The 57,671-nt window shown below is 40.5% G+C and carries 31 protein-coding genes and 1 tRNA gene (2 of these 32 only partly in view); 11 read left to right on the top strand and 21 right to left on the bottom strand.

From position 1 onward, the window contains the following. The 4 genes from PL_RS25740 to PL_RS25725 form a co-directional block, all read left to right on the top strand. Positions 1-1,373, top strand: the 3' portion of a protein-coding gene (locus tag PL_RS25740) for a SusD/RagB family nutrient-binding outer membrane lipoprotein (RefSeq protein WP_041880514.1). Its footprint begins 214 nt before the window's first position; 1,373 of the gene's 1,587 nt are visible here — the last part of the coding sequence; the start codon falls outside the window, past its left edge; it ends in the stop codon at positions 1,371-1,373. Positions 1,374-1,565: 192 nt separating this feature from the next. Beyond that, a tRNA-Lys gene (locus tag PL_RS25735) sits at positions 1,566-1,638 on the top strand. Positions 1,639-1,883: 245 nt separating this feature from the next. Beyond that, entirely contained in the window at positions 1,884-2,408 is a 525-nt protein-coding gene (locus tag PL_RS25730) for an Arm DNA-binding domain-containing protein (RefSeq protein WP_052496178.1), read from the top strand. After that, a complete protein-coding gene (locus PL_RS25725; RefSeq protein ID WP_348620690.1) occupies positions 2,347-2,793 on the top strand; it encodes a site-specific integrase in 447 nt (148 codons plus the stop codon). Before PL_RS25730 ends, PL_RS25725 begins: the two co-directional genes overlap by 62 nt. 227 nt (positions 2,794-3,020) lie before the next feature. On the opposite strand, the gene PL_RS25720 is transcribed toward PL_RS25725, so the two are convergent. Both PL_RS25720 and PL_RS25715 read right to left on the bottom strand, forming a co-directional pair. After that, a complete protein-coding gene (locus tag PL_RS25720) occupies positions 3,021-3,512 on the bottom strand; it encodes a discoidin domain-containing protein (protein WP_152620282.1) in 492 nt (163 codons plus the stop codon). A 100-nt stretch (positions 3,513-3,612) separates the two neighbouring features. Beyond that, positions 3,613-4,791, bottom strand: coding sequence for an alpha-L-fucosidase (locus tag PL_RS25715; protein ID WP_041880518.1), 1,179 nt, complete (start codon positions 4,789-4,791; stop codon positions 3,613-3,615). 481 nt (positions 4,792-5,272) lie between these two features. Between PL_RS25715 and PL_RS25710 the strand changes: the two genes are divergently transcribed. Then, a complete protein-coding gene (locus tag PL_RS25710) occupies positions 5,273-8,347 on the top strand; it encodes a SusC/RagA family TonB-linked outer membrane protein (RefSeq protein ID WP_348620687.1) in 3,075 nt (1,024 codons plus the stop codon). Between the two features lie 11 nt (positions 8,348-8,358). Further along, entirely contained in the window at positions 8,359-10,029 is a 1,671-nt protein-coding gene (locus PL_RS25705) for a RagB/SusD family nutrient uptake outer membrane protein (protein WP_041880520.1), read from the top strand. A 407-nt stretch (positions 10,030-10,436) separates the two neighbouring features. On the opposite strand, the gene PL_RS25700 is transcribed toward PL_RS25705, so the two are convergent. The 8 genes from PL_RS25700 to PL_RS25665 all read right to left on the bottom strand — a co-directional run bounded on the left by PL_RS25700 (position 10,437) and on the right by PL_RS25665 (position 16,738). Beyond that, positions 10,437-11,357 (bottom strand): NAD(P)H-binding protein, encoded by a 921-nt coding sequence (locus tag PL_RS25700; protein WP_235324490.1) that lies wholly within the window; start codon positions 11,355-11,357, stop codon positions 10,437-10,439. Beyond that, positions 11,338-11,745, bottom strand: coding sequence for a hypothetical protein (locus tag PL_RS25695; RefSeq protein WP_041880522.1), 408 nt, complete (start codon positions 11,743-11,745; stop codon positions 11,338-11,340). Before PL_RS25695 ends, PL_RS25700 begins: the two co-directional genes overlap by 20 nt. Before the next feature lie 14 nt (positions 11,746-11,759). After that, a complete protein-coding gene (locus PL_RS25690) occupies positions 11,760-12,761 on the bottom strand; it encodes a DUF6268 family outer membrane beta-barrel protein (protein WP_041880529.1) in 1,002 nt (333 codons plus the stop codon). A gap of 66 nt (positions 12,762-12,827) precedes the next feature. After that, on the bottom strand, positions 12,828-13,718 hold the full coding sequence (locus PL_RS25685) for a helix-turn-helix domain-containing protein (protein ID WP_041880531.1): 891 nt from the start codon (positions 13,716-13,718) through the stop codon (positions 12,828-12,830). Between the two features lie 53 nt (positions 13,719-13,771). Then, positions 13,772-14,281 carry a VOC family protein gene (locus PL_RS25680; protein ID WP_052496180.1) on the bottom strand — a complete coding sequence of 170 codons (510 nt, stop codon included), beginning with the start codon at positions 14,279-14,281 and terminating at the stop codon, positions 13,772-13,774. Between the two features lie 70 nt (positions 14,282-14,351). Then, the gene (locus tag PL_RS25675; RefSeq protein WP_082035875.1) at positions 14,352-15,416 is read right to left on the bottom strand and encodes a tetratricopeptide repeat protein; all 1,065 of its coding nucleotides are present in this window, start codon (positions 15,414-15,416) and stop codon (positions 14,352-14,354) included. A gap of 48 nt (positions 15,417-15,464) precedes the next feature. After that, positions 15,465-15,920 (bottom strand): hypothetical protein, encoded by a 456-nt coding sequence (locus PL_RS25670; RefSeq protein ID WP_041880537.1) that lies wholly within the window; start codon positions 15,918-15,920, stop codon positions 15,465-15,467. A gap of 14 nt (positions 15,921-15,934) precedes the next feature. After that, entirely contained in the window at positions 15,935-16,738 is an 804-nt protein-coding gene (locus tag PL_RS25665; RefSeq protein WP_152620283.1) for a hypothetical protein, read from the bottom strand. Between the two features lie 256 nt (positions 16,739-16,994). Between PL_RS25665 and PL_RS25660 the strand changes: the two genes are divergently transcribed. Next, the gene (locus PL_RS25660; RefSeq protein ID WP_041880540.1) at positions 16,995-18,578 is read left to right on the top strand and encodes a Na+/H+ antiporter; all 1,584 of its coding nucleotides are present in this window, start codon (positions 16,995-16,997) and stop codon (positions 18,576-18,578) included. Here the strand turns inward: PL_RS25660 and PL_RS25655 are convergent. The 5 genes from PL_RS25655 to PL_RS25635 all read right to left on the bottom strand — a co-directional run bounded on the left by PL_RS25655 (position 18,573) and on the right by PL_RS25635 (position 23,645). Beyond that, positions 18,573-18,968, bottom strand: a complete 396-nt coding sequence (locus PL_RS25655) for a VOC family protein (protein WP_348620682.1) — start codon at positions 18,966-18,968, stop codon at positions 18,573-18,575. The genes PL_RS25660 and PL_RS25655 overlap by 6 nt on opposite strands. Positions 18,969-19,357: 389 nt before the next feature. Beyond that, positions 19,358-19,606 carry a hypothetical protein gene (locus PL_RS25650; protein ID WP_041880543.1) on the bottom strand — a complete coding sequence of 83 codons (249 nt, stop codon included), beginning with the start codon at positions 19,604-19,606 and terminating at the stop codon, positions 19,358-19,360. 44 nt (positions 19,607-19,650) lie between these two features. Continuing rightward, positions 19,651-20,946: a TolC family protein gene (locus PL_RS25645; protein WP_041880666.1), complete on the bottom strand. Its 1,296-nt coding sequence runs from the start codon at positions 20,944-20,946 to the stop codon at positions 19,651-19,653. Positions 20,947-20,981: 35 nt separating this feature from the next. Continuing rightward, positions 20,982-22,562, bottom strand: a complete 1,581-nt coding sequence (locus PL_RS25640; RefSeq protein ID WP_041880545.1) for a DHA2 family efflux MFS transporter permease subunit — start codon at positions 22,560-22,562, stop codon at positions 20,982-20,984. Positions 22,563-22,595: 33 nt separating this feature from the next. Further along, positions 22,596-23,645 (bottom strand): HlyD family secretion protein, encoded by a 1,050-nt coding sequence (locus PL_RS25635; protein ID WP_041880546.1) that lies wholly within the window; start codon positions 23,643-23,645, stop codon positions 22,596-22,598. 149 nt (positions 23,646-23,794) lie between these two features. Here PL_RS25635 and PL_RS25630 point away from each other — a divergent pair, with 149 nt between their 5' ends. After that, positions 23,795-24,238, top strand: a complete 444-nt coding sequence (locus PL_RS25630) for a MarR family winged helix-turn-helix transcriptional regulator (protein ID WP_052496181.1) — start codon at positions 23,795-23,797, stop codon at positions 24,236-24,238. 64 nt (positions 24,239-24,302) lie between these two features. On the opposite strand, the gene PL_RS25625 is transcribed toward PL_RS25630, so the two are convergent. Together PL_RS25625 and PL_RS25620 are read right to left on the bottom strand one after the other, a co-directional pair. Beyond that, positions 24,303-24,743: an SRPBCC domain-containing protein gene (locus PL_RS25625; protein WP_041880547.1), complete on the bottom strand. Its 441-nt coding sequence runs from the start codon at positions 24,741-24,743 to the stop codon at positions 24,303-24,305. Positions 24,744-24,883: 140 nt separating this feature from the next. Next, on the bottom strand, positions 24,884-26,545 hold the full coding sequence (locus tag PL_RS25620) for a hypothetical protein (protein ID WP_348620677.1): 1,662 nt from the start codon (positions 26,543-26,545) through the stop codon (positions 24,884-24,886). A gap of 561 nt (positions 26,546-27,106) precedes the next feature. On the opposite strand from PL_RS25620, the gene PL_RS25615 reads away from it, so the two are divergent. The 3 genes from PL_RS25615 to PL_RS25605 all read left to right on the top strand — a co-directional run bounded on the left by PL_RS25615 (position 27,107) and on the right by PL_RS25605 (position 29,901). Continuing rightward, positions 27,107-28,504, top strand: coding sequence for a phosphatase PAP2 family protein (locus PL_RS25615; protein ID WP_052496182.1), 1,398 nt, complete (start codon positions 27,107-27,109; stop codon positions 28,502-28,504). 70 nt (positions 28,505-28,574) lie between these two features. Then, the gene (locus tag PL_RS25610) at positions 28,575-29,114 is read left to right on the top strand and encodes an RBBP9/YdeN family alpha/beta hydrolase (RefSeq protein ID WP_041880553.1); all 540 of its coding nucleotides are present in this window, start codon (positions 28,575-28,577) and stop codon (positions 29,112-29,114) included. A 13-nt stretch (positions 29,115-29,127) separates the two neighbouring features. Then, positions 29,128-29,901: a hypothetical protein gene (locus PL_RS25605; RefSeq protein WP_041880554.1), complete on the top strand. Its 774-nt coding sequence runs from the start codon at positions 29,128-29,130 to the stop codon at positions 29,899-29,901. A 53-nt stretch (positions 29,902-29,954) separates the two neighbouring features. Here the strand turns inward: PL_RS25605 and PL_RS25600 are convergent, their stop codons facing one another. The 4 genes from PL_RS25600 to PL_RS25585 form a co-directional block, all read right to left on the bottom strand. Continuing rightward, a complete protein-coding gene (locus PL_RS25600; protein ID WP_262496941.1) occupies positions 29,955-30,083 on the bottom strand; it encodes a hypothetical protein in 129 nt (42 codons plus the stop codon). A 145-nt stretch (positions 30,084-30,228) separates the two neighbouring features. Beyond that, a complete protein-coding gene (gene ectB / locus PL_RS25595; RefSeq protein ID WP_041880556.1) occupies positions 30,229-31,512 on the bottom strand; it encodes a diaminobutyrate--2-oxoglutarate transaminase in 1,284 nt (427 codons plus the stop codon). 71 nt (positions 31,513-31,583) lie between these two features. After that, a complete protein-coding gene (locus PL_RS25590; protein WP_041880558.1) occupies positions 31,584-38,951 on the bottom strand; it encodes a non-ribosomal peptide synthetase in 7,368 nt (2,455 codons plus the stop codon). A 10-nt stretch (positions 38,952-38,961) separates the two neighbouring features. After that, positions 38,962-57,671, bottom strand: the 3' portion of a protein-coding gene (locus PL_RS25585; RefSeq protein WP_041880560.1) for a non-ribosomal peptide synthase/polyketide synthase. 4,801 nt of this gene lie beyond the right edge of the window; the window shows 18,710 of its 23,511 coding nt (coding positions 4,802-23,511); its start codon lies beyond the right edge, outside the window; the stop codon is at positions 38,962-38,964.

The following is a 57,671-nucleotide window of genomic DNA, read 5'->3' as shown; positions in this document are numbered from 1 at the left end:
ATTATGATTATTATGGAAACAACCGCTATGATTTTAAATATGGTGATGACTACTATACCATTCTGAAAAATGTGGTAGAGATGGAAAAGCAGGCACTTAAAGCTGGTTCTGCAGTAAATTCGTACAGTGCTTTAGGAAAGTTTTTCAAGGCTTACCTTTTCACTAAAATGAGTATGGAAATGGGCGATATTCCGATGACAAACGCATTGGCTGGAATGGCAAACCTTACTCCTGCTTATGACACGCAAAAAAATGTAATGACCCAGTCACTGGCTTTGCTTGAAAGTGCGAATACAGATCTGACTACCTTAATTGCGGCAAAAGAGAATATCCTTGCCGGAGATATATTTTTCAACGGTGATTTACTGAAATGGCAAAAAACGATTAATACCTTCAGAATACGTCTGCTGATTCAGCTGAGCAAAAGAGCAGATGATGATGCACAACTGAACATTAAACAGCAATTCGCCGATATCGTAGGCAACAAAACTAAATATCCGATTATGGAAAGTGCTGCAGATAATATGCAGTATACTTATATTTCTCCTACAAACTACTATCCGCAGAATCCTGATAATTTTGGACAAAGCGGATCCAGGAAAAACACTTCGGCTACCTATATTGGTTTATTAACTAAACTTAAAGATCCAAGGGTATTTGTAACTGCTGAGCCTTCCCGTTATCAGGTGGATACCTTAAAGCAAAGCCCTACTGATTTTTCTTCTTTCATCGGTGCCGATGCAGGTCAGGATCTGGGTGTCATGTATAACAGTGCCGGTCAGCAAAAATATTCATTCTTAAACAGAAAACGTTACTATTCAACCTATACCGGTGAACCAAGTATTCAGATTGGTTACGCTGAACTAATGTTTAATATAGCTGAAGGTATTTATCGCGGATGGGCTGCCGGTGATGTAGAAACCTATTATATCGCGGGTATCAAAAGCTCTATGGATTCCTATAAAATACCTACTGGCACAGGGTCATTTACGGCTTATTTCTACCGTCCGGGCTCTACCAATGTCGCGCTGCCTGCCAATTATGATACTTATACCATCAATGTAAACTGGGATACGTATTATAACCAGCCGGAAGTAAAGTATAATATAGCAAATGCATTAACACAGATTGTACAGCAAAAATATCTGGCTTTATTCCGTCATTCCGGACTGGAGTCTTATTTTACTTATCGCCGTACACATATCCCTGCATTTACTACAGGTCCTGGAACAGGAAATGGTGGTCGTATTGCCAGCCGTTTTCAATATCATGAGTATGAGCGTACATCGAATACCGCAAATTACCAGGCTGCTTTACAAAGTCAGTATGGAGGAAATGATAATATCAATGGTATCATGTATATCCTGAAATAGGTATTCAGATTTTCTATTAAAAAATATGGTGTGTGTGTTGAAAGGCGGAAATATTCCGCCTTTCTCATTTACAAGACATTACGTTTTCAGTCATCAAAAAGGTGGTATTTTTTTTATAAAAAAAACAACAATTAATTGCACCTTAATATTTAATTTCTATCTTTGCACCTCCTTAAACAAAAGGAATTAATTGATTCCGTAGCTCAGCTGGTAGAGCATTACACTTTTAATGTAGTGGTCCTGGGTTCGAATCCCAGCGGGATCACAAAGAATAGTATCAAAACTATGTAAAAGCATGCAATCATATGATTGCATGCTTTTTTCGTTTAGGGAATATCCCAAAATATGCATTAAATCACATATAAAAAGTGAGTGATTCGGTGAGTAATTTCAGGGAGTACAAAACTCACCGAATTGAATTCAACTTTCTGATTTACAGCAAGTTCAATCATTGAACGACTTGATACGTTTAGACTGCAAGGCTAACTTTGTTAACCTTAAATCTTTATTATGAAAACGAGTTTCAGTCTGCTTTTCTACCTGAAAAAGCCAAAGAATTACATTAAAGGTGCTGTTCCTGTCTATTTAAGAATCATCGTCGACGGAAAACGCGCAGAACTTGCGACCAGCAGGGAGTGCGAACCTGAATTGTGGAACACCAAGGCGGGACACATGACAGGCACAAAGGAAGATACCAAAACCTTTAATGCTTATCTGGACAAGATGAAAGCCGGGGTTACCACCTCCCACACCCTACTTTGCGGGCAAGATGCAGAAATCACTTCCGAGGCGATTAAAAGCAAGTACCTAGGTAAAGCAGAAAAAATGCATACCATATGCGAGGCTATCAAAATTCACAACAAAAACATGGAGGAATTGGTCGAAAAGGATGATTATGCAAAAGGTACGCTAAAAAGATTTGAGATACTGGAAAGACATGTCAAAGATTACCTGTCTTATAAATACCAGAAAAGTGACCTTATCTTATGCGGACGTACAAAAGCTAAAATTATCAGATACTCGCGTAGGGAATGACGGTGAAAGATGGTTATTCAGCTATAGAAAAAAGACGGGCACAAGAGTGGCCGTTCCTCTGTTACCACTTGCCGGAGATATTCTGGACAGGTATAAAGATCATCCATTCTGTATTAATCATAACAAGGCTTTACCAATTTCCAGCAACCAGAAAATGAACGAATACCTGATAGAAATTTCTGTCCTTTCAGACGTTGTCAAAACATTAGGCAACCGGATTGCAAAACGCACCTTTGCCACAACTGTAACTCTGCTCAACGGGGTGCCGATTGAAAGCGTTTCCAAGATGATGGGACATACCAACATTCGTACAACCCAGCTTTACGCCAAAATGCTTGATGAAAAAGTAGGTAAGGATATGGCACCGCTTAGAGCAATGTTTTAGCATCTATTCAGTCTTTGAAACAACCTTTTTTATCCCGATATTATATATTCCATCTACAGTTTGCAATTGATTTAATTTTTTCCGAATTGATAACTTTTGGCCGATAAGATTTACTATACGTTAAATAAGGTAGAAAAACTATCATAGACGGAAAAAAGTTTAAATAACTTATCTATATTCAATTAAATCTTAGCAGAATGGTATGAGAAATCATTCGTGATTCTAAATTATTTTGAATATATATCTACTTTTAAATCAGCCAGTCTATCTAATATATGTAAACGGATATATCGAATATTACACCCCAAAACATGAGCTCCTGCAATAAAAGTTGTCAGGCTTATTTCATTTCTATTATGGCCTGATAGATCCAGATTTTGCCATTCTTTACCATTGACTGAAACACTTATCTTGATTCTATCATCATTTGCTGATAGCCCCAGTCCGGTAACATTTTCCACCTTTCCCAGATCAATTTCTTTCTGGTTATTTTTCCACTCATTGATTTTAATTGGTTCTGTTTTGATTTTAGTACCATAAGCAGGATCATTAAAAATTGAGTTATTGAAGGCCGAAAAAGAAGCACTAACCTTCTTTTCCATAGTAAGTTCAATTATTGTAGCGATAGGAACAGCTTTAATGGGTGCAACGAAATTTAAAGAATCCCCCAGTTGTTTCCATAAAAGTTTTTCCTCCAGATTCAGGAAGGATGCTTTCAAAACCTGATTGCCTTTTATAATCGGGAGTTTCAAATTTCCGGACTTCCAGTTATACACATAAATAAAAACCTTATTCCCTTTGTATGTTGCTCCCCTTTCATTATTCGGCACCCACGGACCGCCTTTTGTGCCATAATAAGCTAAACCATTTTTTTTTAAGCCATTGCCCTATCTCCAGTAATGAATCTTTTTGTTCCGAATCGAATTCTCCATTCCAAAGTGCTCCCCAACTAAGTAATACATTACCATTACCTGCTGCCGAACTGAGCAAATCATGGATTAATAACTTCACCGGTTTTACCGGAGCAGGAGAATATGCCCAGCTCCCATTCAAGGTCATACAACTTTCCCATGAACGTTCCTGATACATACCGATTCGTTGTTCGGGTGTATCAAAATCACCAGGCAGGCTCGCACGATTGTTAATGATAATACCAGGCTGTAGTTTACGAATCATTCGTGTAAGCTTTTCAGCATCCCACATATCAGCAGTAAACATACCTCCCCACCAGCACGCATCAAACCAAAACAGGTCTACTTTACCATATTTGGTACAAAGTTCTCTAACTACATTAAATTGATAATCTATATATTTTTGGTGTGATGGACCTGGTTTAACCTCTTTACCTGGCAAAGGCTCAAAATAAGGTGCATCAGGTATTTGTTTTATTGTAGAAGAATCTACAGGAGCGTAATCCGGATGGTGCCAATCGCGCTGAGAATAGTAAATTCCAAAACGCATTCCAACTTTATGACAGGCATCAGACAGTTCTTTTAGATAATCACGGCCAAAGGGGGTATTTGTGATTTTAAAATCAGAATATTCTGTGTCCCACATGTGAAACCCATCATGGTGTTTTGCAATAACAACGATATATTTCATACCTGCATTTTGGGCAATTTTCACCCATTCATCAGCATTAAATTTCTGTAGCTTAAACAATGAAGGCCATTTTGTCCATACACTGTCGGGGTATGCTCCATGACCACTATCCGGAGCCTTTCTGGTATATACCACAGGCCAGCTCAAATCTTTATTTACATAAGCAGATAATCCAAATGTAATAAACATACCAAACCTGGCATCATTAAACCATTTCATATCTTCAGGCGTCGCAAAATTGCTGGCATTCCACTTCTCTTTTGTAAATCTTTGATATAATTCAGACTTCGGCCTCGGATCATCTTTCAGTACCGACCATTGGCTCATGGCAACAAAAGGGATAAATAATAAAAAAAACAGGCAAAAGCACAGGCTGGTTTTTGTTTTGGTTTTCATCTTGTAAAATTAGGAGAACACTAAACATTTACAATGTAAAAAACAGCTATTCTGATGTATTATGTTCTTATAAAAAAAAGACACACACCATAAGATAATACATTATAACCGTAAGTTATTGCATTGTGGTTATCCTTAAGCTGTTCTAATTTTAAAAATCCTCAAATTGATGACAAGCACCCAAACAGAAAGGAGAAAATGTTTATGTAACAACGCCTGCAATTATAAAGCCGTCAACAATTGCTAATCCACAAATGACCAAATATTAAGATTAACCACAAAAGCTGACCAGAACCATTTGCTTCTAACTAAAAAACCTAAACGTATGAAATTTTTACGCAAAATTTTATGGATGGAATATCGCTTCATAAAAAAGCCCCGGAGGATAAAATACATCTTCCTGTTATTTACACTTATCTTTCTTCAAATCAGTAACCTTGCATTTTCTAATAGTGCATTCCTTAATCTAAACCTTAACGATATGATTGCTATTAGTCAGGATATAAACGTTAAAGGTAAAGTAATTGATGAGAATGGCAATCCCTTGCCCGGCGTAACTATCAAGATTAAAAACACCAAAAACGGTACCATTTCTGATGGCAACGGGGAGTTCAGCCTCAAAAATGTGCCGGAAGATGCTATTCTCTCTGCCTTCTATGTAGGATACACCGCAGTAGAAATCAAAGTTAGTTCTGTTATAACCATTAAAATGATCCAGGAGCCCGGCTTATTAGACGATGTAGTGGTAGTAGGTTATGGAACACAAAAAAAAGTAAATTTAACCGGCGCTATTGCTTCTGTTGATGGCAAAGCTCTGGAGAGTCGTCCCATAACAAATATTGGACAAGGCTTGCAGGGATTAATCCCAAATCTTAATATTACTGTTGGTAACGGAAAGCCCGGATCAGGGTCTGAATTTAATATCCGTGGAATAACTTCAATTAATGGAGGAACGCCATTAATATTGGTTGATGGTGTACAAATGGATCCTAACCTAATTAATCCAAATAATGTTGAAAATGTAACCGTTTTAAAAGACGCTTCTGCTTCAGCAATTTATGGTGTAAGAGCTGCCTATGGTGTTGTATTGATTACTACCAAGAAGGGAAAAAAAAACACCCCGGCACAAGTTACTTATTCATTAGACTATACACTAACCCGGCCAACCAGGTTACCACGAACCATGAACTCGGTTGATTACATCAGGACATTTATGGAAGCAGATAAAACTGGTGCCATATCAGGAGGTGAAACAGCAGGTAATCCGTTTACCGATTTGGATTTACAGAAGGCACAGGAATATATTAATAATCCGATATTGGCAAATGGAGCATATCAAGACCCTGCCAATCCTAATAAATACAGGTATGTCGCCAATACGAACTGGATAAAAGAAACTTACCCAGGATATGCACCCCAAATACAGCATAATATATCTGTAAGTGGAGGAAGTGAAAATACAACCTATATTGGCTCATTTGGTTATCTTAATCAAACAGGTGTACTTAAAGCTGCGAACCAGGAGTATAATAAGTATAATGCCAGTTTAAAATTAAACTCAGCCATACGGCCCTGGTTAAACCTAAATGTAAGTATGCTTTTAAACCGCGTAGATGACAATAGTCCATCAGGTTTAGACTTTAATAATGGAACAATTACACCTATTGAAAGTCTGTTCAATGATTCGCGTTCTATTATGCCTGTGTTTAACCCGGATGGACATTATGCCGGACAAGGAGATTATAGTAATGTTTTGCACATTCTTAATGATAATGGACGGTCTATTACTAAATCAAATGACCTGTGGCTAACCGGAGGCATCGAATTAAAGCCTTTTAAAAATGTAAAAATTATTACAGATTACACCTGGAACTCTTATACCTATAACAACACAACAAATACAAAATCTTTTGACGAATACGGCTTTAACGGTACTTCACTTGGCCCATATCCCTGGACTGCTACCCCGAAAGTATTTGAAGCAAACAATAACGACAGGTATGTTGCTTTAAATTCATACGCACAGTATGAGAATACTTTTGGTGCAAAACATTATTTAAAGGCCATGGTTGGGTATAATCAGGAATTAAAGCAGATTAAGGCGTTTAATGCCAGCGTAAAAAGCCTGATTAGTCAGGATATACCAGTTATTAATCTAAATAGTGATTTGAAACCCAATGTCGGAGGATCAATAGATGAATGGGCTGTTTCAGGTTCTTTCTTTCGATTAAATTATGTTTACGATGGGAAGTATTTACTCGAGATAAACGGACGTTATGACGGGACATCACGTTTTGCGAGAGGACATCGTTATACTTTTCAGCCCTCGTTTTCTGCAGGATGGAGACTTTCACAAGAAAATTTTTTTGAGCCTTTAAAAATAGTTGTTAGTGAATTTAAAATAAGGACTTCATATGGAACTTTAGGTAACCAGCAATTAAAGAATAGTTATCCTTACATCGCCAACATGGATTCCGGAATAGGAAGCTATATTTTCGGGGGTCAACAACAAACAATTGTTTCAGCTCCGGGACTGATCGGCGCTGACTTCTCCTGGGAAAAAGTTACTTCAAAAAATATCGGTATTGATTTCGGCCTTTTAAACAATCGTTTAACCGGTACGTTTGATTATTATATCAGGCAAACAAAGGATATGATTGTTGCAGGAAGCCCACTGCCTACAGTACTAGGTACCGGAGTGCCCAATCAAAATGCTGCAGATCTGGAAACGAAAGGTTTTGAACTAAGTTTAGGCTGGAAAGATCATATCGGTAAAGACTTTACTTACAATCTGGTTGCAGCATTATCAGATTATAGTGCAGTTATTACCCGATTTAACAACCCAAACGGGTTAATTAATAATTATTATGTAGGTAACAAGTTTGGTGATATCTGGGGATTCGAAACTCAGGGATTCTATCAAAGCAATGCAGATGCTGCTAAAGTAAACAATAGTGCAATCTGGGGAGGAACCTGGCTGGCAGGAGATATCCAGTATAGGGATCTAAATGGTGATGGAAAAATTACCCGTGGCAAAGGCACCTTATCTGATCCAGGTGACCAGAAAATAATCGGCAACAGCACTCCCCGCTACCAATATAGTCTTAATGCAACTTTCCAATATAAAAACTTTGATTTCACCATGTTTCTTCAGGGAATCGGCAAACGGGATATTGCCTTAGGCGGAAATTTTTTTTGGGGTTACTCTGATCAGTACGGCGCCCCAACAGAGGCGCTTGTTGGTAATTATTGGACTCCCGAAAACACAAATGCATATTTCCCTCGTTTGCGATTCAGCGGAGGTGGGAATTATCTTGTACAGAGTAAATATCTGCAAAGCGGGGCTTACCTGAGGATGAAACAGATGACATTGGGTTACTCCCTCCCTCAGTCGCTGCTTAACAAAGTAAAGATCAACAGACTTCGCATCTATGCTACTGCCCAGAACTTGTTTGAATTCACAAAAATGTATGAAAATTTTGACCCCGAACAATTTAATCGTATGGAATATGCACTTAACAGAGGAATTTCGTTTGGTGTTCAAATAGGCCTATAATTTAAATCATAATGAAAAGTAATTACATCAGATATATAATCTTTGCAACAATAGTTGTTGCAGGGTTCTCATCGTGCAAACAAGAAGATTTTTTAGATCGTTTTCCAAAAGATAAAATTAATGAACAAATTTATTTCAAGAGCGAAGTCGATTTAAAACTCTATGCCAATCAGTTCTATACTGCTCTCCCAGTCGAATTTTCCAATAACGATAATAATTCTGACAACATGATACCGGGAAATCGGAATACTTTTTTATCTGGAATCTATGTCGTTCCGGCATCAGGTGGTGGTTGGGATTGGGGAAACATTAGATCTTGCAATTTTTTTCTTAAAAGATATGAAAAATCGGAGATACCGGAAGCCGCTAAACAAAAATATGCTGCCGAAGTCCGGTTCTTTAGAGCTTTATTCTATTGGCAGAAAGTTATCCAATTTGGCGCTGTACCTATTCTGGAGCAAGACCTGACAGAAAATTCTCCAGAGCTTTTTGCCTCACAGAACACACACAAAGAAGTAATGGATTTTGTATTGAAGGACCTTGATTTTGCTGTTGCTAATTTAACAGAACCCTCAGCAGAAAATAGACTGAATAAATATGCTGCCTTAGCCTTGAAGGCTAGAATCTGCCTGTGGGAAGGTACTTTTAGAAAATACCACGGGCTTGCTGATGAGCATGTATTTTTACAGGCCACAGCAGACGCAGCGCAGACAATAATAAATTCAAATCTATATGGGCTCTACTCGACAGGAAACCCTGGTCAAGACTATAGGAACCTCTTTATTCAGGATGACCTGTCAAAAAATAAAGAAGCAATACTCTCCCGAATATATATTAGCAATATCAATACAACAAATTATACCAGAGCCATTTCTGCTGGAAATACAGGCTATAGTAAAGATTTTGTAAGATCTTACCTCTGTAAAGATGGATTACCACCGGCTTTATCCCCTTTATATGCAGGAGATGATACACCTGAAAATGAGGTTAAGGATCGTGACCCAAGATATACTCAAACTATTGCCACACCAGGTTATGTCATGACTCAAAACCCGGATGGTACACAGGACAAAATCAGCATACCAAGAGTTGGCACCTCTGCAACAACAACAGGTTATCAAGTGATAAAAGGCCGTTCTTCAGATCCGGCACAGTCTAACGCCAATCAGGAAACCATTGATCGGTTTATTTTTCGATATGCTGAGGTATTATTAAACTATGCTGAGGCCAAGGCCGAACTTGGGCAATTGGATCAAACCGTAGTTGATGTAAGCATCAATAAATTAAGAGCAAGGGCTGGAATGCCAAATATGGTTTTAGCCAACCTGGTTGCTGACCCCAACACGATATTCCCAGGTGTTAGCCTCCCATTACAGGAGATCAGAAGAGAACGTCGCGTTGAACTGGCAGGTGATGGATTCAGATTTAACGATTTACTACGCTGGAAAGCCGGCAAACTAATTGAAAGACCAGAGACTATCCTCGGAATGAAATTAACTCCGGCCTATAAGACCAATTATCCTTCATCACAAGTTTCTGGTATTGCGTTGAATGCAGACGGATATATCAGGGTTTACTCTAATATTACAAACAGATTATGGTATGATAAAATGTATCTGTATCCACTGCCTATCGATCAATTAACATTAAACGGAAATTTAAAACAAAACCCCGGCTGGTAATAAGTCTGGAGTCCAGGTCTGAAGAAGATTAGGAATTAATCTTCTTCAGACCTTTAAACGGGCAAATGAAAAATTTCAAACTTTCTTTAGTTAATACAATTTCACCAGGAGCAATCAATACCTAATTAAATCCCTGGTTCGAAACAAATGAAAGGCAGGCAACACTTCTGAAAGATCAGGCTTTAAAAATGTTGGGGCAACCAGCAGATATAAATAATGCTGTTACATTCAGACTAACTGGATTTCAGGTACTATCATGGATGTAGACGGTGGTTTTAAACTGACGCCCAGATTATGACCTCATAATTAAGATGTTTAACAGTATATCGATAAATATGTGGATCATCAGGTATGTATCAATTAAGACTAGCTTCAGGGTGCCAAATTGGCATCCTGAAACTGATCTCCTAAAATAGGGACTTCCAAACAGACTTTCTTTTAAAAAGATGCCGGCTTTCCTGCAGGTATTCATCCATGACACGTGGTTTTCTTAAAATCAAATCTGTAATCGTATCACTATCCGGTTCAGGAACCCTGATTGCCAGATCATCAAGTTCAATAATATGCCTGGCTAACCAGCCGGGCAATTTTGCTTTGCCGGTTAACTGACTAAATAATTCGTCCGGCGTAATATCCACGTATTCAATTTTACTCCCCGTTACAAGGGAGAGTTTCGCTGCCATTTCCACATTAGTAATTGCCTGTGGGCCCGCAAGAATAACTGATCTGCATTTTAATTCTTCTGTCGCCAGCAAATAATTCACCGCTACCGTTGCCACATCACGGCAATCAATATAATTTCTCTGAGCATCACCTAAAGCCCCGTAAATCTTACCAAAACATTGAATTGTAAATGTATTTCGCTCCCAGTTTTGCATGAATGAATGAGGCCTCAGGCAACAAAATTCATCGATACTCCGGGAAAGATAATCATCTATTTTACGATGCCACTGGCTGACCTCCACTTTGGCCGGTGGCTGAACTATGGGGGCAGACAACTTAACAATTCGTTTAACACCACTTTGTCTGGCAGCATCAATGATGTTAACTTCCTGCTCAACCTGATTTGGAGATGTTGCGGTTAAAAGAAACAATGCATCTGCCCCGATGCAAGCTTCTTTAAGTTGTCCGCTTGAACTCAAATCAGCACTTACATAAGTTATATTCCATAAATCAGTGCCTGTTCGCACAGGATAAGGGCGTTCAGGATTTCTGAGAACCCCTCTGACTAAACAGTCACAACTACTTAGCTGTCGCATGACCTCGGTCCCAACCATGCCCGTACATCCAAAAACAACTATAGTCGGTTTAATTTTTTTTATCATCATAATTTTTCACTTGTTGACGGATCGTTAATATTGCTGCGCCCAGAAAGGCCGAAAATGTTATATTAAAGCGTTCTGACTGAAGTCTGAGTATCGATGCGCACAACATCCCCAAACTCATCATTAACAGAATGATCAGCAGAGCTCTGATTAACTTGTTCTGTGTTAAGACCTGTCTTGCCTCGAACTGCCAGAGGATGATAAAGCTAAATATGGTTGATAATAAGGAAGACAAACCTATAGTCGTGTAACTCGCCATCATAAGTTCAGTTTTCCGGAGAAAAAAACCTGATATAAAAGACATTAAAGCAGGAAACACATAAGAAGGTACGGCTGCAACGACCAGGGAACGCAGACTAAAAGCTGAAGGAATATAATTTCTTTTTTTCATCGGATTTCAATTATTTATCTCCTGCCTATACGATAGGTCAGTGCAGCTTTCCCATAAGCCATATTAGAAACAGAGAAATCATTTACCGTTTTCTGGTTCGTATCGAACAGCTCATAACGATTAAAAAGACCTACCCCACCCTGTACCTGAAGCCAGATACCTCCAATCAGGCGTTGATGTACCTGCAGGCCACCATGAATAGTTGAGAACTGAGCGTAATCGACTTCTTTACCATTATAACCCTGATAATTTTTCAGCTTAAATCTTGTCCAGTCTATTGAACCAGCCAGACCTACCTGAGTGTTTGCACTCACATTATAGAGTACATTCAGCCTTGGCCAATAAAACTGAGCTAACCACTTATTGTTCGTACTTCTGTAATCAACTGATATTCCCGGAGTAATCAAGGTCTCTCCGAAAGAATACAGTGCATGAACTCCCATTCCGATTTCAAGATTCGATTGAGAACCAAATCTTTTAGATACGCCAAGTATCCCGTCCAGAATCAGATCATCAAAGGAAACTGACTTTTTAAAATCCGAAGCAAGTGTTGGCATAGCTATGGCCAAAACAGACCATTTATCTGCAATCGGGCGCCGGATGATAATCACCGATTTTATTTCATGAATTTTATCAATCCGGTTTGGATCATCAATAGTCTTATTGTCATAATGAAAATCCATCAGACGATAATTCAGGTTACTAAAAATGCTTGTCCTGCCAATTTTAAAAGGAGGAACAGGCAGCCATGCATCATAAGTATTCAGTTGAAATTTATTCTCTGACAGAGAACTTCCCGAAGGCAGATCTTTAAAAGTAGCTTTACTATGCGCGGTGACGGCAATACCACCAACATCCTGAATAATCTGGCTATAGCTTTCACTTGAAAAGAGAAGGGTTAAAGTGATGACACAAAGACAAGACCATTTGGTTATACCTTTGTATTCCCACCAATAAGAGGTAATCTGGATATCATTCCTGATATCACCGCTTCTAACAGCAATTAATGTTTTCATTTTCTTTGGATTTAATTATACAAAGGTGGGCTGAAAACAAAGGCCGCTTTAAAACTAAACCACTCTTTACTCGGACAAATCCTGCATAAATGCGGTCCGGTATTCTGATGGAGTTATTCCGGTGATCTTTTTAAAGAGACGTCCAAAGTAACTTGGATCGCCATAATTGAGCTCAAAAGCAACTTCCGCAATACTCTTGGTCAGATCTTGCAAAAGCAGCTGGCTTTGCAGGATACTTACTTTGTTGATCCATTCCTTAGGACTTTCTCCAATAGTTTCTTTAATACATCTATGAAGATAGTTTTCAGAAACAGATAGCTCACCCGCATAAAACAAGATCGTTTTATGATTCAGGTAGTATTTGTAAACCAGCTCTTTAAAATTGAAAGTAATTTCAGCACTTCGGCTCATACTTTTATTCAGCTCTTTACTTGAGGCAAATATTTTCTGGAACCCTGCCTGCAGCAGAGAATAACAGACACCAAGGTTTGGATTTGGGTAATAAATTTCAATGCTTAACAGACCAAACAGAGAGGTTAACCACGTACTGGTCTCCTGCGATAAATGAATAACTATATTGGCGGAAAAGAGTTTGATGAGCTCCTGTTTTGACAACAACTGATTGAGTGTCTGGTCTTCAAATAAAATGATGTGCCCGGTAGCATCCGGGCTCACCTCCTTTAATGAAGTTACATTCCCCTGCCTGACAAATAAGATTTCATTCTCCTTGATTGACACCAGGTTAGCATCGACCTGCTGTTTTGCACTTCCTCCCGTAATATGCACGATGAAATTGTATTCAGGCCTGTGCAACGGTGTGGGTACTTTAATGAAACCAGAAGTCTTTTCTATATTATGTAGCTGAACAGGCGTCTTTAAAACCGCAAAATCAGCCGACATTTCTGACATATACTGCCCTCTGAAATCCGTTGGAGTTATTCTCTTTATTTTAGTCACAGCACAAAATTAGCAGCATATATGATATGAAGCGTAAAATTCATCAGATAAACCTATCTCATCTTCTCCATTTGTTTAACAGCGATCCACCCTTCCGGCGTAATGCCCATAATCTCGGTAGCAACGCCCAGCGTCTGATAGGTATCAAAGAAAGCCATCCTTGCAATCGGATGATCCACTTCGCTGATCACCTCATAGCCCTGTTCCCGCAGCTCACTGGTCACCCGGACAAAATCACTAACCGGTAAACGAAAAGCCATATGCTGTGTCCCTCCGGCGGGATACCGAACCAGATAATCGTGAAACATACTCTGACCGGAAACCGGCTGCACGAGTTCGATGAAAGTACCTCCGTTATAGGTTTGTGTAGTCAGCCAGTCACCCTCCACAACCTGGCCATAATAAGTCATATCCAGATCCTGCGCACGAATATGTTCCGGTTTAGGAAAGCCGGCAATCCCCAGCGCATGGCTAAGGAATTTCACAGCTGCATGAATGTCTGGCACTACCCAGCCGATTTGAGCCAGCTCAAGACCGGCAATGGTATTGTTGATACTGTCCATACGCGTTTACTGTTAGGTTAAGAATGAACAAAGTTAAAAAGGAAAGGTTTTACGCATCAGGATCTGATAGCTATTTTTCCAGTTCTCTGGCTTTCTGAAAATCAAGTTCTGCCAGTTTATCTTTCCTTAATTGCTGATAAACCTTTCCACGGTAGTTGTATCGCTCAGCATCTTTCGGATTTAATTCTATGGCTCTTGTATAATCTTTAACAGCCAGCTCATATTTTTTGTTCAGATCATAAGCTCTTCCACGATTATAATAGCTTTTATCATCTTTCGGATCAAGTTCAATGGCTTTATCCAGATCTTTATAAGCTAAGTCATATTTTTCACTACGCACATAAGCTTTCCCACGATTGCCATAATATTCCTTGTTATCCCCTGTTGCCAGTTCAATTGCTTTGCTGAAATCTTTGATGGCTGATTCAAATTCATTCTTCATATAATAGAGCCCTCCCCGATTGTTATAGTTTTCCGGATTCTTCTGGTCTAATGCTATTGTTTTGTTGAAATCCTGTATAGCCATACTACTATTGTCCAAAGCGACATAGGCACCTGCCCTTAATATGTAGGACTCCGGATCTTTAGGGTCCAGTTCAATTGCTTTTGTTGCATCTGCGATTGCCCTTGCAGGATTTTTATCAAAAAAGTAAATACGGCCGCGATTACGATAAGACAAAGCCTTATCAGGATTAAACTCAATTATTTTTGTATAATCATCAATAGCCAGTTTATATTTTCCCTGATAGAAATAAGCTTCCTGCCGAAGAACCAGATATCTTCCCTGATTCTCGTTATAATCTTTTGCTCCCTTTGGAGTAAGTACTATTGCTTTGGTTAAATCATGAATCGCCGGCTCATATTGTTTTGTCTTCAGATAAACATAACCACGCAGGCCAAATGCCAGTGCAGACTCCGGGTTAATCTCAATAGCCTTATCCAATGCCGGGCCTGCATTTTCATAATCTTCTTTTAAAACATAAGCATAGCCAAGCCCGGCGTATGCTGAATCACTGGGGTTGAGTTTGATAACCTCCGTAAAACTTTTGATCGCAGCATCGAAATTCTGGGCATAAACAGATGAGGCTATCATCATCCCTGTCATTATTGATAACAGTCTTATTAATGATTTCATGCAATATTTTTTTTCTAAAAACAGAAATTCACTATTTCAATCCTAATTTTATCGTGCCCGAACCAAAAACTGTAATTCTTCTACCGTCAGCTCACTTTTATTAAATGAAATCAGATAACGACGGGGTTCGTTCAGGACAAGGTACACGGCTTTATCCGTAATATCAATCTTTTTGATCCAGCTCCATTCTTTTGTTTCCACTATAGCTTTGTTTCTGTGCCTGATGATAATGTTCTGTTCATTAAATTCTATATCTGCATCAAGCCCGTTTCGCTTTGCCAGTGCTTTTGAGCTGAAATAATATAAGGGAACTATAACCAGGAGATCAAAACCAGCAAAATAGATCAGGGCTGACAAAACGAATCCCAGTCCCGATACAGGAAAAACATAAGCAATCATAAATGTGCTTATCAAATACATCCATCCACTCTTTTTAAAAAAGAAATATATCTTGGCCCGGAGTATAGTTTTATAGTTCTGCTGTATTCTCTTTGTAACTATCATCTTATCAGATCAACTCAATTGCAGTCATAAGTAAAATCATATTTAGTACTTTTCGTGGTTGTACTTTTTACAATCCCGTTTTCAGAACGACGGTCAGTATTAACATTGTCTATAACAACATAATTCCCTTTTGCATCTTTCTCAAATGTGAAAACAAATATATCCTCAACTTTATGCTTTACGCCGTCATTTGAGGTATACTCCAAAATTTTATTCATTTTACTTACCATATTTTTAGACATTTTCCCCAAAAACTGAACTGGAATAACTTTAAGCCTTTCGAAGAAATAAGCGGGAGGACTTGCCATAAAAGCACCATAACTATTTAAATCTGCGCTATACGCTAAATTGTAGCTTTCTGAGCCACCACTACCATTGGTATAAAGCTGAGATATCGTAGTTAAATTATCCTGAGTATATTTCAGTTCATACCTGGTATTGATCTTATCAGCAACGTAAAACTCCACCTTACTCAGATAACCCTCCGGATTATATGAATACAGTTCATAACTACTTCCGCCATCGGTATATTTCGTAGCCCTGCCATCAGTCAGCGTAATTTCGGATTTGATTTCATTAATATTAACGTTGATTTTGTCAGCAGCGTAAGTATATGTAATGGCATTATCTCCTGATTTCAGCTGTGAGATTGTTCCATTTTGATTATAGGAATAAGTATATATCCCTCTTGGCTGCTCGTTTTCATAGTTCTTAAACGTAATTACTTTGCAATCATGGCTTACTGGATCTGCGTTTCTGCTTTTTTTACAGCCGGGAATTATAATTACCGCCATTATTATCATTAGTTTTAATTTCATATTTGATTTTTTAAGGAGAATGTAAATCCATAAGGAATTGGCCGGTTTGATGCCAGATGCCTTAATCATACAGGCAAATAACATCAATATTAAAATTACCCGCAATGAATAATTGCCGCTGTAGTCTATTTGTAGTCGGGAATCTACCTGTTTTCCCTGCTATGCTGTATGAACCGGACAACCGGAAATTTCCGCTTAATTAGCTCAATACTCTCTTTTTTTTTTATAAATTGACTAAACAAGCCGAATCATTATAATGCATACCATTTTACCTTTTCTACTTGCCATGATAGCCGTGATTGTGCTATTGAATATGTGGGCCGCCAAACTCAAAATTGCTTACCCTATTCTATTAGTCATCGGCGGATTACTAATCAGCTTTATACCTGGCTTACCCAAGGTGAAAATTGACCCGGATCTTATATTCTTTATATTTCTTCCACCCCTGCTCTCGGACGCTGCCTGGTCCATCTCTTTTAAGGAGATGAAAAAATGGTGGCGTATTATCGGAAGTTTTGCTTTTCTGGTGGTCTTCTTTACCGCACTGTCTGTAGCTATAGTCACCAACCATTTCATTCCCGGATTTACCATTGCTTTAGGTTTTCTGCTTGGAGGAATTGTGTCTCCTCCAGACGCAGTCAGTACCGGAGCTATTACCAAATTTGTAAAAATCCCCAAATCTACTTCAGCCATTTTAGAAGGAGAAAGCCTATTAAATGACGCTTCTTCACTGATTATATTCCGTTTCGCACTGGTGGCAGTTGGCACTGGCCAGTTTATCTGGCAGCAGGCAACACTCAACTTTTTGTGGATGGTAATTGGTGGTGTGGGTATTGGTTTATTGTTAGGCTGGATATTTGTCCAGGCACATAAACGCCTCCCAACAGATGCTCCCTCAGATATAGCGCTGACCATCATTGAACCTTATCTGATGTATTGGATTGCGGAACAGGCCCATAGTTCGGGGGTGCTGGCCGTAGTAAGCGGTGGATTATTTATGTCTGCCAGAAGAATGCTTTTTTTAAGCAGTACCAGCCGTATCCAGGCATTTAGTGTATGGCAAAGTTTCATCTTCATCCTGAACGGTATTGTTTTCCTGATTATTGGACTGGAACTTCCGGAAATTACAGATGGATTACACTCAAAAGGCATTCCTCTGAGCACTGCTATCGGTTATGGTCTATTGGTTACCGGGATTTTGATTGCAGCCCGTATCATCAGTTCTTATGCAGCTTTAGTCGCCACACTTATTTTTCGCCCAAGTGTAGCTCCCGCGGCATCTTCCCAAAGGATGCGTTTGACAATGCCTTTATTGCTGGGCTGGACTGGTATGCGTGGTGTCGTATCGCTGGCTGCAGCATTAGCCATACCGGTAACTCTGGATAACGGAACTGCCTTTCCCAGCAGAGACCTGATCTTATTTATAACATTCGTTGTCATTTTACTTACACTTCTGGTACAGGGCCTTACTCTTCCCTATTTCATCAGACGCACCAGTGCCTTTGGAGAAATATTCAATCAGGAAAGTGAAGAATCCGCCAGGCAGAAAATGAAGCAGGGTATCAAACAGCATGCCTATCAATTTCTTAAAAACAAGTATGACAATGAATTAAACGGACATGCCGGCATGGAGAAATTCTTAAAACATATGGAAGAAAAGGCTAAAGCCACAGATGACAGCTGGATGAATGAAAAAACGAAAACAATTTTTATCGAGCTGCTTGAAAGTCAGCGGCAGTATCTTTCAGAACTGAATAAAGACGTTTCTATTAACGAAGAGCTCATTCGCCAGCAGTTGTACCAGATTGACCTGGAGGAAGAAAGGTTAAAAATGTTATAATAGCTCTATAAGTTGAATATTATTTCCACAGGTATCATTGAGAACAGCAATTTTCACCATTCCCATTTCTGTTGGTTTTAGTCTGAATTCCACTCCGAGTTTGATCAGTCTTTCGTACTCCTGATCAACATTATCGACATTGAACTGGGTATAAGGAATTCCAGCTTCAAAAAGAGCTTTCTGATAGGTTCTGGCAGGTTCAAAATGATCTGGTGATGGCTCTAACAAAACTTCAGTCCCGTCTTGATCCTCTTTAGCCACCACAGTTAACCACCTGTTATTTTCGCTGACCGGCACATCCGTTTTTTTTACAAAACCTAATTTCTCTGTATAAAATCTCAACGCTTTTTCCTGATTCAGCACAGGAATACCTATAACTTTTACCTTCATTTGCTTTGATTTTAGTTATCCCAGGAGGCAGTTCAAATGAGCCCGTTTCCCAGGTTCTGTCTGTTATATCGCGTTGCTCCAGCATAATTTGTGTACCGTTCAAACCAAGATAAGCAAATCCTTGTTCAGGACGGTCATAAAGTATAGAAAAGCCGATCAGATCACACCAGAAAGACAAACTTGCTTTAATATCTGTTACAGATAATTCAGGAACAAGACCTGCCGGTCTATTTATTGCATTTAACATATCTATTTAGCTTCGGATAAATAGCCAAAGCCCAGAATCAATTTAAGCAATGAGCTGAATAAATAAACCATCAATTGAATAGCTTATTTATTCAGCTCAAAAACACCAGCATCCATTGCAGGAATAAACTCATGATTTATAGTCAAGTTTTTCTTTCAAAAACCCCCAGCACAGCGGCACTCACTTCTGCCCTTTCCAGATCCAGAACAAGTTTTTCACTGATATCTTCACGGCATACGACGCGAAGAATCTTATCAATATCATCCAGATCCTGACTCCATTCAATCACACTGCTGAAATTAGTAATCGCATTTTTAATGCTGTCCAAATCAAATGGAGCTTTTATTGCTGTTGAAAGGACTAATACAAACTGAGACTTGTTTTTTTTCATAAGACATTAGATTAAATTTCTGTGCTGGTTAATCAGGTTGTTATTTACCAGTATTTTAAACCAGTTAGTTTTGCGATGGTCAGCTGTGCAACACATAACTGATATTTGTACCGTAAATTGGTTAATTCTGCTTTTTGAACATTAGTACTTGCATTAGTCAGTTCCAGATTAGTTCCTATTCCATTTCTATAACGGCTATGCGCAAGCTTTTGAGCCTCCTTAGCCTCTGTCACCTGTCTTCCGGAATTCACCAGACTGGAGGTATTACTGGTAATGTCAACCATAGCCTGCTGAATATCTTTGCGGTAACTATTACTCAGGCTTTCTTCAGAAAACTTAGACTGTAAAAGCTGACTTTGGGATAACCTCACCTGTTTTCTGGCCCTTCCACCCTGATAAATTGGAATATTCAGTGTCACACCAGCAGAATAATTATATCTGAATTTATTAATATCAGGTGTAAAACCATTTTTGTAACCGGTTCCACCACTCATAACCAGGGAGGGTTTACCATTGGTCTGGCTTACTTTAAGTTCCGCTTCAGCCTGCTCAATCCGGGCCTTAATCAGTCTGAACTCCGGATTATTATTTTGGGCCTCAGCCAATGCTTCATTCAGATCATATTTATTCTGTGCCGGGAAAACAAAATTTGAAGAGCTGGCTTTAATCCTTGCTCCTGTTGCATATTCCATTAAGGCATATTGCTTGTTCAGGTCATTTTGTAAATCTATCTTACGATTTCCTTCCTGATCAATGCTGGATTGAATAGAAAGTACATCATATTTTAAGGCGTCGCCGTTTCTGAACTTTATCTCTGTATCTTTTTTATTGACTTCCAGAAAGTTCACTACACTATCCTGTATAGCAATAGCTTCCTTCAGATAAGCAATCTGATAGTAAATACTGCTAACCTGAAACGCCATCTGGTTCCGGTTAAATTCCAGGTTTTCTTTTGCGTATTGCAAACCTGCTTTAGCGCGATCTACCCCCGCCTTAACCACACCAAAATCCCACAGGGTATAGTTCAGATCAAGCGATGCACTATAATTACTTTTAGGCATGATCTGAAATTCCAGCATGCTGTTACCTGCCGGAATACTGATTTCAGAAACAGGATTTATATATCTGTAACTTCCGCCTGCCTGTATAGAAGGCAGGCCCGCAGCTTTGGCCAGTGCGATACGTTGTTGCTCAACATCCACGGCCTGTCCTAATTCTTTAAACTGAGGAAAATAGACAAATGACTGATTAATCAGTGTTTTGAGATCTGCTTCATTCTCCTGCGCATGCAAAGCAAAAGACAGAGAAATCAGCGATATAATAAGGAATAACTTTTTCATGTTTTTTTGATTAATAACAATTTGCGGCATGCCTATTAATGTGCTGCAGCAGCGACTTTTGCTCTTGTTTCGGCATCCATCGTTTCATTTTTTAGCAGTAGCATAAATGGAATCGTGCAGACAAAGAAAATAGCGATCAGCAGAAAACCGTCTAAATACGCCTGCATCTGTGCCTGATTGGATAAACTATGATCCAGTGCTCCATAAGCGGCTTGTTTAGCTAATGATGGATTAACCCCTTTAGCAATCATTCCCTGTGACAAACCATTCAGTCTTTCGGTTAAAAGCGGATTATTTCCCTGTAGGTTGGAGACCAGATCTGTCCGGTGTGTTGCATAACGGTTGGTAGCATAAGTATTCATGATTGCAATACCAAATGCTCCTCCAAGCTGCCGGAACATATTGTTGAGTGAGATACCATAGGGCATATCCTCAGGTTTTAATCCTACAACTGCCTGACTTAACAAGGGTACGGTTAAACAACCCGTGCCTACCCCACGACAAACCTGGGTAATAATAAACCACCATTTATCAGCATCCGGAGCAGCCTGCGAAGATGTATATCCATGTAAAATGAACAGTATAAAACCCAGAGTCACAAAGTATATTGGTTTTATGCCTTTGCCCAGACCTGCACCAATAAATGGCATTGCAAATATGGCTACCAATGCCCCCGGAATCATAGACAAACCAGATTCGGTTGGCGTATACCCCATTACCCGCTGGACCATGACCGGGAACAGATAAACCGAGCCGAATAATCCGAAACCACAAACAAAAGTCAGAATATTACTCCCGATCAGGTTCCTGCTTTTCATGACCTTCAGGTTGATTGCCGGGTTTTTAGTAGTCAGTTCCCACCAGATAAACAGCCCCAGACCTAATACAGCAGCAGCAGTCAGATAACGAATAGCTTCATTCTCAAACCAATCGTCAGACTGCCCTTTTTCCAGAATGTACTGAAGGGCACCAACCCCAATTGTTAATGATAGAATACCGATATAATCAATTGAAATTGATTTCTTATCAATATTATATTCATCAGCTTTCTTATCTACAAATTTCCAGGTCAGTAAAGCAGCAGCTATCCCGATAGGAATATTGATATCAAATATCAATGCCCAGTGATAATTATCTACAATATAACCGCCAAGTGTGGGACCAATTGTTGGCCCGATAACAATCCCCATTCCGAATATACCACCGGCAATACCTTTCTCTTCAGGTTTAAACTGGTCAAACAGGATTCCCTGCGAAACAGAAAGCAATGCACCACCACCTATTCCCTGTACAAACCTCCAGAATACCAGCATCCATAAAGAAGATGAATTGCCACACATGTAAGAAGCCAGAGTAAACAGGATAATTGAGGCCAGATAATAGTTCTTTCTGCCAAAATAACGACTCAGAAAGCCTGTTAAGGGAATAATGATCACGTTTGCAATCGCATAAGCAGTCACTACCCAGGAAGCATCCTCAAGCGTTGCTCCCAGGGTTCCGCTGATATTATTCAGCGCCACATTGACAATCGAAGTATCAATCAGCTCCATTATTGCAGCGGTGATACAGGTGATTACAATGATTATTTTTATGAATTTATTTCTTTCGCCTTCCATCTTAAAATCTGGTAAAATTGAAAATATCCATACCTATTTTACCTTTACATCAATATCAGCGCTCAAACCAGCTTTCAGCATGCCTTTAACTGTTTCCGCTTTATTGATCTGAATAGTAACCGGAACACGCTGGGTAACCTTAACAAAGTTTCCGGTAGAATTATCTGGTGGAAGCAAAGAAAATTTCGCTCCTGTAGCATCACTGAAACCCGATACCGTACCTGTAATTTTATGATCCGGGTACCCGTCTATAACGATATCTGCCTGCTGTCCTACTTTCATATGCTCAATCTGGGTTTCTTTGAAATTGGCAACTATCCAGTAATTATCATTACTCACCAGGCTGAACAATTGCTGCCCGCCCTGTACATACTGCCCGCTTTTAAGATTGGTTTTACCCAGTTTACCACTGGCTGGAGCTATAATCTTTGTATAACTTAAATTCAGCTTTGCTTTGGCAAGTGCAATCTCACGCGCAGCAATATTTGCCTTTGCCCGCTGGATCTGCGCATTTGCATTTCCAGTCTGTGTACCTGCCTGTCTGAGTTTACTTTTACTTGAAGCCAGCATCTGAACAGCAGTCTGATAGGCCGACTGACTTCTTTCGTACTGTCTTTGCGTAATTGATCCTTCTTTAAATAAGGATTCATCACGGGCTACATCACGCTTTGCCTGTTTAAGTGTCACTTCTTCTACACTAATCCCTGCTGCAGCAACATCCTGATCAGAGCCGATTGTAGGAATTTGAGCTTCAGCACTACTCAGCTCAGCTTTTGCGGCTAAAAGATCAGCTTCAGCCTGTTTTACGGCGAGTACATACTCACTGTCATCAATTACTACTAGGGTATCTCCTTTTTGTACCTGCTGATAATCTAATAGTTTAAAATCATCGATATAACCGGAAACTCTGCTCAGTACAGGAACAGCATTTGATTCAAGCTGCGCATTATCAGTACTCTCATGAGTTAGCGCATGTGTAATTTTGGTAAAAGCGAAATACACGACAAAAATGGCTATAACACCAATAATCGATAATCTGACAACTTTTTTTGAGGAGGATGGGGTTTGTTCTTCTGGTTCCATAATATAAATTTAACGGAACAAATGTAAACCAAGTTGACTATATTCGTCAACTTAGTTTACTTATTTTATTGACAAAATAGTTAATTTTAGATTTAAATGACATTACTCGTTTGAGCCAAATAAGTAATATTTATATTAAATTTGCAACTATGGAATATGCGCAAGATCCTGAAAAATTAATTTTCAAACACCTTTATATTTTAAAAAGGTATACTGATAAAGGAGTTATCTCTTTAATGCCCAGTGGATATAATATGACCTATATGCCTTATTTTATGAGTATTGGTCATACCGGTATTTCTAACCATGAGCTTGTGCAAAAGATCATGGTAACCAAACAGGCTGTCAGTAAAACAGTAAAGGAATTGGAAAGACTCGGGCTGGTCTATTCCAGAAAAAGTGAAACTGACGCAAGATCAATCATGATTTTTTTAACCGGAGAAGGAAAGACATTGTATGAAGCTATTTCTGAAATGGCCAATAAAATAACCGGAGAATACGTCAAATTAATAGGCGCAAAAAAATACGAGCAGTTCATAGATACATTCATCAAAATTTCGGCGTGGCATGAAGCTCAGGAAAAATTACAATAAACTACATCTGAATCTAAGCAGAATCAAATGTAGTTTATATGCTATTATAAAATAACCTGGTTTTTTATTTCTCAGCCAGTTCTTTTGCCTTTTGTAAGGCCAGAGGCCAGGTACTGTTCATATACTCTAAATAATCTTCATTCATATCCATTTCCACCAGCCACAAAGTCTGATTACTATTAACCACTTTAAGGGTATAATTTTCTAAAGCATCACCCCATTGCTCCCCCTCATAGGTGGTTGTATCTTCTACCCCATCTTTCACCTCTCCAAGATGATGAATAGATAAAAACTTACCCGGAATACTTTCTGCAATTTCTGAAACCATTCCATTTCCTTTACCATCCGAAAAAATGGCCTTGCTTCCTTTCTTCCAATCAGTTTGAGCTGTCGAACCTTCAGCAAAAGGTGCAGTCCATAATTCATAGCTGCCTTTTCCGGTAATTACGTCCCAGACTTTCTCTGGTGTGGCATTAATTATAATGCTGTATTCTACTTTTTTCATAGCTTATTTCTTTTTCTTAAAGTTAAGGCCTGCATTTAAAATCTCTAAGGGGTAGTGACGCCATTATTAGGAGCAATTTGCGACAAAAAAAAGCCCTACATTTCTGTAAGGCTTTTTTTTGTCAGCATAAAAGATATTCGCTAAAAGTTTGCTGTATTAATTTTACTGCCATGCCAGCCACCATTTTTCTTGGCAATACCGTACATCAGCGTTTTGAATTCCTGTGGTTTTTTCAAAGAGCTCGGAGAAGCGCTTGGGCTAATCTGTCCGCTGGAATTAATAGTAAATCCAATCTGGAATCCCCAGTCAAAGGTTTTACCTACATCATCCGTATTATATCTATGGTCATAGAACGTTTTTGCCACCATCAGTTTACCCAGTGGAACCGCATTATAAGAATAAGTAATTTTGTTATCAGGTTTGGAATTACCAATTGATTGCCAAAGATTTCCTAATCTTTTAACTGCTTCATTCCAAAATAACTGATTAAGCTTTTCATGTGACAACTGTTTGTTTCCGGCTTGAAGTGCAGCATATAATCCTTCGTTTATGATAGGATTATAGCCCATAAAATTGTAAGGAAGAATATCTTCAATATAGTAGTCGTCCTTAAAAATACGTGGATAGCCTTGTGTGCTAAAACCAGTCATTGAATAAACACCAGGATAACCTGTTTGTGCCCAGTAAGTATTCGCATCAAAAAGATATCTGTTGTTATTGCTATAAATTGTTGTAATTCTGTTTTGTGTAGGTGCAGGATTAAAATAAGAAGAATAATCATAATAAAAGGTACCGCTTATCACCCCTAACCTGATTTCATCAGCATTCTCTTTTCTCCAGAATCCAGTCCAGCCTCTATACTGATGCTTCACTTTTACCCCAAGATTATAAGCCAGATAATAATTATAATTATATGCTTTAGTTTTAACTCTGCGTCTGCCTTCATATTTATCTACACACATATCAGAATCTCCAAATAAACTTTGGAGAAACGTGGTATAGGTAGAGCAATTTGATAAAGAGTTAATAAAGTTAGCCATCTGAACATTAGGATCCACTACCGGCGGAGTATTTCCTGATGAACCTCCTCCTCCTGAAGATCCTCCTCCATATCCCGCTCCCGGATAATAAGAGATGTCGTCTCCAGGTACCATAAGAGTTAAATTAAGAGCAGGACGAGAAGAGATATAGTCCTTTTGTACTGCCGGATCAGTAGAATAAAGCAAATTGTCTGATATATTTGACTTTTCCAGGTATTTTACCAATGCTTCATATTTTTTTTCATTGACAATAAACAGACCAACATCGGTATACTTATAAATATCACTGCCTATCTGAATTTCACCATTACTGTTTAACAGAGCAGAAAAATTATCATCTCCAATGATCATATCCAACTGATCTATGTCATTAATCATTCCTTCAATGTTTTCTACTCTTCTGGGGCCTTCTTTAGTAGCCATAAACCTTGGGTTCGCTTTTAATGCCTTTAATCTCTCCTGAGTTTTTTCATAAATAATTTTTTCATTTTCTTCGGTTACTACCGGACGCAGTGAAGTAATACCTTTTTCATCAACAAATGAAGCAACTTTATCATCTTCGGCCTCTTTTAATTCATCAAACAAGGTTTGAAAGGATTCCTTATCCGTAAAATAAAGCCTGCCGTTGACTACGGTCTGGTTAGCCGAATTTGTCTGATTTGATCCTCCACCTGATGACTTTGTGAAGTTGTCCCGCTTACAAGAATAGGCCGATACCAATAAGCCTAAAATGCAAATTTTTAAGTAGTTTTTTGATCGCATAATTTTTTGGTTTAGGTTAATTTTATTATTACACACAAGTGTGATATAAATATCATAAATACGACTTTATAAAACAATAGTTTCAGCTTAGATAATGCAAATAATTTATAATTATGATATAATCCTGAAACCGGATTACTCTATTTCTACATGTATATGCTATTTTAATCCCCGATTTCGATCGAAAAACCAAGACTCACAAAGCCCGATTTAGCTTTAGAACAAAAATTCTTCAAGATAATGAACCAATAAAAACTGATCAATATTACTTTCGATATGACTAGATTAAAAAATGTTCATTAGTTATCATCAGACTAAACAACTACTAATGAAAATAAAAATACATGCACCTAAAAAGAATATGCGTCCGGGGCCTTAGCAAGATAAGATAACTCTTTTAATCCGGCTTCTAAAGAGCAGTATAACTCCTTGTATAAGAGTCCAGCTTGATTTTAATTTTATCAGAAAAGTCACTAATACTGTTAAGCAAATTCATTTTCAACGTAAATAATTTACCTGTTAAAAAAACTAAATTAATATATTGGGTTCTGATAATTTCATATGCTCAAAAAACACCAGACTAAGCTTAAATTCTTACTCACGACCTTAACTGTTTTTAATATAGTAAGTACCAAAGCACAGCATGTAGATACTACACTTTTATTAAAACACCCTGTAAATCATAGTTTCCTAAAAAAAGATCTGATAAAAAAATCAACTGTACCGTTAATTCTGTTTGGGGCAACTGCTTTAGCCTGGCCTCACCGGGAAACAGTCAGAGAAGTTAGAAACAGGTTTATTCCCGATTTCCGGTACAGATACGATGATTATCTTCAATATGCACCTGCAGCAGCAGTAGTAGCGTTAAACGCATTTAATGTGAAAGGAAAACATACCCCGAAGCGGGCTTTAATCTCCTATGCCTTCTCGATGGGAATTATGGGTGCAATGGTCAACGGAATTAAATCGACAAGTAAAGTAGAACGTCCGGATGGAAGTTCGAATAATTCATTTCCATCGGGACATACAGCTACAGCTTTTATGAATGCGACTGTACTGGACAAAGAGTATGGACAATATGGTTATCCTTTAATTGGTATTGCAGGTTATGCTATGGCAACAGCTACTGCACTGGGCCGGGGTCTGAATAACAGACACTGGATCACAGATGTACTGGCAGGTGCTGGTGTAGGTATTGTTTCTACAGAACTGGGCTATTTTGTGACCGATCAAATCATGAAAGACAGAGGTATGAATGCAAGGGTAAAAAACAATCCTGTTCCAATAAATCATAGTCCGAGTTTTGTGGAACTGCATGCAGGTTATGCTGTCACCACCAGTAAAAAACTTACCGGAACAGTTCACGAGAATATCTTTAATAAAGATGGTTTCAATCTGGGGCTGGAAGGTGCCTGGTTTATGAATAAAAATTTTGGTATAGGCGGAGAACTTGCTTTTACCAGCTTCCCGTTAAATTCAGACAAGGCATATCTTGATCCTGACATCGCTCAAATCAGTAATGGGCTGTTCACCCAGGCACTTGGAGTTAAATACTTGAATATTGGCCCCTATTTCAGTTTACCATTGGCACATAACTGGTTCATCACGGCTAAAGCAAATGCTGGAATTTCTGCCGGAAGTACCGGAAATTTCATCCTGAATATCAAACCAGAATACCAGAAAGAGTTTGGGACAGCAGAACTTCCATATATACGCTATAGTCCCGGAACAGCAGCCAGCTGGTCAGCTGGGATTGGCATTCAGAAACGAATTGGCCGTAATACAGCAATTAAAGCCTATACAACCTATTTCAATTCTACACATAAATTTGATATGGATGCACTGAATGATATGGATAATGATGGCCATTTCACTTATGAACGTCTCCCGGAAGCTTATGGAAAAACGAAATACAACAATATTACCTTTGGTCTTGGGATTACTGCATTCATCTGGTAATCAATAGCTTTTACAAGGACTGATTCCTGCAGATATTTCACTAAATTTATCCTTGAAGAAAAGCTATACAATGGAACCAAAAATATTGATCATACCAGGACTTGGGGGATCGGGAGAAGAACACTGGCAAAGTTACTGGTCCCGGAATTTGGATAACATGGTTCGTATTGAACAGGAAAACTGGGATGCACCTGAACCTGACAAATGGTTAAAAACCCTGAATGATACGCTACTGGAAATAAACCAGCCAGTTATTTTAGTTGCTCACAGCCTTGCCGTTTCACTCGTAGCGCACTGGGCTGCCAGTCACACTGATCCAAATATAAAAGGGGCTTTACTTGTAGCACCTGCAGATGTAGATTCTCCTGCTCATACTCCCGATTCGATCAGAAGTTTTGCGCCTATACCATTATCAGCACTTCCATTTCCATCTATTGTAGTTGCAAGTGAGGATGATACTTTTGTAAGTTTGGAAAGAGCAAGATATTTTGCAGCGCAATGGGGCAGTGAATTTGTAAACATCGGTTCAAAAGGCCATATCAATTCTGCATCTAATCTTGAACTCTGGGAAGAAGGACAATTGATTTTAGAAAGACTAACACTCAATTAAAAAATTTATACTGATGAAAAACAAACTTTATTTTTCTCTTTTCGCCGGCCTGCTGCTACTCAGCTCCTGCCAGCAGACTAATGCTGCTAAAGATAAAACCATTGCTGTTAAACAGGATAATTCTCATCAGTTACAGCATGTAAATAAACCGGATACAAATACAGTCAATGCACAGCCTTTTTCCAACAAAATAAAGATTTATTATAACCAGAACCAGGTCATCCTGAATCTGATACCACTGCTTCCTGATAGCTCAATGGCAAGCTGGGAATGGAAGAAAAAAGAAAGACTGGAATTGCTTGAAAGTGTCAGATCTCATAACTACTATATTGACACGACAAAAGATTACAACAATATCAGCGTTATAACTCCTCATTATTTTAAAACACAGGTAGTTGATGGCGTCTGGTGTCTGGCCCTGTATAAGATTCAGGAAAACAATTATGTCGTAATTACTGATGATATTGCCGGCGATGGAAACGACCTGAAAGCATTTGAACTCAAAAATCAGCAACTCACTCCTTTGAAACTTAAGGATGTATTAGGAGACTATCTGAGCAACTTTCTGATCAATAACACTAACAAAACGTGCAAAGATTCTTTTGAAAAAGGCGATTATAGATTTGATTATAATTTCGGGCATAAAAATCAGCTTATCGTCTCCTCTGCCTATATCACAAAAAAAGAAAATGAGCAATGCCTAAAAGGGAATTCCCTGACTTTTGTCTTTAATGGGAAGCTGAAGAAATTCGAACCGGGAAAAGCTACCTGGAATAATACGTATTAAACTCTTTCTATATAAAAAAGAGGCTGTATGATTGAAAATACAGCCTCTTGAAATTATTTAGCGTCTTTTTCGTCAAAAGACAACACACCAAAATTCTTTTTGTTCCACTTCTTTAATTTTCGTGGTAAACGAACGACAACAGCTTCTGCTGCTTCTTTCTGTTTTTTTACTTCTTTACTCATAACTAATTTTACAATTGTTCAGTCCTGAATCAGACCTCCCGTTTTATGTTGGCAATTTAGACATATTATCCTTTAATATACCTGTGTAATATTCTTTCGGCCTAAAACCGAAAGAATATTACACAAATAGATAATTAACTGTTAATTACGACAAAACACCCGCTGTCTGATGTACATGTGCATTAACCGTATCTTTTAAGATGCCAAGGGCTCTTTCCAATACTGTATTTTCTGTCGTTAATGCAGGTAATAATTTAATCACCTTGTCATGACGACCAACACATTCTACAATCAGGTTATGTTTTTCAAAGCAATCCTTAGCAATTTTCTTTGCCAGTAAAGGATCACTGAACTGAGAAAGATCAATACCCCACATCATACCCAGGCCTCTTATCGCAATGCGCTCATCAGTAGCAGCTATTTCTTCATGAAGGAAACGGTTCAGGAACGCCGCTTTTTCTTTTACAGCTGCTTCCAGACCAGTCTTTTCTCTGAATTCCAACGCAGCCTTACCACCTATAAAAGCAAGCTGATACCCTCGGAATGTACCATTATGTTCACCTGGCTGCCAGATATCCAGTTCAGGTTTCATTAATAATATCGCCATTGGCAGACCATAACCACTCAAAGATTTAGACAGGACAACAATATCAGGAACTATACCAGCTCTTTCGAAAGAGAAAAAGTCACCTGATCTGCCACAGCCTATCTGAATATCATCACAGATAAAAAGAATACCATGTTTTTCACAAATCTGTTTCAATTTTGCCAGCCACTCTGGTGAAGCCACATTGATTCCGCCTTCTGCCTGTACCGTTTCCAGGATCACAGCAGCCGGTTTTTCAATTCCTGAGTGTGTATCTTCCAGGATCATTTGAAAATAAGCAAGACTATCAAAACCTTCAGGACCATTATTTTCAAATGGAAGGAAAGTAACGTTATGCAGTCCGACTCCGGCTACCTGACGATGATAATCATTACTTGTCAGGGCAAGACTACCCTGAGATAAACCATGATATGCACCCATAAATGCAACCACATTAGTACGTTTGGTATAATTTCTGGCTAACTTAAGTGCTGCTTCAATGGCATTGGTACCTGTAGGACCGCAGAACTGAAATTTATATTCATATCCTTTCGGTTTCAATAACAGGTCATTGAAAGTGGTAATAAAATCACTTTTGGCCACAGTAAACATATCAAGCCCCTGCATGATATTATCGCCTGCCATGTACTCCAGTAACTGTGCTTTAATGTAATCGTTGTTATGACCATAATTAAGTGCTCCGGCTCCCATCAGGAAATCTATATATTCTTCCCCGTTTGACCCATATAAAAAAGAACCCTTCGCTTTCTGAAATACTGAAGGAAAACTTCTGGAATAGCTGCGTACATTTGATTCCAGGGTTTCAAAAACTTGTGTAGACATAACAATAATAATTTAGATGTTTAAATAATAGATGGTTAAATAATAATTTATGATTTTAATAAGGAGGCCGCTCAGACCTCCGTTTGGTTAGTTATTTGGGTATTTATAATGTACTTATTCAGGTATCCTGCCAATACTTCAGCATTTTCATTTTTCACCATAGTAACATGATCACCAGGAGCTCCGATAGTCTGAATATCATCCGCATGCGGTGCCCACCCCAGGTTTTCGCCGAAGCCCAGTTTCTCCCATTCCTGTTCCATTGCTCTGACTATAGTTAATGTAGCTTCAACCCTGCCGGATATATAATACTCCATAGTTGAATTACAGATCATCAGATAAACCATTCTCGGATGGAATTCTGTCAGCACCCCCTCTCCAAAACATTGAACTTTAATATGTTCGAGCATAAAAGCCCGGCGTTCGTTTACAGGAAGCTGTTCTATCGTTTTTTTCATTTCTGCCACCCAGGCCGGATATGGTTTTTCAAATACATTATTTTCTTCCAGATTAATCAACGCGTCGTTCAACAACGTATCTATAGCCACCGGATAAATATTTTCTCTAACTGGTATATCCAGTAAAATTGCCTGCTCTACCTGTTCATCCATTCTTTCCAGTTGGCGGATCATTTCATAAAGCACATATCCTCCAAATGAATGACCTAATAAGCTGTAAGGCCCCTCTGGCTGCAGTTCTTTTATCCAGCGGATATTTTGTGCGGCTATTTCTTCTACAGTATCCAGTGGAATTTCCCCTTCCAGAAGACCTATCATTTTAAGACCATATACCGGTCCATCATTATCCAGAGCCCCTGCGAGCTGGTCGTACCAGTCAGGGTTACCATCACCGCCGGGAATCACAAATAAAGGTTTATTACCTTCAGCTTTACTCAGCAGAATAAGATGTTCATTGCCCTGCAGTGCTGAACCTTGTTTCAATAATCCACTCAGTAATTCAGCCTGTGTCTCAATAGTTTTATTGATCATGAGTTCATTCAGCTGAATCTGATAACCCATTTTTCTGATATGAGCCAGCAAACGGACTGTAATCAGAGAATGTCCTCCCAACTCAAAAAAGTTATCATGAATACCTATTTTTTCTATACCCAATAATTCCTGCCATATAGCAGTAAGCTGTCTTTCGGTAGCATTACGCGGACCAGCATAAGGTGTATCAGCCAGGTTATTTGTATCAGGTTCAGGAAGAGCTTTTCTGTTGATTTTGCCATTGACTGTGAATGGCATTTCTGCTAACGGAACCCAGATCGCAGGAACCATATAAGCCGGCAGACAACCCTGTAAGAATGAGATAAGCTGCTCCCTGTCAAAAACTTCTCTGGCAACAACATATCCTACCAGATATTTATTTCCTGCATTGTCAGTTCTGGCCAGTACTACGGCATGAGTTACCAGTCCGCTTTGCTGTAATACGCGCTCTATTTCTCCCGGTTCTATTCTGTATCCTCTTATCTTTACCTGATCATCGATACGTCCCATATACACAATATTGCCGTCAGGTAATCTTCTGGCCAAATCACCGGTTTTATAAAGAAGACCAGTTGTATTAAATGGATCGGAGACAAATTTTTCACGGGTTAATTCCGGCAGATTAAGATAGCCTCTTGCAACTCCTTTCCCTCCGATACATAATTCTCCGCCTACGCCAACCGGCACAACTCCACCTTCAGCATCCAGTATATATAAAACTGTATCTGAGAAAGAATTACCAATAGGTACGCTGGTATAATTCTGTTGTAAGTTCACTTTATACATACATTTACCTATCGTAGTTTCCGTAGGCCCGTAATGATTGAACACCTCACAAGCTGCACCTGACAGACTGATCGTACTGATTACGTCTCCCTGCAAAGCTTCCCCGCCAAAGATCAGCAGTTTTGCAGGTAACAAAGCTTTATGATCTACTGTTAATGCTTTCCAGTGTGAAGGAACTATCTTCAGACAATCAATTACATGTGTCTTAAAATAATCGTGCAATGCTACAGCATCTGTGGTGAGTTCTTCTGCAATCAGATGAAGTGTACCACCCGCAGCCAGGGCACCAAAAAGGATCGTATTTCCAAGATCGGTAGCAATAGCCGGTACCAGGGCAAATGAAGCACATGCATTAATATTGCATTTTTGCTGTAAACCATAGATATAATCGGTCAGGTTATCATGTGTGATCATAACACCTTTTGGATTGCCGGTAGAACCGGATGTATAAATTACATAAACCAGGCCATCCGGCTCACTTTCATTTAAAGAGATCTCCTGATCTGCATTTTCAATCAGCTTATCCCAGTCTGTCTGGATATTCAGATAGTTTACCTGACTTTCTGCAGCTTTTGATATTTTATCTTCCAGGCTTCCATCAGTTATACAGATTTCACAACCTGTATCCTGTAATATGAAATTTATACGCTCTTCAGGGAATGCCAGATCGATAGGTACATAAGCCCCTCCTGCTTTCAGGATACTCAGTATGGCTACAATCATTTCCAGACTCCGGTTCATACAAAGGGCTACCAGTGAATCTTTCTGAACTCCTTTTGTTCTGAGATATCTTCCAAGGCCATCGGTACGTTTATCCAGTTCCCTGTAGCTCAGCTGCTGTCCTTCATACTCCACTGCTATAGTATCAGGATTTTTCGCCACCTGTTCCAGAAACAGGTCTGCTATAGTCTTGTGATCTATAGACTGATGTGCTGAAGCGCCCTGATTAAAAGTATAGATAAGTTCATGTTCTTCCTGCTCAGAAAGCATCTTTAAGCTCCGGACTGAAGCTGAAGGAAGCGCTATAACTGACCGCAATAACTGCTCGTAATGTTTAGCCATTCCGGCAATTGTCTCTTCTCTGAATAAATCAGTACAGTACACAATGCTTAACTCCAGACCTTCCTGGTTTTCTTCAATCATAAAATTAAGATCAAATTTGGCTGTGGTGTGCGCCACTTCCTCTCCGCTCAGCACAAGGTCACCAAGTACCAGATCCGGTTCATCGGGCGTATTCTGTAATACCAACATTGCCTGGAACAACGGAGTTCTGCTCCTGTCCCGGTCTTTGACTACTGCCTCTACTATTTTTTCCAGAGGTATATCCTGATGGTCATAACCTTCAAGCAAAGTTGTTTTCACCTGTTTGATTAACTCCTGAAAGGTTGGTGAAGCGCTCAGATCACAACGTAAGGCCAGTGTATTGATAAAGAATCCAATCAGTGCTTCCGATTCTTTTTGTCTTCTGCCGGCTATCGGCGTACCTACGGTAATATCTTCCTGTCTGCTGTAACGGGATAGCAGCACATAAAAACCGGACAATAAGGTAACAAACAGGGTATTTTCCTGCTCAGCACTAAATTTATTCAGCTGATCTGTAAGCTGCTTATCCAGATGAAAGGAGAGTAAACCACCTTTTGTACTCTGAATAGCCGGCCTTTCAAAATCAAGCGGAAGCTCCAGCGGAGTTACATCTGCCAGTTTCTCTGACCAATAATCCTGTTGGGCCTGAAGTACCTCGCCGCTGATATAAGTTCTCTGCCAGATGGCATAATCTGCATATTGAATATCCAGTTCAGGTAACTGTACGGCATTATCTTTACTACCTGCTTCATAGAATGCTGTTAATTCAGCAACCAGTATACCAGCCGACCAACCGTCAGAAGCAATATGGTGCATCGTCAGTACCAATAAATGTTCAGCTTCATTCAGACTGATTAAACCTGCGCGCAGCATATAATCTGCAGCAAGATCAAAAGGATTCAGTACAAATGAATTGATAGTTGCCGTCAAGTCATTATTGACTTCCAGGCTGGTCAGCTGCCATTTATCTGCAGGCATTATTTCCTGATAAGGCACACCTTCTCTGGATTTAATAACTGATCTGAGTACTTCATGACGTTTTACAATACTTTGTAATGCGTATTGAAGTGCATCCTTATTTAGTTTACCTTTTAATTTGAGTACTGAAGGCATATGATAATGTACACTTCCTTCCAGCTGATCAATAAACCATAACCTTTCCTGACTGAATGACAATGGAATAAACTCCGGTCTGGACAGCGCTTTGATTGCCGGCAGTACCGCCTGATCTCCGCTGTTTAACAGATACGCTGATAATGAGGCAACGGTCGTATTATCAAACATGGATTTCACAGTAAGTTCCAGCCCCATTTTATCCCTTATCGTTCCAATCAGTCTGATTGCCAGCAGGGAATGTCCGCCAAGGGTGAAGAAATCATCGTATATCCCCACCTGTTCAATTTTCAGCAGTTTTTGCCAGATCTGAACGAGTGTTTCTTCTGTTTCATTTCGCGGAGCCACATAAGCCTTTACAGTCAGAGATTCAGCTCCGGGAGCTGGTAATTCTTTTTTGTTTACTTTACCGTTGGCTGTCAGTGGAAATTGCTCCATAGCGATAAGCAAACCTGGCATCATATAGTCGGGCAATTGTTCCCGCAGAGATTCCATTACTTTATCCTGGTCGTAATCTCCTTGCGGAACCACATAACCAATCAAACGTTTACCACCATCTTCATCGGCCAGAACGGTTACCACTGCCTGACTTACAAACGCACTTTGCTGTAATACAGTTTCAATTTCACCCAGCTCAATACGGAAACCACGGATTTTCACCTGCTCATCAATCCTGCCTTCGTAAACAATACTGCCATCTGGCAACCACTTCCCTAAATCACCTGTTCTGTAAAGTTTTTCTCCTGGTTTTGCAGGAAATGGATGTAATATAAATTTCTCGGCAGTCAGCTCAGGGCGATTCAGATATCCTGCTGATAAACCATCTCCACCCAGATAAATTTCACCTACGACGCCAAGTGGTACCAGTTGCTGCTGCTCATTCAGAATACAGGCAGTCCGGTTACTTAGCGGATAACCTATAGGAATATTATCATTAAAACCTGGCTTAATGGGATAAGTCAATGAAAAGGTCGTATTTTCTGTAGGACCGTAACCATTAATCACGTTAATCTCAGGATAAGTCTGTAATAATTTACGAACGTGTTTAGCGGATAGTTTTTCTCCGCCAACCAGGATAACAGACAGGCTTTCAAAAGTCCCGATTGCAGTTTCTACCAACTGATTAAACCAGCCGGCTGTAAACCACATTTTATTTACGCTGTGCTTTTGTATTTCCCTTTTCAGCAGTGTAGGATCAAGTAAAGTCTGCTCATTACATAAAATCAGACGGCCACCGTTCAGCAACATCCCCCAGTATTCAAAAGTGGTTGCATCAAATGAGGGAGAACCTGTTGATAACAGTACATCTTGTGGATCAAAAGAAACGTAATCCACTCCATGTACCAGACTCACGACATTTCCATGAGTTACTTTCACTCCCTTAGGCTGCCCCGTAGAACCGGAAGTATAGATCACATAAGCCAGATGCGCTGCAGACAGGGCAACCTCTGCTGATGTAACCGATTGATTGTAAATCAAATACTTCAGATTATCCATACAGATTGATTTGATCCCGGCGCCCAGTGTATTCAGCCGGTCAGCATGATTCTTTGTTGTAATCACTACCGGACTCTCACTTTCTGCCAGCATCAAACGGATACGTTCTTCCGGATATGCCGGATCAACGGGCATATAGGCAGCCCCTGCTTTCAGTACAGCAAGGATAGCAATCATAACCTCCATACTCCTGTCCATAGAAACAGGGATCAGCATTCCAGGTGTAATTCCCTGTTCAATCAGATAATGAGCCAGCTGATTGGTATACTCATCAAGCTCAGTATAGGTTAATTCCTCTCCTTCAAAAACCAGTGCAACTGCAGCTGGTGTTTTATTTACCTGTTCGCTGAACGCAGAGATAATAGAATACTCTCTTTCGTATGCACTGAAAGTCTGATTAAAATCATGCAGTAACTGCTTCTGATCGTCTCCTTCCACCAGCTGCAGTTCGGCTATTTTCTTTTTTTCAAGGGATATGATTTGCAGTAATACTTGTTTAAAATGTCTGGTTAACTGTTTCACATACACTTCATCCAGTATTTCTTCATTATACAGGAATAGTACATGAATCTCATCCGACACGGCTGCAATTATCGATAACGGATAATTGTTATGTTCTTTGATGATCACATTGTCTACCTGCATCTTTCCTGAACCTGATGAACCGCCTGTACCAACAGGATAGTTTTCAAACACCAGAATGCTGTCAAATAAATCTCCGGTTACGCCTGTCCACTGCTGTATTGTAGTTAAGGCAGTATAACCGTACTCCCTGGACATAATTTGTCCATCCTGAAGTGCTGATAACCATGCAATAATCTCAGCATCATAGTTGATTTCAGTATGCAGCGGGAGTGTATTGATATACATTCCGACTCTTTTTTCCATATCAGCAAGTTCTTCCGGACGCCCCGATACAGTTACCCCATAAGTAATATGTGTTTTACCGGTATAGTTATGCAGAATAAATGCCCATATTCCCTGCAAAAGCGTATTCAGTGTCAGGCCGGATGCTTTAGCATAAGTATCGGCAGCTGCCTTTATCTGTGCATCCAGAACCAGAAATTCTTCTTTAAATTTCCCGCCTTCTTTAGTACTGCCTTCCGGCGAATGAATAAATGGCAGCAAAGTCCCTGTTTCTACACCAGCCATATATTTGCGCCAGTATTCTTCCTGTGCACCCTGCCCTCTGCTCTCTATATAACGGATATAATCCTCATATTTATCCTGCTCTGTTATCTTTACTTCCTGACCATCTGCAAGTAATTCATAAAACTCCAGCAATTCTTCCATCAGAATAGACATTGACCAGCCATCCAGTAAGATATGATGATAAGTCCAGACCATATGATAACTATCTTCACCCCTTTTCAAGAGGTTTATACGCATTAAAGGAGGCTTTTTAAAATCAATTCCCTTCTTCAGGTCGGCAGCTATAAATGTGGCAATAGCCTGATCCTGTGTTTCCTGGTTCATATCGCTATAATCCAGCTCCTGAAAAGGAAGTACCACATCCTGATGCACACATTGCACCGGCATTCCCAAGGATTCATAATCAAAACTGCTGCGCAGAATAGTATGTCGCTGCAACAGCAAATTCCAGCTTTCCTGAAGTAAACGGGTATTTACCTGTGAAAGATCACAGGTAAATTGTTCCATATAGGCAGCTACTTCACCATCATATAGTCCATGAAAAAGCATTCCCTCCTGCAAACCGCTTAAGCGGTAGATAGCCGTTATGCCCTCATGACGTTTCTTTGTTTCAGGAGCCTCGGCCCTGGAAAGATAGTCGATCAGCTCCTGCTTGTTATTTTTGATATAGGTAATTACCTCCACATCGGTTCTTATAGCACCTATCTGTTCATCAGTCAGTTTGTTTTTATCTCCTCTTAATGTAAGCTTACCCTCCTGCACTGCAAGAGAAAAGTGTCGGCTATATAATTTGTCTATGAATTGCTTAATTTCTTCCATCTAATAAATTTTAAAAACTAATGATATCCTCCAGATCTCCCTGATCGCTATTTAAAAATTTGTCCATCTGCTGATAACTCACTTCTCCTGATAATCCGTAATCAGAAGGTGTAAAGGACTGAGGCCCTCCTGCCTGCGCCACACAATGTGTAATCAGTTCTTTCAAACGAACCAGGTACATCACTGCCAGTGACTCTATGGTAGCGCTTTCAAAATGCCAGGTACTATAGTTCCAGGTCAGTGATAACTGTCCGCTCTGCACCATTCCGTTTACCGAAAGCCATTCCCGCATTGGATAACTACTGTTGATCTCCGTACCGGCAGACTCATCTGCATAAGTAAACAGCCCTTCTTCACTGGTAATGTTATCAAATTGCCCCAGGTAGTTAAATACAATATTCCATGGTGTGGCATCCTGAAGTGACGGCTCTCTGTTGATATATTTCAACACACCATAACCAAGACCTTTATCAGGAACCTGACGCAGCTGTTCTTTTATACTTTTGATCGTATTTCCATTGTCACTATCTTCATCTGTAGTCAGCAATACCGGGTAAAGATTAGTGAACCATCCTACTGTACGGCTGGTATCAATATCAATTCCCAGTTCTTCCCTTCCATGTCCTTCCAGTCCGACAACCAGTCGTTTTTCACCACTCCATCCGTTTATAGTCAGGGCCAGCGCTGCCAGCAGCAGATCATTTATTCCGGTATTATAAGCAGCTGAAGCTTCCTGTAATAATTGTTGGGTGAATTGGGTGTCAAGCTGAATAGAGAATGATCCTGCATCTTTAATGGTAACTATACTTTCAGGGGTTTTATCCGTTGGCAGATAAGTTGCTGAACGGACTACCTCTTTCCAGTAAGGCAGCTGTGATAACAGTCCCGAAGATTTTCCGTATTGCGCAAGCTGATTGTACCACTGTCTGTAAGAACTGCTTTTCTCGCCAAGACTGATGGTTTCTTTTTTCAGCGCTGCTTCAAATAACCGCTCCATATCTTCCAGTAAAACACGCCATGATACACCGTCCACTGCAAGGTGATGAATTACAAACAACAGTCGGTTATGCGTCAGCTGTTCAGGAGTTTCCATCCAGACTAACTGTATCAGCGGACCGTTGGTAATATGCAGTGCAGCCTGATGGTATTCACAGCTTCTGGTGATGGCTGCTTCAATAGCCGACGGTGTAACCTCGGTTAAATCCCTATGTATTAATGTAGGATATTGATCACTATAAGTTTGCGTCCATACGGTATCGTTCTTTTGATAAGAGAATCTCAGTACATCATGCTGTTCCTGCAACTGCTGTAATACGCCTGATAACAAGTCTTTATCAATACGTTTATCCAGATTCAGTAAAACGCTCTGATTGAAATGATTGATAGCATTTTCTTTAATCAGCTGTTCTTCAAAGAACCATTGCTGAATAGGAAGCAGACCAGCTTCGCCTTCCAGCTGCCCCTGCTCTCCTTTAACCAGTCCAGCGGTATTTTTGCGGGTGACAGCAACTGCTGCCAGCTGTGCAATGGTCTGATGCATAAATACATCTTTAGGCTTCAGGTTACAACCTATCCATTTAGCACGGCTTACTACCTGTATGGTAATAATCGAATCGCCTCCCAGTCTGAAGAAATTATCATGTATACCTACTTTATTTACACCCAGTAATTCCTGCCAGATTCCGGCCAGACCGGCTTCCGTTTCGTTACGTGGTGCAACATATGATGCTGCATCTGTATCATCTTCTGCAACAGGCTGAGGTAATGCTTTACGGTTTACCTTGCCATTGGCAGTAAGCGGGATAGCTGATAACTCTACCCATAAAGCTGGCACCATGTAAACAGGGAGACGCTGTCTCAGATATTCTTCCAGCAGTTCTCTGCTGAATGTACCTGATGAAACGATATAAGCTACCAGACGTTTATTTCCATGGTCGTCAGGACTCACTATAACCACCGCCTGGTTAACCAGTTCATTTTGCAGCAATACGCTTTCTATTTCTCCAAGCTCGATGCGGTATCCCCTGATTTTAACCTGCTCATCTGTTCTGCCCAGGTATTCAATATTTCCGTCAGCAAGCCATCTTACCAAATCTCCGGTACGATATATTCTTTCTCCCGGAATAAACGGGTGTGCAATAAATTTCTCTGCAGTCAGCTCCGGTAAGTTCAGATAACCTCTTGCCAGCTGTGTTCCGCTGACACATAATTCTCCGGCTGTTCCAATCGAAACAGGTGATAAATTCGCGTCCAGAATATAGGCCCTGGTATTGGATATTGGCTTACCAATAAATGGCAGTGTATCATGATTAGCTGCTGACAGGCTGTAGCAGGTAGCCACTACTGTATTTTCAGTAGGTCCGTAATTGTTAACCAGTGTATAAGATAACTCACTTACATCTACCGGTGGCAAACGATCACCTCCGGTAAGCAGATACTGAAGTTCACTGTTCTGCTGCTGTAAGGCATCAACAATCTCTTTAACCAGACCTGTTGCCACGAAACTATGGGTAATACCGGCCGAAATGTAACGTTTGATAACCTCTTCAGGAGAAAGCCTCATTTCGTCATCCAGCATCACTATAGTACTGCCGGCACACAGATAAGGCCATATTTCCCATCCAAAAGCATCAAATCCTATACTGGCCATTGCCGTAGATTTACTTTCTGCATTAACCTGGTAAACCCCGGCATGCCAGTTAACCAGATTCACAACACTATGATGTTCAACCATTACTCCTTTAGGACGACCTGTTGAACCGGAGGTATAAATTACATAAGCAAGCTGGTTTGGAAGAATATCCCCGTCAGACAAGGGCTCTGTGTTACTCCATACCAAAGCATTCAGTGCATCGATACAAACCAGTTCTGCATTTTCATCCGCACTGCGACATAAATCAGCATACTTTTTATTGGTCACAACCAGTTGGCTGTTACAATCTGAAAGCATGTAGGCAATACGATCCTGAGGATAACCGGCATCAACCGGTACATAGGCAGCTCCTGCTTTTAAGATACCGAGAATACCAATGATCAGCTCTATACTTCTGTCCATACAAACCGGGATCAGCATTTCTGCATCAGCCCCTCTGCTGCTCAGGTAATGAGCCAGCTGATCAGATTTGCTGTTCAGTTCACCATAAGTAAGTACTGTATCTTCTACTACCAGTGCAGTAGCGTCAGGATTTTTCAATGCCTGCGCTTTGAATAACGACACCAGTGTCATCTCTTTTTCAACCGGGTAATTAACCGGTGCAAGCGCAAATTCTGTTAATATTTTTTGTTCTTCTGCTGCTGTCAGGAAATTAATGTTGCTGATCTGCTGTTTAGGCTGCTGCAGAATAGCCTGCAATAATTGCTGATAATGTCCTGCCATACGGGCGATAGTATCACTGCTGAATAAATCAGTACAGTATTCCACGCTCAATGCCAGACCATTTTCACTTTCTTTCAGAACGAACGTCAGATCAAATTTTGAAGAGGTATGCGCTGTTTCTTCAGCAGACAGGATCATATCTCCCAATTTAACTTCACCTTCTTCCGGCGTGTTCTGCAAAACAAACATGACCTGGAATAACGGCGTCCTGCCCATATCCCTGTTTTCCACAACAGCATCCACCACTTTTTCAAAAGGGGTGTCCTGGAATGTATATCCCTGTAAAAGAGTTTCTTTTACCTGTTTCAACAGCTCACTGAAAGCAGGTTCCCCACTTAAATCAGTACGGATAGCCAGCGTATTGATAAAGAATCCGATCAGGCTTTCTACTTCTTCCTGTTTTCTTCCGGCAACCGGTATACCTACACAAATGTCATCCTGACCGCTATATCTGTAAAGTAATACTTTAAAGGCTGCCAGTAAAGTCATAAACAATGTGCTGCCATGCTGCTGGCTGAACAATTGTAATTGTTTGCTGAGTTCGGCATCCAGATTAAAATCGGCCATTGCTCCGTTAGTGCTCTGTACTGCTGGTCTGGTATAATCCACAGGCAGATCCAGTACGGTGGTATCGGCCAGTTGTTTCTCCCAGTACTCCAGTTGTTTAGTCAGTACAGCTCCCTGTAAATAGTTACGCTGCCACATCGCATAATCCGCATACTGTAAAGGCATCAGCGGTAATTCAGGCTTGCGTTTTTCAACATGTGCATTATACAATGCAGTGATTTCATTAACCAGGATACCTTCAGACCATCCGTCAGATGCGATATGATGGGTGACCAGTACCAGTAAATGTGCTGTTTCGCTTAAAGTAATCAGCCCTGCTCTGAGCATATGATCTGCTGACAGATCAAAAGGCATTTGTATAAATGAATTCACAGCTGATGTTATATCATCTGATTCCACTTCTATAGCAGACAATTGCCACTGATCCTGCTTCAGAATTTCCTGATAAGCACTGTTGTCTTCTTCAGACCAGTGTATCACACTTCTTAATACTTCATGACGGTTAACAACTTCCTGAATAGCATATTGCAGACTTTCCTGGTTGAGTTCACCCTGTAATTTCAATACACCAGGGATATGATAATGTACGCTACCTTCCAGTTTGTCTATAAACCATAAACGTTCCTGACTGAATGAAAGTGGAATACGTAGCGGACGTTCCTGTGCTGTTACCGGTGGAAGCAGATTTACATGATGCTGCGACTGCAGAAAATCAGCCTGACCGGCTATAGTCGGATACACAAATATATCTTTTACAACAAGTTCGGCTTTCAGTCTGCTGCGGATAAGAGCCAGCAATCTGATCGCAAGCAGTGAATGACCGCCACGTTCAAAGAAATTATCATTTATACCAACCCCGGTTGTATCTAATAGTTCTTCCCAAATACTAACCAGGATCTGTTCTGTTTCATTACGTGGAGCAACATATAAATTATTGACCAGTAATGAAGCTGATGGATCAGGCAATAGTTTTCTGTCTACTTTTCCATTGGCTGTTAATGGTAAAGCTTCCAGTTCTACCAGTACCGGCACCATATATTCAGGTAGTTTCTGCAGCAGATAATGACGAACAGCATCTTTATCAATTTCCTGATTACCTGTAATATAACCGATCAGATTACCTGCTCTGGCTATGACAACTGAAGCAACTACCTGTTCATGCTGCTGCAGTACTTTTTCGATTTCTCCAAGTTCTATACGATAACCGCGGATTTTTACCTGGTCATCAATACGTCCAAGATATTCTACATTTCCGTCTGCCAGCCAGCGTCCAAGATCTCCTGTTTTGTACATTCTTTCTCCACTGCGCGGATCTGCAACAAATTTTTCTGCGGTAAGCTCAGGACGGTTCAGGTATCCGCGGGATACACCAATTCCGGATACACATACCTCTCCCGGTATACCAATTGCACATAACTGACCAGCTTTATCAACTATGGTAATCAGCAGGTTCTGTACTGGTTTACCCAGTGGTACACTATTACCGGCCGGTGTTTCATGCATAACACAATGGGTGATATCATCTGATGCTTCGGTTGGTCCGTAGGCGTTAACCACAGGAATATTACCATAAGCCGGATGACTGAACCATTGCTCCAGCAAAGGCTGATTCACTGCTTCACCGGTTACCAGTAAATATTGCAGATCATCCAGTTTTACATCAGCTTCTTCCTGCAATAATGCTCTCAGATAAGAAGGAACCAGCTCCAGAATGGTGATTTTATCGGCTGCCACCTGTTCAATAAATGATACGGGCTGTAAAATCAGCACGTCATCATAAATAACTGTTCTACCGCCACATAAAAGTGCAGCAAACATCTGCCATACAGAAATGTCAAATGTATAGGATGCGGTATAAGCCAGAATCGTATCTGCATTTAACTGCAGGTCATTCACCTTGGCAAATAAGTGGTTCAGCATTCCGGCATGTTCTACCAGTACTCCTTTTGGTGTACCTGTCGAACCGGAAGTATAAATTACATATGATAAATCCTTTGGTTCTGCAATTACTGCGGGAGAACCGGCAGGATATTGTTTGAACTGTTCTTTTTCATTATCCATCAGGATAATTACAGCTGCTGTTTCTGGTAGTACATTACGTACTGTACTGCTTGTGATAACAATATTAGCTTTAGCATCTTCCAGCAGATAGCTGATACGATGCGACGGATAATTTGTATCAACCGGTATATAAGCTGCACCTGCTTTCATAACCCCCAGTATGGCAACGATCATCTCTAAGGAGCGTCCTATACATACAGGTATCATCGTATCCGGTGTAACTCCCAGCGTCAGCAGATAATGAGCCAGCTGATTAGCCTGTTCATTCAGCGCTGTGTAGGTTAAACTATTATTTTCATAAACCAGTGCAATTGCCTCAGGTGTTGCTGCTACCTGTTTTTCAAACAGACCAACAAAAGTTTCTTCCTGCGGATAAGCCACCAGCGGCCCCTGTCCAATTTGCAGTAAGTTGTGTTCTTCTTCCTGCGTAAGCATTTCAAGAACTCCAATATCCTGTAAAGGCGCATTAACAATCGCTCTTAAAAGCTGTTTATAATGTCTGCCCATACCAGCAATGGTTTCTTCTGCAAAAAGATCTGTGCAATAATCTATGCTCAGCAGTAATTTACCTGCTTCTTCACCAATAGTGAAAGTAAGGTCAAACTGAGCTACTACATGTTCATTTTCTACAGCTGATATAATCACGTCATTGAAACCAGCACCTGTTGTTGCCAGTGTCTGCTGCATAACAAAGAGTACCTGGAACAACGGACTTCGGCTCAGGTCCCTGGTTTTTACCAGTGCCTCGACAATTTTTTCAAAAGGCATATCCTGATGCTCATATCCGTCAAGCAATGTTGTTTTAACACGCTGAAGCAGATCACTGAATGAAGGAGCACCGCTCAAGTCTGTATTTATAGCCAGGGTATTCACAAAAAATCCTGCCAGATCTTCTACTTCCTGCTGTCTTCTGCCTGCTACCGGAGTACCGACACAGATATTCTCCTGACCACTATAGCGATGCAGTAATACCTGGAAAGCAGCAAATAAAGTCATGAACAAGGTGGCATCCTGCTGACCACAAAGCTGGTGCAGTCCGGCAGTTAAGGCATCTTCGATTTCAAAACGCAGTACCGCTCCCTTTGTACTTTGAATTGCCGGTCTTGGGTAATCAGTTGGAAGTTCCAGCGACTCCAGTCCGGCTAATTGTTTTTCCCAATACGCTTGTTGCTGCGCCAGTACAGCGCCGGTAAGATATTCTCTTTCCCAGATTGCATAGTCAGCATATTGTATAGACAGTGGTTGTAAACCTGCTTCCTGCTTAGTTGTATAAGCGTTGTAAAGTGCAGTAAGTTCATTGACAATAATAGAAACTGACCATCCGTCTGAAGAGATGTGATGCATTACCATTGCCAGTATAAATTCATCCTGCGACAAAGTGATCAGTGCTGCTCTCAGCATATGATCGGCTGCCAGGTTAAATGGACGATCTATAAAATCTACTATAGTTGCCTGTATATCTTCAGCTCCGGTTATTTCCTCCAGTTTCCATGAATCGGCTGGTAATACCTGCTGGTATACCTTCCCATCCTGTGGTGCCTGTAAAATTACGGTCCTTAACACTTCATGCCGATTAATCACCTGCTGTACAGCATAAGCAAGGGCATCTATATTTACCCGGCCCTGCATTTTCAGCACAGCTGGTATATGATAATGTGTACTGCCTTCAAGCTGATCGATAAACCACAGACGCTCCTGTCCGAATGACAGGGGTATATATTCCGGTTTAGGTTGTACAGTAATTGCCGGCAATAAAATCCTGTCTGATGTCTGAGCTGCATAGGCCGCCAGTGCAGCAATGGTTGCATGAACAAAAAGATCTTTCACCTGCATTTCTATCTGCAGTTCCCTGCGCATAGCGCCAAGCAACCTGATCGCCAGAATAGAATGTCCGCCCAGCTCAAAGAAGTTATCGTATACGCCGATGCGGGCTGCTGGTAATAACTGTTGCCAGATAGCTGCAATTTTTATTTCAGTTTCATTGCGCGGCGCTATATATACATTTTCAGCTAAACCTGTTGCCTCCGGATCTGGCAATTCATTTCTGTTGATTTTTCCATTGGCTGTAAGTGGCATATGTTCCAGTGTGATTAACAGCGGTATCATATACTCAGGCAGCTTAACCCTGATTTCTGCAGTTAATGACTCCCTGGTAAAATTATCTTCAGGAACCACATAAGCAACCAGACGTTTAATACCACTGGCATCAGTCTTAGCTAATACCACAGCCTGACTTACCATACCTGTATGTTGCAGCACACTCTCGATCTCACCCAGTTCAATACGGTACCCCCTGATTTTCACCTGTTCGTCTGTTCTGCCCAGGTATTCCAGATTTCCATCAGGTAACCAGTGAACTAAGTCTCCTGTGCGGTATAAGCGTTCTCCTTTTACAAAAGGATGTGGAATAAATGCTTTTGCAGTCTGTTCATCCAGGTTCAGATATCCCCTGGCCAGCTGTGACCCGCTGACACACAATTCTCCCGGTACTCCCAGTGGAGTCAGTGAGAAGAAAGTATCCGTAATATAAACACGTGAATTGGTTACCGGTTTACCAATTGATGGTAAAGCCTCTCCTTTTTCAGCCGTTAATGTATAATAGGTAGTAACTACCGTATTTTCAGTTGGTCCGTAATTGTTGACCAGTTTAAATGGTAAACCTCCTGCCTCTATTGCTGGTAAACGATCTCCTCCTGTCAGTAAATACTGAAGGGCAGTTTCACGGTTATGCAGCGCATGCAGAATATCTGTTACTAAACCTGTTGCAATAAAACTATGAGTGATGCTGGCAGAAATATAACATTTGGCCACCTCTTCCGGAGAAAGACGTTTATCGTCATCCAGAATAACCAGCGTACTTCCCGCACTCAGGTAAGGCCATACTTCCCATCCAAATGCATCAAATCCAATACTTGCCATCGTAGTCGAGCGGCTTTCTGCTGTCACCTGGTAAGTATCAATATGCCAGTTAACCAGATTCACCACTCCGCGATGTTCAACCATAACACCTTTTGGTCTGCCTGTAGAACCGGAAGTGTAAATTACATAAGCCAGCTGCTGCGGATTAACATCCGCCACCAGTACAGAAACCGGATAATCTGAGATCACCGCAGCTTCTTCGTCCAGGCAGACAACCCCTGTCTGTACATCCTCTCCCTGACATAAATGCGCATATTTTTTATGGGTAATAACCAGCTGACTCTGACAGTCATTCAGCATATAGGTGATACGTTCCAGCGGATAACCTGCATCTACAGGCACATAAGCAGCACCTGTTTTCAGGATAGCCAGCATCGTGATAATCAGCTCGGCACTACGATCCATACATACTGGTATCAGCATCTCTGCACCGGCACCTTTTCCTTTCAGGTAGTGCGCCAGCTGATTGGATTTTCTATCCAGATCTCTGTAAGTCAGTACCTCTTCATGGTCAAGTAAGGCTACAGCATCAGGATGGGCCAATGCTTGTCTGTGGAATAGGGAAACCAGTGTTTCATCAAGCTGATAGCTCTGCTCAACCCCACTGAATACTTCCAGTAACTGCTGCGATTCAGCAGCAGGTAAAATATTGCTTGCTATAACCGGTGCTGAATAATTATTCATGTACGCACTGATTACATTTTTGAAATATTCAAGCAGATTTGCCAGTGTTTTTCCTGATTTTAATTTTCTGCGTAAAGAATACTGTATAGAAAAGATATCTCCGGTTGTATTTACGGTACAATCCAGGTAAGTATTGGTCAGCTCATATTCTGCAATAGAGAGCTGTTCTTCAGCTGAGTCATCAATACTAACTCCTGTTACTCCTTCTTCAAGTTTGTTGTAAACATGGAAATTGATAAAGTTGAACAGAACATCAAAGAATGGATTATCGTGTGAAGACTGTTCTCCGGTAGCTTTTGTAATATCAAACAAACTGGTTCTGTCTCTTTCTTTCAGTGACAGCAATTTATCTTCAATGGCATTGAAATAGTCACTCCAGTTCAGGTCTTTATCAAGCTTAAATCTGAACGGATTGGTATTCAGGAAACATCCCAGTATCTGATCTGCATCTTCTACCAGTGGTCTGTTATTGGTAACCAGTCCAAGAGTAAGCTCGTTTTCGTAGGTCAGCAGACTCAATGAATACAGATATGCACCTAATGCCACACCTTTCACCGAAAGATTATCACGTTTAACCCGCTCTTTCAGCAAGGCAACAAACTTTGCATCGAACTGATAATTCAGTACATCAAATTCTTTTTCGGCTGAAAATATATCGAGACGTTTATAGTCTTCCAGCTCATTTTTCCAGAATACAATGTTTTTATCGTCTGATTTTGCGAGCTGGCTTTCAATAATAAAATCCTTATAGCTGCTTTTCAGTGTAGGCAATACCGGATGTTCAGGCTCACTGATCAGACGGCCGCATAACCCGAATAACTCAGTATTCAAAGAGGCCACACTCCAGCCGTCAAGGATAGCATGGTGAAACTGGAAGACCAGAATATTTTGATCTTTTTGCTGGAAGACAGAAGCTCTCCATAATGGAGCCTGTTCAGGAATGAAAGGAGTAGCTCTTTCTTCTTCCAAATATTGTTCTACTTCATCTTTGATTGCTCTTCCGGTCAATTCACGGATATCAAAAACTGGAATTACCGGTGTTACAGATTTATAGACTATCTGGATATCATTTCCATCTATATCCAGTTTGAAAGCAGTTCTTAAAATACTATGTTTGGCCGCCAGAAGTCCATAAGCCTTTTGTAGTATTGCTGCATCAAATTCAGCAGGGATATGACAGACAAACTGATCATGATACAGTGCATCTTTAGGATTAAACTGTGAAACATAAATCATTCCGCGCTCTATATCACTCATCGGATAGATGTCCTCTATAGCTGCTGAGTTTTCCAGCTGCGGCAACAGGTTATCTTTCAGCGCTGCAATTTCTGTAATAACTTGTCGATACAGCTCACTTTGCTGCCTGTTAACAGCTGATTTACTGTCTACAATGACTGCCAGCTGAATAATCGTTGCAGCTTTGTAAACCTCAAATACTTTTACTTCTTTATTAAATACACGGCTTACTTTACTTACAACTCTGATTATATTGATAGAATCTCCACCTAACTCAAAGAAATTATCATGTATACCTATTCTGTCCAGACCTAATAATTCCTGCCAGATAGCGACCAGTTTTTCTTCTGTTTCATTGCGTGGGGCTTCATATGCTGTATTGAGCATTTTGTCCAGCTCAGGTTCCGGTAAAGCTTTGCGGTTTACTTTTCCGTTAGAGGTTAATGGAATCTCTTCCATAACTACCCACAGGGATGGCACCATATAATCTGGTAACCTGGTATTCAGCCAGTTTTGTACGGCTTCTTTACTGAATTCCACTTCAGGAACTACGTAACCTACCAATTGTTTGTCTCCTGAATTACCGGTTCTGGCCAGTACCACACTATTGCTGACCAATCCGCTCTGTTGCAGACAGCTTTCAATTTCTCCGAGTTCTATACGGAAACCACGGATTTTAACCTGATCATCTATACGTCCCAGATATTCAATATTTCCATCCGGATACCAGCGTGCCAAATCGCCTGTGCGATATAATCTTTCACCGGCTTCAAACGGATTGGCAATAAATCTCTCCTTAGTCAGCTCTGCTCTGTTCAGATATCCCCTGGCCACACCAGCACCGCTGATATACATCTCTCCCGGAACACCTACTGGTACCGGATTCTGATTGGAATCAAGGATATAAGCACTTAAAGTTGGTATTGTTTTACCAATAATGCTGGCACTGCTGTTCAGATGTTCCTGATCAAGTTCCTGGTAAGTTACATGGACCGTAGTTTCTGTAATCCCATACATATTGATCAGACTGCTGTGCGGATAAGCCTCTTTCCATGGTTTCAGTTTTCCAGGGTTCAGTGCTTCTCCACCAAAAATCACATAACGTACAGCGATTGTATTTTTATACGATGTCAGATAATCCTGCAAAACATAAAATGAGGATGGAGTCTGGTTCAGTACAGTTACTTTCTCTTTGATCAGTAACTCTGCAAAAGCAGTTGTATCACGGCTAACCTGTTTGGGCACCATGACCATACGGCCGCCATAGAATAGCGCACCATACATTTCCCATACAGAGAAGTCAAAACAGAATGAGTGGAACATGGTCCATACATCGTTTTCATTAAAATCATATAATGGTGTTGCTGTTTCAAATAATCTGACCACATTTCTGTGTTCAATAAGCACACCTTTCGGCCGGCCCGTAGAACCGGAAGTATAAATTACATAAGCAAGGTTAGCTGCATTCAATTCAGCCTCTACTGGTGCAGAAGAATATTTACTGATCATCTCCCGGTCAGTATCCATTTCAACTTTGATGATATTGGCCAGGGATTTCAGTGCATCACTGTCCACGCTATTGGTGATCACAATTGCAGCTGCTGTATCTTCTACCATATACTGGATACGGTCTTCGGGATAACCCGGATCCATAGGTACATATACTCCACCCGCTTTCAGTACTCCCATAATGGCTACCATCATATCCAGCCCGTTACTCATACAAAGCGGCACCAGTGTCTCTGTTTTGACACCTATGCTCTTCAGATAATGTCCCAGCTGGTTCGCACGTTCATCCAGCTGTCTGTAGGTAAGCTGACTGTTTTCATAGGTAACTGCTACTGCATCTGGTGTTCTGACCACCTGTTCTTCAAAAAGTGATACTATAGTTTTTTCTTTAGGATAAGCAACCTCTGTACCCGTAAATGTTTGCAGCAGTGTCTGTTTTTCTGCTACAGTCAATAAAGGTAACACGCTGATTTGTTGTGCAGGTGTTGCAGTAACTGCCTGTAATAACTGTTCAAAGTGACCAGCCATTCTGCTGATAGTTTCAGGTCTGAACAGCTCGGTACAGTATTCAATATTTAGTAATAAGCCATTTTCGCGCTCTTCCATATTGAAAATCAGATCAAATTTCGCTGTACTCAGTTCCACTTCATCTTCAACCAGGGTTAATCCCGGCATATGCCAGCCACTGTGATCCGGTACGTTCTGTAAAACAAACATGACCTGGAATAATGGACTAACACTCATATCCCTGCTTTTTACTACGGTATCCACCACTTTTTCAAATGGTAGTTCCTGATGCTCATAGGCTTCAAGTAAGGTGTTTTTTACCTGTTGCAGTAAATCAGTAAAAGTGAGATTTTCATTGAGATTTGCACGTATAGCTATCGTATTGATAAAGAAACCAACCAGTTCTTCTACCTCCTGGCGGCTTCTGCCTGCTACCGGAGTACCAACACAAATATCCTCCTGTCCGGTATAACGGTATAATAATACCTGCAATACAGACATTAAGGTCATAAATAAGGTGGTACCTTGTTGCTGGCTCAGCTGGTTTAATGCTTTACTCAGTTCCGCATCTAAATTAAAGGTCAGCATGGCTCCTTTCGTGCTTTGTACTACCGGTCTGACAAAGTCAGTTGGTAATGCCAGCGGATCCAGACCGGATAACTGTTTTTTCCAGTAATTCTGCAGAGACTCCAGTACAGCTCCTTTCAGATACTGACGCTGCCAGATCGCATAGTCAGCATACTGTACTTCGGGCAGGATTAATGCTGATTGTGTATTTTCTATATATGAGGTATATAACGCAGAAAGTTCGCGCACAATAATACCTGATGACCATCCGTCCGAAGCAATATGATGTATAGATACAACCAGTATATGTTCTTGCTCACCTGCAGAAATTAATCCGGCACGCAGCATATGGTCTGCCGACAGGACAAAAGGCCTGTCAATAAACGTACTGATATCTTTGCGTAAATCAGCACTGGTGCTGATCTCTTCCAGCTGCCAGGTATCTGGTGAAAGAATATGCTGATATGGAATTCCTTCCTCTGCTCTGATCACCGTTCTCAGTGCCTCATGACGGTTAATAACCTGTTGCAGTGCAAAGCTTAATGCTTCCCGGTTTAATGTTCCGTTCAGTCTGAACACAGCAGGGATGTGATAATGTGTACTGCCCTCCAGCTGATCAATGAACCATAAACGTTCCTGACTATAAGACAAAGGAATAATAGCTGGTCTTACCTGAGCAAAAACTGCAGGAACTGAGTCAGCTGCTGTTTCCATCTGCCCGATAAAAGCTGCCAGTTCGTGTACAGTTGGTCGTACAAATACATCTTTCACGAGCAATTCAGTGCTCATTTCTTTTCTGATAGCAGCAATCAACCTGATTACCAGCAAAGAGTGTCCCCCACGTTCAAAGAAATTATCATATATACCAATCTGCGGTACTTCCAGCAAACGTTGCCAGATCTCTGCCAGTTGCTGTTCTCTGTGATCACGTGGAGCTACATATTCCTGTAGCATGGATGAAACCACATCAGGCAATGCTTTTTTATCAATTTTTCCATTGGCAGTTAACGGGAATTCTTCCATCATAAAAATCACCGGCACCATATATTCCGGTAATCTTTCTTTCAGGTATTCGGTCAGTTCATCTCTGTCTGCTCCTTCTTCAGGAACAACATAACCAACCAGTCTCTTAATATCACTTTCATCTGATTTGGCTACGACTACAGCCTGTGATACCAGTGGGTGATCCTGCAGAACACTCTCGATTTCTCCCAGTTCAATACGGAAACCACGGATTTTAACCTGATCATCCATACGTCCCAGATATTCCATATTACCATCTGGCAACCAGCGGCCCAAATCGCCTGTTTTATACATTCGCTCCCCGCTATGGAAAGGATTAGGTACAAATTTTTCAGCAGTCAGATCTGGACGTTTAAGATAACCCCTGGCTACACCAATCCCGGCCACACAAATTTCTCCTGGTATACCTACCGGACATTGCTGTCCTGCATTATCTAATACGTACAGTCTGAGATTCTGAATAGGAACCCCTACCGGAATATTTACAGCATCCGGTGTTTCATTCATAAAATAAAAACTCACATCATCAGATGCCTCAGTCGGACCATAGGCATTCACAACCTGTATGGATTTAAAATGAGGATGTGCAAACCACTGTGCCAGCAACTGACGGGTTACTGCCTCTCCGGTAACCAGCAGATATTGTATCGCATCCAGGGTAACTCCTGTATCTTCCTGCAAAACTGCTGTCAGATAAGATGGCACCAGCTGCAGCAGGGTAACCTGCTGTTCATCAACTGTTCTGATCAGTGCATCCGGACGCATAATCAGACTTTCGGGATAAATATTGGTGCAACCACCGCAAATAAGCGGGTTCACCATCTGCCATACGGATATATCGAAGGTATAAGGTGCAGTAAAAGCCATGATGGTTTTTTCGTTCATTGTGAACTCATCTACCATAGCCAGTAAGTGGTTCAGTAAACCTGCATGTTCAACAAGCACCCCTTTTGGTTTACCCGTAGATCCTGAAGTATAAAGTACGTAAGCCAGATCACCAGCAGCTGTAACTACCACCGGGGAATGTACCGGCTGACTATTTAATATTTCAAGATCATTACTTAATACAATAACAGTAGCATTACTGTCAGTTGGTAAGGATGTTTGACTGAGAGGATCTGTGATTACAACTTCAGCCTCACAATCCGCCATGATATAACTGATTCTGTCCTGCGGATATTTTGGGTCAACCGGAACATATGCTCCGCCTGCTTTCCATATACCAACCACAGCAACAATCATATCCAGCCCTCTGCTCATACAAATAGGCACCATGCTGTCTGGTTTTATGCCCAGTGTTCTCAGATAATGGGCCAGCTGATTCGCTCTTTCATCTACCTGAGCATAGGTTAATGCAGATTCTTCAAATCTTAACGCAAATGCCTCCGGTGTATTTTTCACCTGTGTTTCAAAGAAATGCACAAAACTCAGCTCCTGGTTATAGTTAACCACCGGACCATCAGTCAATAATTGCAATTCTTTTCCTTCCTGAGCAGATAATATATTCAGCGTTCCCATCCTTTGTTCAGGATTAGTTACGATAGCTTTTAACAGCTGTTCGAAATGACCAGCCATTTTTTCAATGGTTTTTCCATTAAATAAATCGGTACAGTATTCTATACCAAACAATAGCTCTTCGCCTTTAGGAATTACAGTAAAAACAAGATCAAACTTAGCCGTGGTTTCTTCCAGGTCAATTGTAGCTACGGCTAAATCGCCCAATGCAAAAGAAACATCTTCAGACGCATTCTGTAAAACTAACATGGCCTGGAATAACGGATGTCTGCTCAGATCTCTCGTGGTTGCAACAGCTTCCACAATCTTCTCAAACGGCATATCCTGATAGTCATATCCTTCCAGCAGCGTGTTTTTTACCTGCTGTAATAAATCTATAAACACAGGATTATCACTCAGATCACTTCTGACAGCCAGTGTATTTACAAAAAATCCAATCAGTGCTTCTTCTTCCTGCTGTTTTCTGCCTGCAAGAGGTGTACCTACACAAATATCGGTCTGACCACTGTAACGGTATAACAATACCTTAAAAGCAGTCAGCATTGTGATAAACAGCGTAGCTTCCTGTTCCTGAGTCAGCATATTGAGTCTGGCTGTAAGCTCACTGTCCAGTTTGAAACTTAACAGGGCACCGTTAGTGCGCTGAATAGCCGGTCTTGGAAAATCTGTTGGTAAATTCAGTGGTGATAAGCCTGATAATTTCTTTACCCAATATTCTTTTTGCTGTTTCAGCACATCACCGGTTACGTATGCTTTTTGCCAAAGGGCGAAATCTGCATATTGTACTGGCAATGGCAACAACTGATGTTCTGTGTTTGCTGTATAAGCTTTATATAATACCGATAATTCATTGGCAAGGATAGCCACAGACCAACCGTCTGAAGCGATATGATGCATCGTTACCAATAGGGTATATTCATTTTCCGTCACACCAAACAATGCGGCACGCAGCAAATAATCATTTGCCAGATCAAATGGCTGACTGGCAAGTGTACTGATTCCTTCAGCTGTCTCCACATCAGCCAGTTTCCAGCTGTCGGCTGTCATCACATACTGATAAGGAGCACCATCCAGTTCCCTGTAAACAGTTCTCAGGACTTCATGTCTGGTGATAATAGTCTGAAAGGCGAATTGTAATGCGTCACGGTTAACTGCTCCTTTAATATCCAGTACTGCAGAGATGTGATAATGCGTACTGCCCTCCAGACGGTCTATAAACCATAGACGTTCCTGGCTAAAAGATAAAGGAATATGGGCAGGTCTTTGCTGCACAGTAAGTGCAGGTAATAAAATGCTGGTTTCACGTTGCTGTATATGTACAGCTAATGATGCAATAGTACGATGAATAAATATATCTTTTACTGCCAGCTCTTTATGCAATTGTTTACGTATGGCTGCAATCAATCTGATAGCTAGCAGGGAATGTCCGCCCAGCTCAAAGAAATCATCATGTCCTCCTACTTTTTCCACGCCCAGCAGTTCTTCCCATATACCGGCAAGCAATTGTTCTGTCTGGTTAGCAGGTGCTACATACGCTTTTTTGCGCATTAACTCTCCTACCGGATCCGGCAGGGCTTTTCTATCTACTTTACCACTGGTTGTCAGCGGGAATGTCTCCAGCTCTACCAGCAATGGTATCATATAATCAGGAAGGATATCCTTCATATAAGTAAGCAGTTGCGCTCTGTCATAATGAGCAGCTGGTATAATATAACCTACCAGATATTTATTTCCTTCACCATTTACTCTGGCCATTACCACCGATTCGGTAACCAGGTTGCTTTGCTGCATTACAGCAGCAATTTCTCCCAATTCAATCCGGTAACCTCTGATTTTCACCTGGTCATCCGTTCTGCCAAGATATTCGATATTACCATCTGGCAGCCAGCGGGCTAAATCACCACTCCTGTACAGACTGGAATGCTTCATAAAAGGATCAGTAATAAATTTCTCCAGGGTCAGTTCTGGTCTGTTAAAATATCCTCTTGCAACCTGTACTCCTCCAATATGCAATTCTCCGGGCACCCCAACAGGAACAAGCTGTCCTGCTTCATCCAGGATATGTATAGATACATTGGCTATAGGTTTCCCGATAACCACTCTTCCTTTTTCTTTAACGGGATCATCAGATAAAGTAGCACAAACTGTATTCTCGGTCGGTCCGTAAGCATTAACAAGACGGATACCATAAGATTGTATCATACGTGCTGCCTCACTGTTCAGCGCTTCTCCGGCCGATACAATTGTTTTAATGGCAACAGGTATATTATCTTTAATTACATTCAGATATGACGGAGGCAGGGTAACCACCTCAACCTCATAATCATTCATAAATTTGCTGAATAAATCAGCAGATAAAATATCTTCCTTATCCGGAATGACCAGACATCCGCCACTCAAAAGCGTATTAAAAAGTTCATAACATGACGCATCGAATCCGAAAGATGCAAACTGCAATGTTCTCATAGCAGGCTCCAGACGTAATGCTGCTCTCTGACTCGCTGCCAGATTCACTACTCCACCATGCTCAACAAGAACACCTTTTGGAGTTCCTGTAGACCCTGAAGTATAAATCATATAGGCCAGGTGATGTGGTAATAGTGAAGTTTTGATTTTCGTATTCTTCTTATGCAGTCCTTTGATAGTCTTATAATCAAGTACTGTAATATCAGTTGAGGCTGATGAGATTTCCTGTAATGGTTCCAGGAATGCAGCGTTGGTCAGACACCAGTTACTGCCAATATCCTCCAGCATGA

Origin of the sequence: Pedobacter lusitanus (assembly GCF_040026395.1) — a bacterium.
Classification (GTDB): Bacteria; Bacteroidota; Bacteroidia; order Sphingobacteriales; family Sphingobacteriaceae; genus Pedobacter; species Pedobacter lusitanus.
The sequence above is the reverse complement of the archived record's forward strand: the minus strand, read 5'-3'. Positions and strand labels throughout refer to the sequence as shown.

Excerpts from the sequence above, each read along its gene's own strand:
- PL_RS25660 (WP_041880540.1), top strand. The coding sequence starts at position 16,995 with ATGCATACCATTTTACCTTTTCTACTTGCCATGATAGCCGTGATTGTG.
- PL_RS25670 (WP_041880537.1), bottom strand. The coding sequence starts at position 15,920 with ATGATAGTTACAAAGAGAATACAGCAGAACTATAAAACTATACTCCGG.
- PL_RS25690 (WP_041880529.1), bottom strand. The coding sequence starts at position 12,761 with ATGAAAACATTAATTGCTGTTAGAAGCGGTGATATCAGGAATGATATC.
- PL_RS25655 (WP_348620682.1), bottom strand. The coding sequence starts at position 18,968 with ATGAAGGTAAAAGTTATAGGTATTCCTGTGCTGAATCAGGAAAAAGCG.
- PL_RS25650 (WP_041880543.1), bottom strand. The coding sequence starts at position 19,606 with ATGAAAAAAAACAAGTCTCAGTTTGTATTAGTCCTTTCAACAGCAATA.
- PL_RS25620 (WP_348620677.1), bottom strand. The coding sequence starts at position 26,545 with ATGCGATCAAAAAACTACTTAAAAATTTGCATTTTAGGCTTATTGGTA.
- PL_RS25615 (WP_052496182.1), top strand. The coding sequence starts at position 27,107 with ATGCTCAAAAAACACCAGACTAAGCTTAAATTCTTACTCACGACCTTA.
- PL_RS25700 (WP_235324490.1), bottom strand. The coding sequence starts at position 11,357 with ATGATGATAAAAAAAATTAAACCGACTATAGTTGTTTTTGGATGTACG.
- PL_RS25590 (WP_041880558.1), bottom strand. The coding sequence starts at position 38,951 with ATGGAAGAAATTAAGCAATTCATAGACAAATTATATAGCCGACACTTT.
- PL_RS25630 (WP_052496181.1), top strand. The coding sequence starts at position 23,795 with ATGGAATATGCGCAAGATCCTGAAAAATTAATTTTCAAACACCTTTAT.
- PL_RS25705 (WP_041880520.1), top strand. The coding sequence starts at position 8,359 with ATGAAAAGTAATTACATCAGATATATAATCTTTGCAACAATAGTTGTT.
- PL_RS25600 (WP_262496941.1), bottom strand. The coding sequence starts at position 30,083 with ATGAGTAAAGAAGTAAAAAAACAGAAAGAAGCAGCAGAAGCTGTTGTC.
- ectB (WP_041880556.1), bottom strand. The coding sequence starts at position 31,512 with ATGTCTACACAAGTTTTTGAAACCCTGGAATCAAATGTACGCAGCTAT.
- PL_RS25605 (WP_041880554.1), top strand. The coding sequence starts at position 29,128 with ATGAAAAACAAACTTTATTTTTCTCTTTTCGCCGGCCTGCTGCTACTC.
- PL_RS25710 (WP_348620687.1), top strand. The coding sequence starts at position 5,273 with ATGATTGCTATTAGTCAGGATATAAACGTTAAAGGTAAAGTAATTGAT.
- PL_RS25610 (WP_041880553.1), top strand. The coding sequence starts at position 28,575 with ATGGAACCAAAAATATTGATCATACCAGGACTTGGGGGATCGGGAGAA.
- PL_RS25640 (WP_041880545.1), bottom strand. The coding sequence starts at position 22,562 with ATGGAAGGCGAAAGAAATAAATTCATAAAAATAATCATTGTAATCACC.
- PL_RS25680 (WP_052496180.1), bottom strand. The coding sequence starts at position 14,281 with ATGGACAGTATCAACAATACCATTGCCGGTCTTGAGCTGGCTCAAATC.
- PL_RS25665 (WP_152620283.1), bottom strand. The coding sequence starts at position 16,738 with ATGAAATTAAAACTAATGATAATAATGGCGGTAATTATAATTCCCGGC.
- PL_RS25675 (WP_082035875.1), bottom strand. The coding sequence starts at position 15,416 with ATGAAATCATTAATAAGACTGTTATCAATAATGACAGGGATGATGATA.
- PL_RS25695 (WP_041880522.1), bottom strand. The coding sequence starts at position 11,745 with ATGAAAAAAAGAAATTATATTCCTTCAGCTTTTAGTCTGCGTTCCCTG.
- PL_RS25645 (WP_041880666.1), bottom strand. The coding sequence starts at position 20,946 with ATGAAAAAGTTATTCCTTATTATATCGCTGATTTCTCTGTCTTTTGCT.
- PL_RS25625 (WP_041880547.1), bottom strand. The coding sequence starts at position 24,743 with ATGAAAAAAGTAGAATACAGCATTATAATTAATGCCACACCAGAGAAA.
- PL_RS25730 (WP_052496178.1), top strand. The coding sequence starts at position 1,884 with ATGAAAACGAGTTTCAGTCTGCTTTTCTACCTGAAAAAGCCAAAGAAT.
- PL_RS25715 (WP_041880518.1), bottom strand. The coding sequence starts at position 4,791 with ATGAAAACCAAAACAAAAACCAGCCTGTGCTTTTGCCTGTTTTTTTTA.
- PL_RS25635 (WP_041880546.1), bottom strand. The coding sequence starts at position 23,645 with ATGGAACCAGAAGAACAAACCCCATCCTCCTCAAAAAAAGTTGTCAGA.